At 35.0% G+C, this 57,301-nt stretch carries 66 protein-coding genes and 1 riboswitch (2 of these 67 running past the window's edge); of the genes, 12 read left to right on the top strand and 54 right to left on the bottom strand.

Features of this window, described 5'->3' with window-relative positions; genetic code table 11:
* From AC4BB5_RS09465 to AC4BB5_RS09575, 23 genes are all read right to left on the bottom strand, one after another.
* Positions 1-569, bottom strand: the 5' portion of a protein-coding gene (locus AC4BB5_RS09465; protein WP_490455911.1) for an ABC-F family ATP-binding cassette domain-containing protein. It extends 1,318 nt beyond the left edge of the window; 569 of the gene's 1,887 nt are visible here — the first part of the coding sequence; the start codon lies at positions 567-569; its stop codon lies off the left edge, out of view.
* 56 nt (positions 570-625) lie between these two features.
* Entirely contained in the window at positions 626-2,689 is a 2,064-nt protein-coding gene (locus tag AC4BB5_RS09470; protein WP_490455912.1) for a cation:proton antiporter, read from the bottom strand.
* A gap of 19 nt (positions 2,690-2,708) precedes the next feature.
* On the bottom strand, positions 2,709-2,987 hold the full coding sequence (locus AC4BB5_RS09475) for a hypothetical protein (protein ID WP_010761392.1): 279 nt from the start codon (positions 2,985-2,987) through the stop codon (positions 2,709-2,711).
* A gap of 156 nt (positions 2,988-3,143) precedes the next feature.
* The gene (locus tag AC4BB5_RS09480) at positions 3,144-3,503 is read right to left on the bottom strand and encodes a hypothetical protein (RefSeq protein WP_490455913.1); all 360 of its coding nucleotides are present in this window, start codon (positions 3,501-3,503) and stop codon (positions 3,144-3,146) included.
* Positions 3,504-3,706: 203 nt separating this feature from the next.
* A complete protein-coding gene (locus tag AC4BB5_RS09485; protein WP_490455914.1) occupies positions 3,707-3,898 on the bottom strand; it encodes a hypothetical protein in 192 nt (63 codons plus the stop codon).
* A 151-nt stretch (positions 3,899-4,049) separates the two neighbouring features.
* Positions 4,050-4,667: a DUF5052 family protein gene (locus AC4BB5_RS09490; protein ID WP_490455915.1), complete on the bottom strand. Its 618-nt coding sequence runs from the start codon at positions 4,665-4,667 to the stop codon at positions 4,050-4,052.
* 131 nt (positions 4,668-4,798) lie between these two features.
* Positions 4,799-5,647 carry a DegV family protein gene (locus tag AC4BB5_RS09495; protein ID WP_490455916.1) on the bottom strand — a complete coding sequence of 283 codons (849 nt, stop codon included), beginning with the start codon at positions 5,645-5,647 and terminating at the stop codon, positions 4,799-4,801.
* A 75-nt stretch (positions 5,648-5,722) separates the two neighbouring features.
* On the bottom strand, positions 5,723-6,850 hold the full coding sequence (locus tag AC4BB5_RS09500) for an LCP family protein (protein ID WP_490459053.1): 1,128 nt from the start codon (positions 6,848-6,850) through the stop codon (positions 5,723-5,725).
* A gap of 110 nt (positions 6,851-6,960) precedes the next feature.
* Positions 6,961-7,809: a prephenate dehydratase gene (gene pheA / locus AC4BB5_RS09505; protein ID WP_490455917.1), complete on the bottom strand. Its 849-nt coding sequence runs from the start codon at positions 7,807-7,809 to the stop codon at positions 6,961-6,963.
* A gap of 12 nt (positions 7,810-7,821) precedes the next feature.
* Positions 7,822-8,322, bottom strand: a complete 501-nt coding sequence (locus AC4BB5_RS09510) for a shikimate kinase (RefSeq protein ID WP_490455918.1) — start codon at positions 8,320-8,322, stop codon at positions 7,822-7,824.
* A gap of 15 nt (positions 8,323-8,337) precedes the next feature.
* Complete coding sequence (aroA, locus tag AC4BB5_RS09515) at positions 8,338-9,621, bottom strand: 3-phosphoshikimate 1-carboxyvinyltransferase (protein WP_490455919.1); 1,284 nt, start codon at positions 9,619-9,621, stop codon at positions 8,338-8,340.
* A 170-nt stretch (positions 9,622-9,791) separates the two neighbouring features.
* On the bottom strand, positions 9,792-10,889 hold the full coding sequence (locus tag AC4BB5_RS09520; RefSeq protein WP_490455920.1) for a prephenate dehydrogenase: 1,098 nt from the start codon (positions 10,887-10,889) through the stop codon (positions 9,792-9,794).
* 29 nt (positions 10,890-10,918) lie between these two features.
* Positions 10,919-12,085 carry a chorismate synthase gene (gene aroC, locus AC4BB5_RS09525; RefSeq protein WP_490455921.1) on the bottom strand — a complete coding sequence of 389 codons (1,167 nt, stop codon included), beginning with the start codon at positions 12,083-12,085 and terminating at the stop codon, positions 10,919-10,921.
* A gap of 11 nt (positions 12,086-12,096) precedes the next feature.
* The gene (aroB, locus tag AC4BB5_RS09530) at positions 12,097-13,158 is read right to left on the bottom strand and encodes a 3-dehydroquinate synthase (RefSeq protein ID WP_490455922.1); all 1,062 of its coding nucleotides are present in this window, start codon (positions 13,156-13,158) and stop codon (positions 12,097-12,099) included.
* A gap of 63 nt (positions 13,159-13,221) precedes the next feature.
* Positions 13,222-14,244, bottom strand: a complete 1,023-nt coding sequence (gene aroF / locus AC4BB5_RS09535; protein WP_490455923.1) for a 3-deoxy-7-phosphoheptulonate synthase — start codon at positions 14,242-14,244, stop codon at positions 13,222-13,224.
* A 29-nt stretch (positions 14,245-14,273) separates the two neighbouring features.
* Positions 14,274-15,143 carry a shikimate dehydrogenase gene (gene aroE / locus AC4BB5_RS09540; RefSeq protein WP_490455924.1) on the bottom strand — a complete coding sequence of 290 codons (870 nt, stop codon included), beginning with the start codon at positions 15,141-15,143 and terminating at the stop codon, positions 14,274-14,276.
* A 401-nt stretch (positions 15,144-15,544) separates the two neighbouring features.
* A complete protein-coding gene (locus tag AC4BB5_RS09545) occupies positions 15,545-15,883 on the bottom strand; it encodes a nitrous oxide-stimulated promoter family protein (RefSeq protein ID WP_490455925.1) in 339 nt (112 codons plus the stop codon).
* A 16-nt stretch (positions 15,884-15,899) separates the two neighbouring features.
* Positions 15,900-16,880: an NAD(P)H-quinone oxidoreductase gene (locus AC4BB5_RS09550; RefSeq protein ID WP_490455926.1), complete on the bottom strand. Its 981-nt coding sequence runs from the start codon at positions 16,878-16,880 to the stop codon at positions 15,900-15,902.
* Between the two features lie 73 nt (positions 16,881-16,953).
* The gene (locus AC4BB5_RS09555) at positions 16,954-17,406 is read right to left on the bottom strand and encodes a hypothetical protein (protein WP_490455927.1); all 453 of its coding nucleotides are present in this window, start codon (positions 17,404-17,406) and stop codon (positions 16,954-16,956) included.
* Positions 17,407-17,488: 82 nt separating this feature from the next.
* Entirely contained in the window at positions 17,489-17,860 is a 372-nt protein-coding gene (locus AC4BB5_RS09560; protein WP_490455928.1) for a thioesterase family protein, read from the bottom strand.
* A 5-nt stretch (positions 17,861-17,865) separates the two neighbouring features.
* Positions 17,866-19,077: a CCA tRNA nucleotidyltransferase gene (locus AC4BB5_RS09565; RefSeq protein ID WP_490455929.1), complete on the bottom strand. Its 1,212-nt coding sequence runs from the start codon at positions 19,075-19,077 to the stop codon at positions 17,866-17,868.
* Positions 19,074-19,862, bottom strand: coding sequence for a 4-hydroxy-tetrahydrodipicolinate reductase (dapB, locus tag AC4BB5_RS09570; protein ID WP_490455930.1), 789 nt, complete (start codon positions 19,860-19,862; stop codon positions 19,074-19,076). Before dapB ends, AC4BB5_RS09565 begins: the two co-directional genes overlap by 4 nt.
* Positions 19,855-20,202 (bottom strand): nucleotide pyrophosphohydrolase, encoded by a 348-nt coding sequence (locus tag AC4BB5_RS09575; protein WP_490455931.1) that lies wholly within the window; start codon positions 20,200-20,202, stop codon positions 19,855-19,857. The genes dapB and AC4BB5_RS09575 overlap by 8 nt, the downstream gene beginning before the upstream one ends.
* A gap of 161 nt (positions 20,203-20,363) precedes the next feature.
* Between AC4BB5_RS09575 and AC4BB5_RS09580 the strand changes: the two genes are divergently transcribed.
* Complete coding sequence (locus AC4BB5_RS09580; protein WP_490455932.1) at positions 20,364-21,257, top strand: YitT family protein; 894 nt, start codon at positions 20,364-20,366, stop codon at positions 21,255-21,257.
* A 52-nt stretch (positions 21,258-21,309) separates the two neighbouring features.
* Here AC4BB5_RS09580 and AC4BB5_RS09585 read toward each other — a convergent pair whose 3' ends face one another.
* The 7 genes from AC4BB5_RS09585 to AC4BB5_RS09615 form a co-directional block, all read right to left on the bottom strand.
* Positions 21,310-21,846: a ReoY family proteolytic degradation factor gene (locus AC4BB5_RS09585; protein ID WP_490455933.1), complete on the bottom strand. Its 537-nt coding sequence runs from the start codon at positions 21,844-21,846 to the stop codon at positions 21,310-21,312.
* A gap of 8 nt (positions 21,847-21,854) precedes the next feature.
* The gene (locus AC4BB5_RS09590; RefSeq protein ID WP_490455934.1) at positions 21,855-23,114 is read right to left on the bottom strand and encodes a tetratricopeptide repeat protein; all 1,260 of its coding nucleotides are present in this window, start codon (positions 23,112-23,114) and stop codon (positions 21,855-21,857) included.
* Positions 23,115-23,117: 3 nt separating this feature from the next.
* Entirely contained in the window at positions 23,118-24,164 is a 1,047-nt protein-coding gene (locus AC4BB5_RS09595) for a hypothetical protein (RefSeq protein WP_490455935.1), read from the bottom strand.
* Positions 24,165-24,682: 518 nt separating this feature from the next.
* Positions 24,683-25,168, bottom strand: coding sequence for a hypothetical protein (locus AC4BB5_RS09600; protein ID WP_490455936.1), 486 nt, complete (start codon positions 25,166-25,168; stop codon positions 24,683-24,685).
* Between the two features lie 399 nt (positions 25,169-25,567).
* Positions 25,568-25,843 carry an HU family DNA-binding protein gene (locus AC4BB5_RS09605; protein WP_010761417.1) on the bottom strand — a complete coding sequence of 92 codons (276 nt, stop codon included), beginning with the start codon at positions 25,841-25,843 and terminating at the stop codon, positions 25,568-25,570.
* 247 nt (positions 25,844-26,090) lie between these two features.
* Complete coding sequence (gene der / locus AC4BB5_RS09610) at positions 26,091-27,401, bottom strand: ribosome biogenesis GTPase Der (protein WP_490455937.1); 1,311 nt, start codon at positions 27,399-27,401, stop codon at positions 26,091-26,093.
* Positions 27,402-27,692: 291 nt separating this feature from the next.
* Positions 27,693-29,033 (bottom strand): acetaldehyde dehydrogenase (acetylating), encoded by a 1,341-nt coding sequence (locus AC4BB5_RS09615; protein WP_490455938.1) that lies wholly within the window; start codon positions 29,031-29,033, stop codon positions 27,693-27,695.
* A gap of 229 nt (positions 29,034-29,262) precedes the next feature.
* Between AC4BB5_RS09615 and AC4BB5_RS09620 the strand changes: the two genes are divergently transcribed.
* The gene (locus AC4BB5_RS09620) at positions 29,263-30,039 is read left to right on the top strand and encodes a helix-turn-helix domain-containing protein (RefSeq protein WP_490455939.1); all 777 of its coding nucleotides are present in this window, start codon (positions 29,263-29,265) and stop codon (positions 30,037-30,039) included.
* A 93-nt stretch (positions 30,040-30,132) separates the two neighbouring features.
* On the opposite strand, the gene rpsA is transcribed toward AC4BB5_RS09620, so the two are convergent.
* The 5 genes from rpsA to AC4BB5_RS09645 all read right to left on the bottom strand — a co-directional run bounded on the left by rpsA (position 30,133) and on the right by AC4BB5_RS09645 (position 35,447).
* Positions 30,133-31,344, bottom strand: coding sequence for a 30S ribosomal protein S1 (gene rpsA / locus AC4BB5_RS09625; RefSeq protein WP_490455940.1), 1,212 nt, complete (start codon positions 31,342-31,344; stop codon positions 30,133-30,135).
* A gap of 210 nt (positions 31,345-31,554) precedes the next feature.
* Complete coding sequence (cmk, locus tag AC4BB5_RS09630; protein WP_490455941.1) at positions 31,555-32,223, bottom strand: (d)CMP kinase; 669 nt, start codon at positions 32,221-32,223, stop codon at positions 31,555-31,557.
* Positions 32,224-32,339: 116 nt separating this feature from the next.
* Positions 32,340-32,897 (bottom strand): SAG1386/EF1546 family surface-associated protein, encoded by a 558-nt coding sequence (locus AC4BB5_RS09635; protein ID WP_490455942.1) that lies wholly within the window; start codon positions 32,895-32,897, stop codon positions 32,340-32,342.
* 79 nt (positions 32,898-32,976) lie between these two features.
* On the bottom strand, positions 32,977-34,419 hold the full coding sequence (locus AC4BB5_RS09640) for a RecQ family ATP-dependent DNA helicase (RefSeq protein ID WP_490455943.1): 1,443 nt from the start codon (positions 34,417-34,419) through the stop codon (positions 32,977-32,979).
* Positions 34,413-35,447: a YpbB family protein gene (locus AC4BB5_RS09645; protein WP_490455944.1), complete on the bottom strand. Its 1,035-nt coding sequence runs from the start codon at positions 35,445-35,447 to the stop codon at positions 34,413-34,415. Before AC4BB5_RS09645 ends, AC4BB5_RS09640 begins: the two co-directional genes overlap by 7 nt.
* A gap of 39 nt (positions 35,448-35,486) precedes the next feature.
* Here AC4BB5_RS09645 and AC4BB5_RS09650 point away from each other — a divergent pair, with 39 nt between their 5' ends.
* Positions 35,487-35,699, top strand: coding sequence for a ferredoxin (locus AC4BB5_RS09650; protein ID WP_490455945.1), 213 nt, complete (start codon positions 35,487-35,489; stop codon positions 35,697-35,699).
* 77 nt (positions 35,700-35,776) lie between these two features.
* On the opposite strand, the gene AC4BB5_RS09655 is transcribed toward AC4BB5_RS09650, so the two are convergent.
* The 11 genes from AC4BB5_RS09655 to AC4BB5_RS09705 all read right to left on the bottom strand — a co-directional run bounded on the left by AC4BB5_RS09655 (position 35,777) and on the right by AC4BB5_RS09705 (position 44,567).
* Positions 35,777-36,502, bottom strand: coding sequence for an alpha/beta hydrolase (locus tag AC4BB5_RS09655; protein WP_490455946.1), 726 nt, complete (start codon positions 36,500-36,502; stop codon positions 35,777-35,779).
* Positions 36,503-36,634: 132 nt separating this feature from the next.
* Positions 36,635-37,249: an ECF transporter S component gene (locus AC4BB5_RS09660; RefSeq protein ID WP_490455947.1), complete on the bottom strand. Its 615-nt coding sequence runs from the start codon at positions 37,247-37,249 to the stop codon at positions 36,635-36,637.
* A 565-nt stretch (positions 37,250-37,814) separates the two neighbouring features.
* Positions 37,815-37,939: riboswitch (FMN riboswitch) on the bottom strand.
* 156 nt (positions 37,940-38,095) lie between these two features.
* A complete protein-coding gene (locus AC4BB5_RS09665) occupies positions 38,096-38,812 on the bottom strand; it encodes a pseudouridine synthase (protein ID WP_490455948.1) in 717 nt (238 codons plus the stop codon).
* Positions 38,813-39,430, bottom strand: coding sequence for an SMC-Scp complex subunit ScpB (scpB, locus tag AC4BB5_RS09670; RefSeq protein WP_490455949.1), 618 nt, complete (start codon positions 39,428-39,430; stop codon positions 38,813-38,815).
* A complete protein-coding gene (locus tag AC4BB5_RS09675; protein WP_490459054.1) occupies positions 39,427-40,206 on the bottom strand; it encodes a segregation/condensation protein A in 780 nt (259 codons plus the stop codon). Before AC4BB5_RS09675 ends, scpB begins: the two co-directional genes overlap by 4 nt.
* Before the next feature lie 44 nt (positions 40,207-40,250).
* Positions 40,251-40,613, bottom strand: a complete 363-nt coding sequence (locus AC4BB5_RS09680; RefSeq protein WP_490459055.1) for a GNAT family N-acetyltransferase — start codon at positions 40,611-40,613, stop codon at positions 40,251-40,253.
* Positions 40,614-40,643: 30 nt separating this feature from the next.
* Complete coding sequence (gene xerD, locus AC4BB5_RS09685) at positions 40,644-41,534, bottom strand: site-specific tyrosine recombinase XerD (protein ID WP_490455950.1); 891 nt, start codon at positions 41,532-41,534, stop codon at positions 40,644-40,646.
* A 162-nt stretch (positions 41,535-41,696) separates the two neighbouring features.
* Positions 41,697-42,629, bottom strand: coding sequence for an alpha/beta hydrolase (locus tag AC4BB5_RS09690; RefSeq protein ID WP_490455951.1), 933 nt, complete (start codon positions 42,627-42,629; stop codon positions 41,697-41,699).
* Positions 42,630-42,759: 130 nt separating this feature from the next.
* The gene (locus AC4BB5_RS09695) at positions 42,760-43,041 is read right to left on the bottom strand and encodes an NUDIX hydrolase (protein ID WP_490455952.1); all 282 of its coding nucleotides are present in this window, start codon (positions 43,039-43,041) and stop codon (positions 42,760-42,762) included.
* A gap of 195 nt (positions 43,042-43,236) precedes the next feature.
* On the bottom strand, positions 43,237-43,347 hold the full coding sequence (locus AC4BB5_RS09700) for an NUDIX hydrolase N-terminal domain-containing protein (protein ID WP_490455953.1): 111 nt from the start codon (positions 43,345-43,347) through the stop codon (positions 43,237-43,239).
* Between the two features lie 128 nt (positions 43,348-43,475).
* Positions 43,476-44,567, bottom strand: coding sequence for a DUF871 domain-containing protein (locus tag AC4BB5_RS09705; RefSeq protein WP_490455954.1), 1,092 nt, complete (start codon positions 44,565-44,567; stop codon positions 43,476-43,478).
* Between the two features lie 177 nt (positions 44,568-44,744).
* Here AC4BB5_RS09705 and AC4BB5_RS09710 point away from each other — a divergent pair, with 177 nt between their 5' ends.
* The 3 genes from AC4BB5_RS09710 to AC4BB5_RS09720 all read left to right on the top strand — a co-directional run bounded on the left by AC4BB5_RS09710 (position 44,745) and on the right by AC4BB5_RS09720 (position 46,388).
* Positions 44,745-45,503, top strand: a complete 759-nt coding sequence (locus AC4BB5_RS09710) for a peptidylprolyl isomerase (protein WP_490455955.1) — start codon at positions 44,745-44,747, stop codon at positions 45,501-45,503.
* Positions 45,504-45,562: 59 nt separating this feature from the next.
* Positions 45,563-46,072: a EutP/PduV family microcompartment system protein gene (locus tag AC4BB5_RS09715; protein WP_490455956.1), complete on the top strand. Its 510-nt coding sequence runs from the start codon at positions 45,563-45,565 to the stop codon at positions 46,070-46,072.
* A gap of 100 nt (positions 46,073-46,172) precedes the next feature.
* Entirely contained in the window at positions 46,173-46,388 is a 216-nt protein-coding gene (locus tag AC4BB5_RS09720; protein ID WP_490455957.1) for a hypothetical protein, read from the top strand.
* Positions 46,389-46,508: 120 nt separating this feature from the next.
* Here the strand turns inward: AC4BB5_RS09720 and AC4BB5_RS09725 are convergent, their stop codons facing one another.
* Positions 46,509-46,883: a YxeA family protein gene (locus AC4BB5_RS09725; RefSeq protein WP_490455958.1), complete on the bottom strand. Its 375-nt coding sequence runs from the start codon at positions 46,881-46,883 to the stop codon at positions 46,509-46,511.
* Positions 46,884-47,068: 185 nt separating this feature from the next.
* A complete protein-coding gene (locus AC4BB5_RS09730; RefSeq protein WP_490455959.1) occupies positions 47,069-47,617 on the bottom strand; it encodes a TetR/AcrR family transcriptional regulator in 549 nt (182 codons plus the stop codon).
* A gap of 279 nt (positions 47,618-47,896) precedes the next feature.
* Between AC4BB5_RS09730 and AC4BB5_RS09735 the strand changes: the two genes are divergently transcribed.
* Both AC4BB5_RS09735 and AC4BB5_RS09740 read left to right on the top strand, forming a co-directional pair.
* Complete coding sequence (locus AC4BB5_RS09735; protein ID WP_490455960.1) at positions 47,897-49,225, top strand: DUF1576 domain-containing protein; 1,329 nt, start codon at positions 47,897-47,899, stop codon at positions 49,223-49,225.
* A complete protein-coding gene (locus AC4BB5_RS09740) occupies positions 49,203-49,541 on the top strand; it encodes a hypothetical protein (protein WP_490455961.1) in 339 nt (112 codons plus the stop codon). The genes AC4BB5_RS09735 and AC4BB5_RS09740 overlap by 23 nt, the downstream gene beginning before the upstream one ends.
* A 62-nt stretch (positions 49,542-49,603) precedes the next feature.
* On the opposite strand, the gene AC4BB5_RS09745 is transcribed toward AC4BB5_RS09740, so the two are convergent.
* The 4 genes from AC4BB5_RS09745 to AC4BB5_RS09760 form a co-directional block, all read right to left on the bottom strand.
* Positions 49,604-50,149, bottom strand: a complete 546-nt coding sequence (locus AC4BB5_RS09745; RefSeq protein ID WP_490455962.1) for a TIGR01440 family protein — start codon at positions 50,147-50,149, stop codon at positions 49,604-49,606.
* Positions 50,150-50,257: 108 nt separating this feature from the next.
* A complete protein-coding gene (locus AC4BB5_RS09750; RefSeq protein WP_086313185.1) occupies positions 50,258-50,503 on the bottom strand; it encodes a KH domain-containing protein in 246 nt (81 codons plus the stop codon).
* An 11-nt stretch (positions 50,504-50,514) separates the two neighbouring features.
* Positions 50,515-50,790, bottom strand: a complete 276-nt coding sequence (rpsP, locus tag AC4BB5_RS09755; RefSeq protein WP_010761445.1) for a 30S ribosomal protein S16 — start codon at positions 50,788-50,790, stop codon at positions 50,515-50,517.
* 235 nt (positions 50,791-51,025) lie between these two features.
* Positions 51,026-51,862 carry a GNAT family N-acetyltransferase gene (locus AC4BB5_RS09760; protein ID WP_490455963.1) on the bottom strand — a complete coding sequence of 279 codons (837 nt, stop codon included), beginning with the start codon at positions 51,860-51,862 and terminating at the stop codon, positions 51,026-51,028.
* A 289-nt stretch (positions 51,863-52,151) separates the two neighbouring features.
* Here AC4BB5_RS09760 and AC4BB5_RS09765 point away from each other — a divergent pair, with 289 nt between their 5' ends.
* Positions 52,152-52,703: an NADPH-dependent FMN reductase gene (locus tag AC4BB5_RS09765; protein ID WP_490455964.1), complete on the top strand. Its 552-nt coding sequence runs from the start codon at positions 52,152-52,154 to the stop codon at positions 52,701-52,703.
* Between the two features lie 54 nt (positions 52,704-52,757).
* Here AC4BB5_RS09765 and AC4BB5_RS09770 read toward each other — a convergent pair whose 3' ends face one another.
* Positions 52,758-53,321, bottom strand: coding sequence for a DNA-3-methyladenine glycosylase I (locus AC4BB5_RS09770; protein WP_490455965.1), 564 nt, complete (start codon positions 53,319-53,321; stop codon positions 52,758-52,760).
* 140 nt (positions 53,322-53,461) lie between these two features.
* Here AC4BB5_RS09770 and AC4BB5_RS09775 point away from each other — a divergent pair, with 140 nt between their 5' ends.
* From AC4BB5_RS09775 to AC4BB5_RS09785, 3 genes are read left to right on the top strand one after another with little or no spacing between them, the layout of a single operon-like run.
* The gene (locus tag AC4BB5_RS09775) at positions 53,462-53,842 is read left to right on the top strand and encodes a GntR family transcriptional regulator (RefSeq protein ID WP_490455966.1); all 381 of its coding nucleotides are present in this window, start codon (positions 53,462-53,464) and stop codon (positions 53,840-53,842) included.
* A 2-nt stretch (positions 53,843-53,844) separates the two neighbouring features.
* Positions 53,845-54,744 (top strand): ATP-binding cassette domain-containing protein, encoded by a 900-nt coding sequence (locus tag AC4BB5_RS09780; protein WP_490455967.1) that lies wholly within the window; start codon positions 53,845-53,847, stop codon positions 54,742-54,744.
* A complete protein-coding gene (locus AC4BB5_RS09785; protein ID WP_490455968.1) occupies positions 54,741-55,904 on the top strand; it encodes an ABC transporter permease in 1,164 nt (387 codons plus the stop codon). Before AC4BB5_RS09780 ends, AC4BB5_RS09785 begins: the two co-directional genes overlap by 4 nt.
* A gap of 68 nt (positions 55,905-55,972) precedes the next feature.
* On the opposite strand, the gene ffh is transcribed toward AC4BB5_RS09785, so the two are convergent.
* A protein-coding gene (gene ffh / locus AC4BB5_RS09790) for a signal recognition particle protein (RefSeq protein WP_490455969.1) crosses the window boundary here: on the bottom strand, positions 55,973-57,301 show its 3' portion. 90 nt of this gene lie beyond the right edge of the window; 1,329 of the gene's 1,419 nt are visible here — the last part of the coding sequence; its start codon lies beyond the right edge, outside the window — the gene reads right to left on this strand; its stop codon occupies positions 55,973-55,975.

Genomic DNA, 57,301 nt, shown 5'->3' on the forward strand with positions numbered 1-57,301 from the left:
TGGTTTGTTGGTTCATCCAGTAATAATAAATCAGGTGATTCAATCAATACTTGAGCTAGGCTGACACGTTTCTTTTGTCCGCCAGATAACTCGCCAATTTTTTTATGTAGCGTCTCTATACCTAATTTTTGTAAAATAATTTTTGCATCAGTATCAGCTGTCCAAGCATCTTCTTTATTCATTCGTTCTTCCGCTTGTGCATATTGTTTTTGAGCCGCTTCACTCAGACCATCCTCAGCTAAAGAAAGCAAGGCCAATTCGTAGTTTTTTACAGCTTGAATAATAGGAGTCTCTCCTTGAAAAACAGCTTCCACCACAGTTAAATTAGGATCAAATTCTTGATCTTGAGAAAGATAACCGATTTGATAGTCATTCGCTTGTTGAATCGCTTCAATATCACCGTCACCGCTGTCCTTACCTGCTAAAATATTCAACAAGCTAGTTTTCCCAGTTCCGTTTGTACCAATCAAACCAATTCGGTCTTTATCATGGATATGGAAAGAAATTTGGTCAAATAACGTTTTCTCTCCATATGTTTTGGTTAATTCATTTACTTTTAACTCATTCATATGCTCACGCCCTTTTCATCCTGCTTATTGTAACAAAAAATACTAAAAAAAAGAAGCTAGTTTTCTTCGTCTGCTTCTCTTTTTAATTCTCTTGTCAATTTTCTAAGTGGAATCGCGCTAGAAACATCATTGATCGAATAGGATTCTAGCAAATTAACATTTTTTCGATATTCATTTGCGTCAAAAGAAGAAATTTTTTCAGAAAGTTCATATTCATCGATCATCCTTCGTTCTTGTTGATAACCAATCAAAAGTTCTTTAGCGTAATTAGATTGAGAACGAACAATAAATGAATCAATAAATGTTCCATCTTCCAATCTGTGAGCAAATTGTAAACGACCTTCAATAAAAAATTGAATGATTTCATCATCATAAACACCTTTTAAGTTATCCAAACTTTTCAGAATCACTTCTGTGTTTTGCAAAAAGACTTGACGAACGTTTTCTAATTCTTCTTTTTGAAACTCTCGTCGGTTCTCTTCATCCTTTTTACCAAATAGTATTTTAGGATGCACAAAGAAAGCAATAATTTGGCGCACAAAAAGTAGCCAAAAACCAATGATTGAAAGTAATTGTCTAGCAATAGAACGTTCCATTCTAGAAATCAATCGTTCGTAAAGTCGGTATCCTTCGATGCCAATCTCTTTTTGTCGGAAACTCTCTTCTAAACCATCACGTTCGATTGAAACGATTAGTGCTCTTAATTCTTGTACCTCTTGTCGTTGATCTGAAGGTAATTGTTCCGTGTATAATTCTTTTACGCGATCTTGATAATTTTCAATAACAACATTCATTTCAACATGAGGATCTTCTTGGTTGATTTTTTTAAGTCTTTCGATAACATCTTGAAGCAAGGCAATCCCTTGCATATTGGTACTTTCAACTTCATCAGATTCAGTCAGAAAAGGCAACACAAGGATACCACCAACTAATGTCACCAAGATTACACAGGCTGTAATAAACAACAGCAATGAACGCTCTGGAAAATTTTGGCCATTTAACGTTAAAGGTAAAATAAAAATCGTGGCCAAGCTGACCGTTCCTTTGACCCCACCGAAGGTTAGGATCAACATTTCATTCATTGACTGCCACACATTTTTCAATCCATTCTTCACACTGTAAATCAAGAAAATAGAGAAAAAACGGGCAGTGAAAAGGGTAACACTTAAAATTAAAATAACCACCATCAAGAAACTATTTGAATATGTCTCACTATTCCAAATCGGTGAAAAAACTTGAGATAACTCAATTCCTAAGAAAAGAAAGACTAATGCATTCAACGTAAATGTGATTGTACCCCAAGTACTCTCTGAAACACTTGAAAGCTCAGCTTCGAATAATGAAATCTTTTTAAAACTAGCGGCCTGCATAACACCTGCTACCACTGCAGCAATAATTCCAGAAACATGGAATAGCTCTGCGACCATATAAGCTAAAAATGGCAATAATAACTCTAATAATAAATAACCGGTTACATCTCTAGCTGACGCTTTTTCTAGGATCATTACAACTTGACGTTTGATCATAACTAAAATGGCCCCTACGATTGCTCCCCCAATACTAGACACAATCAATGTAATTCCAGCATCAGCAGCTGAAAAACTTCCTGTCAACAAAGCCGCTAGTGCAAATTGAAAAGCGGTAACGCCAGATGCGTCATTGATCAGGCCCTCACCTTCCAAAATATGCATTGCTTTAGGTGGTATCTGAATTTTTCCAGATAAAGAACCTACAGCAACCGCATCTGTAGGCCCAAGAGCTGCTCCCAAAGCAAAACAAGCTGCGATAGGCAAAGCAGGAATAACCATATGTAAAGCCCAACCCACACTGACAAGCGTAATCAAAACACCTATGAAGGCCAAAAATAAAATCACACTAAAATTTTTCATCGTCGCCGAAATATCATTTCGTTCCCCTTCACGGAACAATAACGGTGCAATGATCATCACTAAAAATATTTCTGGTTCAAATACTATTTCACGACCGATATCCGTCAAACCGATCAATACCCCTACGATTATTTGTACGATTGGCAAAGGAATGATCGGGACGATTCGGTTAAAGACATTTGAAAATGTTATTGCAAAAACAAACACAATAATTAAATAAACAAACTCCATCTCGTATCCCCCTTATTGATTAATGATTGAGTTGTTTCCCTAAATACCGTAACAGTTTTTCTTTCTTACATGTAATTTTTTTCTCAATCAATCCAAGCTCTTTTTCTTTATCACACAGTTCTAATTGTGCACGTCTTGCTTCTAAACGAAGCAACTCAGACTTAATCAATTCTATTTTTTTATAGTTCAAAAAGTTTCTTTTTTTTATATGGCGTTCCCATTCTGCTTTTTTCTCTGGAGGCAGTTCTTTATATTTTTCACGTAATTCAGCAATTCGTTGCTCTATTTCTTTACTCACAACAATACTTCCTTTCAGAATTTCTCTGCACATTATAGCAAACAGTTTAAGAAATACCTACTAAAATTAACTATTCTTTTAATTTTTAATTAAAATGAAGTCTTTGAAACATCCCCTTTAAGAATAAGAGAAAGTAATATGCTATTTTCTCCATGTTTACTGGTCTTCATCCACCAAAATACTGATTTCAGTCTCTTCGTTCAATCGTTCAGACAAAAATGCAAGTAAATCTTCTAATGGAATAGAAAATTTCATCATTGGACCACGTCTGCCATTTTTAAAATAGTTTAAACGGATTTCTTTTTTCTTAAGCAATAACGCCATCTTTTCAACATCCTGATACAGGACACCATTTTTATCAAAAGGTCCTAAAATAAGACGATCATCTGAAAGACCTTTTGTATCTAAAAGAAAACTTAAAACAAGTAAAACTGACAAAAAACCACGAATTCTTTGATCAATCGTTTGTTCAGAAAGTAGAGTAAGCAACAAGATAAGAATACTAAATCCAATCACTAGGATATAAACTATTTTTCTTTTAATGCTTTTTATAAGAACGCTTTTCCTTACTAAACTCAAATAAATATACATGATTATAACAAAAGCTATGAATAGTACTGTAAAAAAATCTATAATCAAAATAAGCTCCTTCTAAAAATGGGATTTTATATTTTCATCAATTCTTACACTAAGCATGAACAGATAAAGCTGAAAAGCTATTAATCCTTTTTATTTAGTTCTGTCAATTGTTGATTGATCTTTTTTATTTTATCTTTACAAGCTAAGATATCACGAATCATCTGATCTCTCTTATCACCAAGTGGTAATCGATTGACTACTTGGTAATACGCAGCGAGTAGTTGAACTTGCTTCATTTTTTCTTTTTGTAATCGCTCTTCAGTTAGACTCATCCACTCGCCCTCCTTTTCTTTAAGTATACCTTACTTTTGAAGGAAAATGACTATTGAATCGTTATTTTTTGTCGATAATCTATTAAAATGGCATGATTTTTTTAATTGTAACATACTATTTCTTTTTAGTTGAACTATACTAATGCAGTTATTACATTAATAATTCGGTATCATAAAGCGTATAGTCACAGCGATAAATAAACAAATATTTCCCGTCTATCAATAAACCAGTACTTTTAGGCACATCGGTTTGATACATTGAAACTTTGTCTCCTGCATAAGTTGCTAATGGTGTACCGTTTTGGCTACGAATCAACACTACTTTTTTCTTTCCAGAAAACGAGTTCTTTAAATCATTGACCATGCTATTAATAAAAGGAACACCACGATCAAATTTTTCCACATCTATAGTTTTAGCGTAATCTTCAAAAACATTATCCAAGCCTGTTTCACTGATGATCATTGACGAACCTACATGATGCATTTCGTGTCTTCCAATGGTGATTTGAATGACATCTCCTTGTTTCTCATTTTCCCCTTCTTGAATGTCAAATGTTTCATCACGTTCAATTTTCACTGATTTACCAACGATATGATCAACAAGTTGACTTTGTTCGTCATAGGTTTGGATCGACATCTCCAACCCTTTAAAGTCTTCTTCAAAGCCTTTAAAAAACATTCTAATATTTTGACAACCACTCAATGCAATCAATATACTGCACAAGAAGAAAACAAGTACTCCGACTTTTTTAAAACTATTTTCTTTCATTTACTTCTCCCCCTTATCATAATCATAGCAAACATTATAATTAAAAGGTATCCATCTAAAGAACGAAAAAATAAGGATGAAATAAAACTCCACTAGCCAGTTTTATTTCATCCTTATTTTCTATAATTCAGTTACTGAGCTGAGATACAAAGCGCAATCGCTTTTTCGCCTAAATGGGTTCCAATAACTGGGTTAAAATGACCAATCTCAATAATTGCACTTGGATATTTTTCTTGAAGCTTTACTTTTTCTTCTTCAGCCACTTCTAAATTATTTGCATGAATCACATATAATTTCACTGGTCGACCGATTTCTTCATCTCGTTTACCAATGATTTGTTCAGCACGAGCAAATGCTTTTTTTGTTGAACGGATCTTTTCAAATAAGACGATTTTTCCATCTTCAAATGTCAAAATAGGTTTGATTTTCAATAAGCCAGCAATTAATGCTGCACCATTTGTTAAACGACCGCCGCGCACCAAGTTATTCAAATCATCAACGATTAAATAAGCATAGGTATTGTCTCTTATGATATCCAATTTTGCGAAGATTGCTTCCAAACTCGCATTTTCTTTTACTAAATCTAATGCTGCTTCTACCATATGCCCCATCGGTACACTTGTGATTTTAGAATCATACGGATAAAGGGTAACTCCATCAATCGAATCAGTTAATGAAAACAATGTATTAACAAATCCTGAAATTCCAGATGATAGATGAATACTGATAATCGTATCATATCCTTTAGAGGCAATTTCTTTGTACAGTTCAATCACTTCACCCAATGCAGGTTGAGAAGTTGTGGGAAACTCTTTACTACTATTCAACAAACTGTAATATTCATCAGCTTCGATATCAATTCCTTCGTTATATATCTTTCCATCCAGAATAACAGGTATGGGAATAACAAATAAATTTGGTGAGTTCTTGATTCGCTCAGGTAAATAAGCTGTACTATCTGTCACAATAGCAATTTTCATTTTGTAACCTCGTTTCACTAATTTTACACGGTACTATAAATATAGCATAAATCAAGTCATAATTAAATAAAATACTTATTGACCAAGAAAATTTTGAACTGCTGTTTTATTTGTATCTAAATCGATTTGAAGGACACTTCCTGCATAGTCCACATCAAGATTGCTCCATGATCCTTCAACAGGAACCGCTAAGCGTTCGATTCCACCGCCGCCTTTTAGCATCAATGATGGTCCATTTTTAAGCATAAAGGTTGTGGGAACATCCGTTGACATATAGCCAACTAAACGACCTAAAGATTCTGGTGTACGAAGTAACGCTAAAGGATTTTTTAATTGTCCCATAACAGCTGTCATTACTTGCTGTTGACGACGAACACGACCGAAATCCCCTTCATCATCTTTTCTAAAACGTGAATATTGTAAGAGTGTATGTCCATCCATCTTTTGAACACCTTTAGCAATATCAACACCGTCTAAGTTCAAGTCTTTTTCAGCATCGATTTTTACACCGCTTGGGAACATTGAATCAATAATTTTTTCAAAGGATTGAAAGTCCACTTTGGCGTAGTATCTACATTGAATATTAAAATTTTCAGCTAGTGTTTGACGGACTAAATCTGCTCCGCCTAAAGCATAGGATGCATTAATTTTATTTTCGTCATAGCCTGGAATATCAACAAATGTATCACGCATAAATGAAATCAATTTAGGTTTTTTAGAAGGTCCATCTAATTGCAAAACCATAATAGTATCTGCTCGTCCTGCATCTTCGCCCCTTGTATCACTACCTAAAATCAAGATATTATTTGCACCATTCGCACTCTTCACACCATTGAAAGTTTCTATTGCCTCTTTAGGCAACGAATTATCATTCTCAGCATAAGATTTTCCTTTGAAAAAGAAGCCTACTGCTAGCACTATCAGTAACACCAGAAATAAAGCGATTCTTTTAGGCCAGCTAAACCGTCTTTTTCTTTTCGGTTTCTTTGGCTTTTTCTCTTTCTTCGTAAAACTTTTCATTTTTTCAGTATTATCTGATTGTTCCAAATTTTGATTTGGTTCATTTAGCGGTTCTTGTTCTTGATTATAGCTATTTTTCGGTTCTTCTGTATGATTTTTTTCTTTTCTCGGATTAAAACCGTTTTTTTCTTCTATTGGTTTTGATTTATCATGTATGTGTTTATAGCGATCTACACGGCTCATCATTTCCACCTCACTTTAATTAACAACAGTTATAAGCATACCTTATTTCACTAAAAATTCCTATTAGATAGCTAAAATTTAACAAAAAATAAAAAGACCTTTTCAGATCTTTATACTCCGTTGATTGGATGAATCGCATAATTTCCAAATATTTTCACCGATCCACCCATCAATCGTATTTCTTCTAAAGCGTTATCTAGCAGCTGTTGCTGTTTTTGCACATTGATATCAATTAAAAAGAAATATTCTCCTAAGGTTGTTTTCAATGGTCGTGACTCAATTTTACTTAAATCGATATCTCTCCAACTGAAAACAGATAATGCTTTGTGTAAAGCTCCTGGTATATTACTTGGCATCGTCAATGCAATGGTTAATTTCTTAGCAGTTGCCTCTATTGGTAAATCAACTTTTTCAGACCCAATCACCCAAAATCTAGTCTGGTTGATTGCTACATCTTGAATATCTTTACCAACAATTTCAAGATCGTATTTCTCAGCAGAAAGTTTTGGCGCAATGGCCGCGATTTTTTGATCTGGATGACTAGAAACAAAATTTGCAGCGTAAGCTGTAGACGGAGTTGCTTCAAGATCAGCTAGCGGAAAATAAGTCCGAATAAATTCTTGTGATTGTGCTAATGCTTGAGGATGGGATAATATTTTAGCTGTTTCATGCCAAGTTTCTATATTCTTTTTTGCCACCATCAATTGTTGATAAATCGGCAAAACGATTTCTGCACCTACTGGAATTGTTGTTTGATGAAAAAGATAATCTACTGTTGTATTGACAGAACCTTCAATCGTATTTTCAATTGGTACAACACCTAAATCGACTTCTCCAAACTCAACTCCTTTTATACAGGCAGGAATTGAATGATAAGAGACTAAATCTTCATCTGGAAAAGCAGTCTTAGTTGCATTATGAGTAAAAGAAGCTTCTGGACCTAAAAATCCGACTTTCATTGGCTCACCTACTTATATATTCTCTAAGATTTCATGTACAATTTCTTCTGGTGTTCGATTATCTGTTGCAATAACTAAGCTAGCACTTTCTTCATAGAATGGAATCCTAGGTTCAAAAACCTGTGTGATTTCTTCTGGAGATTTTGACACAACTAACGGTCTAACAGTTGTATGATCATGTTTCAAGCGCGAGATAAAAACTTCTGGTTTCGTTTGTAAATAAACAACAGGTGCCATTTGTTTTAGAAGTTCTCGATTCTCTGATCTCATAACGATACCTCCACCAGTTGATACGACTTGATTATGATTTAAATATCGCTTTAAGACATTCGTTTCTCTTTCTCTAAAGGCTTCTTCACCATGCAAATCAAAATATTCTTGGATTGTCATCCCAATCTCTTCAACGATTTTATCGTCGAAGTCGATATGTTCCATCCCTGTTTTCTCTGACAGTAGTTTCCCCACTGTCGTTTTACCTGCTCCCATAAAACCAATTAAAATAATCCCCTTCATGTTTTGTTCCTCCGTTTATCGATATAATTTAGTTAAATCATCAAAAAATCTTGGATAAGAAACAGAAATTGCTTCGGCTTTCTCTAATTCCACTGTTCCCTCTTTTACTAAAAGCGCAGCAATTTGCAACATCATACCAATACGGTGATCGCCATAACTTGTAACTTTTGCGCCATGCAGTTTTGTCTTACCATGGATAATCAACCCGTCATCAGTAGGTTCTATATTAGCCCCCATTTTATTTAATTCATTAGCGACTGCATCGATTCGATTGGTTTCTTTAACTTTTAGCTCTTCAGCATCTCGAATGATTGTCGTTCCTTCAGCTTGTGTTGCCAACAGTGCAATGATCGGTAACTCATCAATCAATCTTGGAATGATTTCCCCACTGATTTCGATTCCTTTTAACTCACTTGTTTCAACACTCAACGTTCCAGCCTTATTCACATCACTATTTGTTTCTTCAATTATTAATTTTCCACCCATTTGCTGAATAACATCAAGGATACCTGTACGGGTAGGGTTTAATCCTACATTATTTAATACAATTTGACTATCTGGAATAATCAAACCCGCTGTGAGGAAAAAGGCAGCTGAAGAAATATCTCCTGGCACGATAACATCTTGTCCAACTAATTTTTGTGGTCCTTCAATACGAATTTCCTTTCCTGAAACTGTAATTTCACCACCGAATTGGCGAATCATATCTTCCGTATGATCTCGAGTTTTTTCTTTTTCTACAATGACGGATTGCCCATGTGCTTGTAAAGCAGCAAATAAAATAGCTGATTTGACTTGTGCACTGGCTACAGGCATTTGATAATTGATTGGACTAAGGTTTTCTGTTCCTGTTACAGTTAACGGTGGAAATTCTGTTCCGTCATGTCCTGTACATTTAACCCCCATCTGATTGATCGGCATCATCACTCGATTCATCGGTCGTTTGGCAATTGAATGATCACCAAATAATTCTGTAGTGAACTTCGTACCAGCCAAAATACCCATGATCAAACGAATCGTAGTCCCTGAGTTGCCAACATCAATTGCTTGTGTGGCTTGTTTTAACCCTGAAAAACCTGTGCCATGAACAGTAATTATTTCCCCGTCATCTTCAATCTTAACACCCAAATCTTGAAACGCTTTTAAGGTACTTAAGCAGTCATCGCCACGCAAAAAATTTTTAATCGTTGTTTTTCCTTGCGAGATTGCGCCAAACATAATGCTTCTATGTGAAATTGATTTATCGCTAGGAATATCAATCATTCCGTTTAAGCCTACTTTGTTAGTTACTAAATCCAAAATATCCCTCCTAATTTTAAAAGCAGAACAATCGTTTAAGCTTGTATAAAACGGTTATTGAAACCTGATTTGTCTCATTGTCCTTTTATTTTACTAAAGATAGATTTGTCTAGCTAGAAAATGTATGATACAACCACTTTCTCAATCTCTTATAAAAATCAACATAAGGATCATTTTTCATAACACAAATAACTTGTTTCTTTTTCAATCGTTTGTTTTGCTTTATTCAAGTCTTCTTGCCGCTTAAAACTTAACTGTAAAATACCATAGATATCTTCTCGAGTTTCAAGAATTTTCAAATTTATTAGCGAAAGTTTCGCTCTGCCCAGTAAAGCTGTAATCTCAGCAATCACACCTGGAACATCAGGCACATCCACGAATAAATCATAGAACGCTGGGATCGCGCCTTCCTTGTGTACAGGCATTTGACTTCTAGTTTCTTTTGCTTCATAGAAAAACTGAAAAATAGCTTCTTTATTTTCGGCTCGAATCCAAGATGAAACTTGTTCCATTTCATTTTGCCACGAGCTCATTAACTCTAATAAAGCCTCTTTATTACTCAACAAAATATCAGTCCACATTTGCGGGTCAGAAGAGGCAATTCGCGTAATGTCCCTAAATCCACCAGCAGCTAATTGTTGGGAACGCGGATGTTCTTCATTAAAAGACTTGCTTTGATTCACTAAACCTGCGGCTATAATATGTGGCAAATGACTAAGCATTCCTGTAATTTGGTCATGTTCTTTAGCTGTAAGAACTACAAATTTTGCTCGTGTCTTCTCCAATAGCTCTTTTAGTTCATTGATTTGATTTTGCTTTTCTGTTTCTGAGGAAGTTAGAATGTAATACGCATTCTCAAATAAATTTTCATCAGCCGCAGTTACACCTGACTTATGCGATCCAGCCATTGGATGTCCACCGATAAATGTTTTCAACCCTGCTTTTTTGGCAGCTTCAATAATTTCTAATTTCGTGCTTCCCACATCAGAAATGATCACACTTTGTTTTAATGGCAAAGTTCCCAATAATTTTAATTGGTTCAACATACTTTTAACTGGTGTACATAAAAAAATGATATCTGCTTGTACAGCTGCAGCTTCTAGAGAAGTTCCTTTTCGATCAATGATTTTTCGTTTCAAAGCAAATTCTTCTGAAGTTGCTTCCTTATCCATTCCAATGATTTCTATTGATGGATGCCCTTTTTTGATACATAATGCTAATGAACTGCCAATCAATCCAAGACCGACAATCAAAACCTTTTTATTCACTTCGCTTCACTCTCCATCTTTAATTTCAATTAAAACGTCTGAGTATAGCGACGGTATGACTCAACTTCTGCTTTCATTTGTTCGAAAGCATCACTACCAAATTTTTCTAGCATTGCTTGGGCTACTTCAGTAGCAACTACAGCTTCACAAACGACACTCGCCGCTGGAACTGCTGTACTATCGGATCGCTCTACACTTGCTTTATAAGGTTCTTTAGTGTCAATATTAACACTTTGCAATGGTTTATATAATGTCGGAATAGGTTTCATAACGCCTCTAACAATAATAGGCATACCATTTGTCATCCCACCTTCAAAACCACCTAAATTATTCGATGTCCTTGTGTATCCTGTCTCTTTATTCCAAACAATTTCATCCATGACTTGGCTACCTGGCTTAAAGCCCATTTCAAAACCAATCCCAAATTCAACACCTTTAAATGCATTGATACTCGTCACAGCTTGAGCAATTTTTGCATCCAATTTACGGTCCCATTGGACATAACTGCCTAAACCGATCGGAACTCCTCCAACAACGACTTCTACAACGCCGCCAATCGTATCGCCATTTTTCTTTGTCTTATCAATTAAATCCCGAATTTCTTGTTCAACAGATGGATCCAATACTCGAACGTCTGAATTTTCTGAGCGTTCTTGAATTTCCTTAACTGTTAAGTTTCCAGGGATTTCTGCTTTGATTCCACCTAGAATTGCAACATGACCGGCTACTTCTATCTCCAATTCCTTCAATAATTTTTTAGCAACGGCTCCGATTGCAACACGCATCGTTGTTTCGCGTGCTGAAGACCTTTCTAGGACATTTCTGAGATCATCATGCTGATACTTGATCCCTCCGACAAGATCTGCGTGTCCTGGACGTGGTTTATTTACTCGACGAATCTTTTTTTCTTTCTCAGAAACTTCTTCTATCGACATAACCGATGTCCAGTTTTTCCAGTCTTTGTTTTCAACGACAAGTGTCACTGGAGAACCTAATGTTTTCCCATGACGAATACCTGAAGTAATTCGTACTTGATCTTTTTCAATCAACATTCTGCCACCACGACCATATCCACCTTGTCTTCTAGCTAACTCTAGATTGATATCCTCTGGTGATAGTGGCATCCCTGCCGGTAAGCCTTCAATGATGGCTGTTAACTCTGGTCCATGTGATTCTCCTGCAGTAATAAAACGCATATGATTTCCTCCTAGTCTAAATAACTCTTCATTTCTTCAATTGGAATCCGAACGATTTTGGCTTTACCGATCGATTCTAATAATATAATATTGATTTTCCCGCCTCGTGTTTTTTTGTCATGAGTTAATGCAGTGTATAATTGTTCTCTATCCCATTTGGCTGACGTAGTCGGTAAATTGAATTTTTGGATCATTTTATTTAATCGTTCAGTCGTACCAGTCGGTGTCAAATTTTTACTTTCAGCAACTCTTGTGATTTGGCTCATCCCGATTGCTACACCTTCACCATGAGTTAATTTGCCATAACCAGCAGTATTTTCTAGAGCATGACCGATCGTATGACCGAAGTTTAAAAGTAAACGAACCCCATTATCTAATTCATCTTCTTCAACAACTTGTTTTTTGATTTTACAGCAAGCTGAAATAACATCTGTTGCATGTACTATTAAATCGTGTTCGTCTACTAGTACATCCAGCTGGTTCCATAAATCTTTATCAGCAATTGCTGCTGATTTGATGATTTCAGCAATTCCTTCTCGAATTCTTCTAACTTCCAACGTACTTAACGTATCTGGATCGATCAAAACACCATCTGGCTGAGCAAATGTGCCTACTAAATTTTTAGCTTTTGTTGTATTGACTGCTGTTTTCCCGCCAATACTACTATCTACTTGAGCTAATAATGTCGTTGGAACTTGTAAAAAATGAAGACCACGCATATATGTCGAGGCCACAAAACCTGCTAAGTCACCAACAACGCCTCCACCTAAAGCGATGATCCCATCGCTTCTAGTCAATCCTTCATCTGCTAAAAAATCATAAATATCAGCAGCCACAGACAAGCTTTTACTTTGCTCTCCTGCTTTGATTACAAAAGTAGAAGGCTCAAATCCTGCTGCTTTCAAACTTTTATAAACTTGCTCACCATACAAAGGATGGACATTCGTATCGGTTATGATCACAACTTTTTGTGGCAGCCATAGTTCTTTTGTCCAGGAACCGATGTCTTTTAACAAGCCTTTTTCAATTGTTAAATCATACGAATGATTGGGTAAACTTACCGTGAGTTTCACTTACTTCAACTCCTTTTTTTAAATGAGAAAATAATGACCTTCAGTTGTTTCTTATTTAGTTAATTATTCTAAATCGTTGATTTCTTTCATTGCTTTTTCAATGATGTGCACTTCTTTCATCATGCGCATGTATGTTTTTTCGTTTAATGATTGTGGTCCGTCCGACCAAGCATTGATGGGATCTGGATGAATCTCAACGATCAATCCATCTGCACCAGCCGCTACCCCAGCACGTGCCATTGAAGGAACTAAATCCCAAATTCCTACACCATGACTAGGATCAACAATGATTGGAAAGTGACTTAATTTTTTGATAAGTGGAACAGCACTTAAATCAAGTGTATTACGAGTTGCTGTTTCGTATGTGCGGATACCGCGTTCAATGAAAATGACATTAAAATTCCCTTGAGCAGCGATGTATTCCGCTGCATTTAGCCACTCATCAATTGTACCAGAAATACCACGTTTTAAACCAATTGGTTTACCTGTTTTTCCAACTGCTTGTAATAATTTAAAGTTTTGCATATTTCGAGCACCGATTTGCAAAATATCGCTGTATTCAGCAATCATATCAATATGGGCTTCATCCATAACTTCTGTAATAACTTTCATGTCAAATTCATCGGCTGCTTGGCGAATATATTTAAGCCCTTCCTCTTCCAAACCTTGGAAAGCGTATGGAGATGTTCTTGGTTTAAATGCACCGCCTCGTAAAATTGTTGCGCCTCCCGCTTTAGCGATTCTCGCACATTCACGGATTTGATCCAAGCTTTCGATTGAGCATGGTCCTGCCATCATTGTCATACTTCCATCGCCTATTTTAACACCATCAACATCAACAATTGTATTTTCTGGATGGAATTCCCGACTTGTTAGTTTGTATGTTAAAGATATTCTAACCGCATTTTCAACACCATCGTAACTATTGAATGCTACATCTTGCATTTTTCTTGTGTCACCAACTAAACCAATGATTGTTTGCTCTTTTCCTTCACTTAAATGAACTTCTAGTCCTTCTTTTTTTACTCGCTCGATCACCGATTTGATTTGTGCTTTTGTTGCTTCTGATTTCATAATTACGATCATGTTTACTCTCTCCTTCAATCAATTCTAAATTAGTTATTTTCAATAATTGGTTTTACGATGTCTATTGGCATCTCTTGTCCTGTCCATTTTTCAAATGCTGCTGCACCTTGATAAAGCAGCATGCCTAAACCATTATTTGTCTTAGCTCCACGTAAACGAGCCTGTTTAAGAAATTCTGTTTCTCTAGGTGTATATATAACATCACAAACAGCTAAATCTGGATGAATTATAGAGAAATCTTGAATCGGTGTTTGGTTTTCTAATGGTTTCATTCCAACGCCCGTTGCGTTTAATAATAGTGCACTTTCAGCCACATCTTTAGCTAAACTGAGTTCATCAGATAAATCATTTAACGTAATACCACAGCCTGTATTTTCTGAAATATAAGCCAATTTCTCTTTGATTTTATCGTAAAAATCATCTTTTCGATTATAAACAACAATTTCTTTTACACCATCTAAAGCAGCTTGAACAATGATTGCTGTAGCGGCACCACCTGCGCCAATAATCGTCATTTTTTTACCGATGATAGTAACATCAATATCTTGTAAACTTCGCATAAACCCGGTGCCATCAGTATTATGTCCCATCAACTTACCATGATCATTTGTAATAGTATTCACTGCACCTATTAAGCGAGCGGCTTCACTTAGTTCATCCATAAAATCAACTGCCAAGATTTTATTTGGCATTGATAAGTTTGCCCCAATCATGTCTAAATTTTTGATTGATTCAATTGCTTGTTCTAATCCTTGTGTACCCACTTCAAAAGCAAGATATACCGCGTCAATCCCTAAAGCTTGAAAAGCAGTGTTATGGATCATTGGTGAAACACTATGACGAATCGGTGTAGCAAAAAGTGCTGCTAGTCTTGTGTGTCCTGTAATCTTATTTTCCATCTTATTTCCTCCTCAAAAGTAGTTTTTCTCAAACAAAAAAGGTATTCACGTAAATTTTCAGAAAAATCTACAGTGAACACCTCACAAAAAATAGGTAATATAAAAGCCACTATAGATTTTCTCATCTACGCGGCTGAAAGTCATCTCAAAATCCCCTAGCCATCATAGATACAAACTTGCTAGTCTGCATCCATAATGTTTATGAATACAAACTCATCTAAAATAGCTAAAGTAATAATTATTCAGTTGTAATTGGTTATGCTTCATGGTTTTCATATGAATCACTCCGTAACTGATTTATTTAAGAATTGTTATCAGTATATACCTAGGTAAACCCAGTGTCAACCTATTTTGTTTTATGCTCGTTGAAATTTCACGTTTTTTTTGATGGAACCCTTTTGTTAGCCAGGTTTATCGTAATTTATTTTTTTACTTTTATTTTCTTTTATAAAATGTTTCATTGCTAAAACCGGATGATAAAGTAACATCCTTGGTCCAGAATACCTCATCACTTTTTTCATTTGTTCTTTGTAATCAGGTCGATAGCAATGTCTAGGGCATTGCTTACAAGTTGGCTTTTCTTCTCCAAAACGACAAACGTCCAATCGAAGTTGTGAATAAGACTGCAACATTTGTTTATCGATCTTAGTTGCTCTGTGTTTTTTATAATAGATATCGATCATTGCACTGATGGTTCGTTTTTCTTCTTGTATTTGTGGTCCGTTATTCTTTTTCACCATGTTCATCTCTCACTATTCAGTCATTGATTTTCAATATGATTTTCCCTTTATTTTTATTACTTCTCATATACTGATGTGCTACTTCTACTTCTTCTAACGAAAAGATTGTATCGACAACTGGTTTTAGGTTCCCATTTTCAAAAAGTAATTTTGTTTTATCTGAAAACTCTTTGGTCAATTTTGCTTTATAGGTATCACTTCTGGGTGTTAGCAAGGTTCCTTTGATGGTTGTCCTTTTTTCTAATAACTCCATTAAATTCAGTTCATTTACAATCGTACCGCCCAAAATACCGATAAGAATCAACCGACCATCGTAAGCTATGCTAGCAAGATTTTTTTTCCAGTAAGATGCACCAATAAAATCTAAAATAACATCGATCCCTTGTCCTTGAGTTTCTTGGTAAACTTTTTCACTAAAATCTTCGTTGTGATAATTAATCAGAACATCTGCTCCTAATGATCGACATAGTTCAAGTTTATCAGATGTTCCTGCTGTGACAAATACTTTAGCGGAGGTCAATTGTTTCGCTAACTGAATTGCAGCACTTCCCACACCACTGGCACCCGCATGGATTAAGACTGATTCGCTAGAACCTAGCTCACCAAGCCAAAATAAGGTTTGATAGGCCGTTAGAAATACCTCCGGAATTGCCGCCCCTTCCTCAAATGTTAATTGATTGGATAAAAGCATTGCATTACCGACATTCATCACAGCGTACTCCGCATATCCGCCACCGTTTACAAGCCCCATTACGCGACTTCCGCAAGGAAATGCATCTGACTCACTTTGTATAACTGTTCCTGAAACTTCAACGCCTAGGATCGGATTCCCTTTCGGCAATATCCCTGTGTCTATTGCCACTAAATCAGTGCGGTTGACTGCAGCAGCTTCAACTTTGATTAACAACTGATTGGCCATTTTTTCTGGTAACATGGCTGCTTTATTCAGCACTATATTTTTTTTACTTTCCTTATATAATAATTCAATTGCTTTCATTCTACACCTCGCAATTTTAACGAAAAGACCGTAGAATCTTTAAAAAGAAATCTACGGTCTCAACAGTCATTTATTAAAGTTCTTCACCATACACATCATCAACCGTTTGAGATGGGTCAATTACAATATATAAGCTTTTTGTTTTTTCGCTGACTTTAGTAGATTGATACACATTGTCTAAACCTTCGTCAGTTTTATCTTTGTATGGGAAGTAAACTAAATCTGGAGTACCAGTTTTGTACAAAATTTCCATACGTTCAATATCTTCATATTTCAAGGCGCGAGCAAACATACCTAACTCTAATCCACCAAGGTTGATATCGTGCGTTTGAACATGATCGCCTTCTTGGAAAATTTCGATTTTGAAGCCTTCACATGGGTGAATTTCCATAAATTCACTTCCGTGGATACGGCCAAAGCTAGTTGTGATTTGTTTGATCCATAAATCTCCGATAAAACGGCGACCGATCGTCCATGTTTCGCCATTTCTAAAATAAAACTTTAATCCAGTCATTTCTCTACTCATAATTTACGTCCCCTTATCTAAAATAATTTCTACAAAGTTAAGTTTAGCATAACTTTGTAACTAGGTCACCCCATTCGCATCATTACTTAGGAAGTGACAATTTATCCAAAAAAACATCTGTTAAGATAACAGCTCGTTGATGGATTCCAGTTGCTACTAGTTGTTCATCATCAAAAACGTCAAAAGAAAAATTTATCTTTGATTTTTCTTGAGAATCAACTTTTACTTTGACAATAATCTCAGCTCCGACTTTAGAAGGTCGTAAGTGTTTCGCGTTGATCACTGTACCAACACTTGTTTCCTCAGGTGCTAATTCTTTATGCAAATATTCTTTGCTTGTATTTTCAACCATTGCTAACAACGCCGGTGTCGCCAAAACGTCTAAATCACCTGACCCAATTTCTTTTGCAGTCTGCTTAGGACCAACAACAAACCTTTTAGAAAACTCTTCCATACTTATCACTCCTTATCCATCTTATCCTTCGCAAATGCCAGTAGCGTTTCCTTGTTATTCACTATTTGACCTTTTACAACAGCTGTTTCAATTGCTTCGATTGTCTCACCTAGCCATTTTCCAGGTTTTTTATCGAAATAATCTAGCAAATCATTCCCAGTAATCGCAAGTTGCTTTCTATCATGAATCGGCAAATATAAATAACGGTCTTTCACTTCTTCAAGTTTACTATTTCGACCATAATAAAACAATAGCTTTTCTACAGATAAGGCTGCATCCAACCCCAGATTAAATAAATCCATAACATTCCAGTCTTCTGAAAGCCTTCTATTTAGCCCGTAAATCAGCTCTTGTACCTCATGAATCATTTGATTGGACTGTTTCCACAATTTCAAAAAACTGCGAATTTCACTCTCTTTTAGCTCCATTGTATGAAACAACAATGTCCATGCTTGATTTTCAGCTTCGATTTGTTTATTAGGAAGATCAGCGAAATTAAATAGTGCTTCTCCATATTTTTTTAATCCTGGACAATATTGATAACATTCCGTTTCAATAAACGGTATTAAAGCATTTTTTCTATTTTTACCTAATAATAGTTTGATAAACTCTACAGCAATTCTCTCTACAGAAATCTTCTCTAAAAGTGGATGGAATTCTTCAATAGCCGCTAATGTATGTGATTCAATCGTAAAATCTAATTGACTGGCAAAGCGAAGCCCTCTCATCATCCGTAAAGCATCCTCGTGAAATCGTTCTTTAGGATTCCCGACAGCACGAATGATTCGTTGTTTTAAATCATTCATCCCATCAAATAAATCAATAATCGTACCTTCGACATCCATTGCTAATGCATTGATCGTAAAATCTCGGCGTTTTAAATCTTCTTTTAAAGAACGAACAAAAGTCACACTGTCCGGTCGTCTAAAGTCTTGATAGGCTGATTCTGTTCTAAAAGTAGTGATTTCATATTGCTCATCACCTATTAAAACAAGTACTGTTCCATGTTCGATTCCGACATCGACTGTTCTTGGAAAAATTTGTTTGATTTCTTCTGGATATGCGCTTGTAGCTATATCAACATCATGAATCTCTTTATTCAATAATGCATCACGAACGCTACCACCAACAAAATAAGCTTCATATCCATGAGCTTGAATCTCTTTCAGCACACCTGCTGCTCGTGTAAATTCATCTGGTATTATGTCTAATTTCATAGTAGATTTTCCAATCCATAGACTAATGTATCTAAATGGACAACTTTTTCACAGCCTAAAGCAACTCCTGTCATAAACGAGCTACGATCATAAGAATCATGCCTAATCGTCAACCCTTCACCTACGCCGCCAAATTGTACTTGTTGATGCGCAATCATCCCAGGTAAGCGAACACTATGGATTTTCATTCCTTCAAAATCAGCTCCACGCGCGCCGTCGATCAGTTCTTTTTCTTCTGGATGTCCTTGATTTTTTTTTAGGCGGACTTCACTCATCATTTCAGCAGTCTTGAGTGCTGTCCCACTAGGTGCATCTAATTTATTATCATGGTGAAGCTCGATAATTTCAACATCTGGAAAATATTCAGCAGCTTTTTGTGCAAATTGCATCATTAAAACAGCTCCAACTGCAAAATTTGGTGCAATCAAGCCACCGACTTTCAATGATTGTGAACGCTCAGTCAGTCCAGCCAACTGTTCTTCTGTTAACCCAGTTGTACCAACAACTGGCGAAATTTTGTGCTCAATGGCAAAATGAGTATTTTCATAAGCGACTTTAGGAATCGTAAAATCGATCCAAACATCTGGTTGAACAGAAAGAACGTCTTCTTTTGTTCTGAAAATGGGTACATCAATCGCTGGATATTCAGCTAGTTCTTTAAGATTTTTCTTTTCTTCAAATGGATCTAGTACACCCACCAATTCAAACCCTTCATGGTTTAAAACCATCTTGGTTGCAGTTGCCCCCATTTTTCCTTTAAATCCTGCGACTACAATTTTAATCATTTGTTTGCCCGTCCTTTCGTTCAAAACGATATTTATCCCGCTGATTGAATTTTTCCATGTTTTTTTGAAATGCTTCTGTTAAATCTATATCTAATGAATTAGCCATGATCATCGTCACAAACAAAACATCTCCAAGCTCTTCAGAAACGGTTTTTGGTTTCTCATCTATTTTCTTAGGTTTTTCGCCATAGTAATGATTGATTTCTCGCGCTAATTCCCCTACTTCTTCCGTTAAACGTGCCATTTGGCTTAATGGAGAAAAATAACCCGTTTTAAATTGTTGGATATACGTATCCACCTCTTCTTGCATAGAATGCAAAGATTGATTTTCGTCTTTCATTTTTACCCCAACCTTTCTACTACACATCTTATCAAAAAGTGCGCAATCTGAAAAGGTTCTACTTGTTGTTTTATAATGAGAATGATAAAGTGAGTACTGGATAAGGGTTCTTTGGTACAAAGACAGACACCTTTGGCCAATACGTTTTAGGAGTGAACACTATGATTGAAGAAAAAAAGTTTTATGTTAAAGACATCTTGTTGATTTTAGCAGGAACCTGTCTTTATGCATTTGGGTTAGTAACATTCAATATTGCAAATGATTTAGCTGAAGGTGGAGTGACTGGGATAACATTGATTTTACGTGCACTTTTTTATATTGATCCCGCTTATTCAACTTTGATTATCAATATTCCGCTAATTTTGATTGGTGGGAAAATTTTAGGGAAGCATTCATTTTATTATACAATTTTAGGAACCGTCTCTTTATCAGTCTTTTTATGGTTATGGCAACGATTTCCGATAGAAGTTAATTTAGACCATGATTTGCTGATTGCTTCATTATTGGCTGGGCTTGCAGCTGGAATTGGCAGTGGTTTAGTTTATCGCGTAGGTGGAACAACTGGTGGAACCGACGTGGTTGCACGGATTTTAGAAAAAAATTATGGTGTCAGCATGGGACGTTCATTACTGATTTTTGATATTTTAGTATTGATTCTGTCTTTGAGCTATATCGATGTCAAACGAATGATGTATACCTTGATTGTTTCTTTTGTTTTCAGTAAGGTCGTTGATTCTGTCTTGGATGGTGCTTATGCAGCTAAAGGGATTTTAGTGATTTCAGATCATTCTGAAGATATTGGAGAAGTGATTATGACCTTACTAGAACGCGGTGTGACTTATTTAGATGGTCAAGGTGGTTATTCTCAAGTTGATAAAAAAGTGCTCTATGTCGTTGTTAGTCCAAGTGAAATCATGGAAATCAAACGCATTGTTCATGAGCTGGATACAAAAGCTTTCATCTCTGTCATCAACGTCCATGAAGCAATTGGAGAAGGATTCACCTATGCAAGGCCTACAAAAATGCTATTTAAAAGAAAAAAACAACTTAATTAAAATCAGTAAAAAGGGAAAGAAGATGGGAATTATCCCAATCCTCTTTCCCTTTTTACTTGTTCAAATGATTCAATTCATTCGTCAATTCTAAAAATGCTTCATAATTGTTATCTTCCAAAGCTAAATCGATTTGATTATACAACAAATTCACCTTTGCCTGTTTCTCTTCTTGAGCAAAAAAATCATTGATACTTTCGATGACTTCTTCACTTATCTGTTCATTCCATCGGGCATAAGGATTGTCTTCTAGAATTGATAAATATTGACTATTTTGCCAAGAACCGTCAAAAACGCATTCAACATAAAGAGCTTCTTTCCAATTCATCCGAATTTCATGAAAAATCTGATCTGTATCCGTAAATTCTTTCCCAGATAAAAATAAACGAATCGGTTCGTCTTCCATCTCTCTTGATGTCACTTTTATTCCACGAACTGCTTTGTCTGCTTGTTCAATAAAGTGGACATTATTCAAAATAGCTTCATGATTGATTAAATAATTTAAAATCCACAAAACCTCTCTTTGGCTAAACGAAATATTATTAACTAACCAGATTAAAAAGTCCTTTTTATCTGCGACATTGACAAACATCTTATCACCTATCTTTCTTCAATATCTTCTAACAATGATTCTGCCTCATTATCACCTGGCTCATGCTGAAGATAGTGTTGTAATAATTCCTTAGCTTTATCTAATTGCCCTTCTTCACGAAGGAATACCGCATACTCTTTTAAAAATTCTGGTTCATGAGAAAGTTCTTGGTACGCTTGTTCATAATGTACTTTTGCTAAATCAAACTCTTCCAACTCATTATAAGCATGCGCTAAATTCCATTCACCATAGGGATGACCTTGTTCTTCCATTTGCTGTACAACTTCAATTACTTCGTCGAAGCGATTTTCATTCAAATACAAATTACTTAGTGTGAGTCTTGTTTCATCTGTTTTTTCACCAAGTTCCAAAGCTTGTAATAGCAGTGACTCAGCTTTTTCTATGTCATGCAATCGGTAAGCATTTTCAGATGCTAACTGGTATAAATCTACTTGAAAAGGATTCTCTTTAATCCCTTCAGTTAAGACAATTTGTGCTTCTTCTAATTGTTCTTCTTCTTGTAGTGCTTCACCTAAAGAGAGATACAACGATTGATAGTGTGGATTCAATGCTCTTAATTGCTGTAACAATGCAATTGCTTTTTGGTTTTCATGTAGTTGTAGATAAGTGAAAGCTAATTGGAATAAACGATCATCTGTCTGCCCTTCTTCTAATGCTTTTTCTAAAAAAGGGATCGCTTCTTCAAAATCGCCTGACATGCTACGACTGCTTCCTAGCCGTTCATTGATAGAAACACTTGAGATTTCTGTCACGTTAGCCTCAAGCAACTCTTCATAGGCCGCTGATGCCTCTTGGAGCTGTCCATTAGAGAAATACAATTCACCTAAAGCAAATAATATCAATGGTTCATCTGGCATTAATCGCTGTGCTTCTTTTAATTTCGCTTCACTGACTTCTGGTATACCGATCACTTGATATAAGTCTGCTGTTACAAGTAAACTTTGAACATAACTATCACTATCTTTCCCCACTTTTTCTAAATAGACAAAAGCATCATCAATCAAGTTGTTTTCAATTGCAATCTCTGCTAATGGAATATTCAAACCATCTGCTTCAGGAAAAATAGATAATAGATGCTCAAAAACTAATTTGGCCTCTTCTAAAAATCCTAGTGATAATAATTCTTCCCCTAAATCAGCAAGTGTATCGTCGTCATCTTTTCTAATGGCTTCAGCCAGCATCAATTGTGCTTGCGCCAACTCTTCTTCATGTAATGCTTGTAGCATTTTTTCGCTATATGTTTTCATATTTTATCCTCTAATTTCTTTTAAAATAATTTTATATTGTTCTACTGTTGCTAACAGATCCTCAGTCTTTGGTTGTTGGACAGAATCAATCACACCTACTTCTTTCAATATCATAACTGCCTCACCACGATCCACACACTTTAAAATGCCTTCCACGTAATCACTGACTAATATTTGCTCAGGAAAATCAACGGGAAAGCCTAAACGGATCAACCAAATGATAAAGTTTTTATAATGAAACGAAAATCCATTGACCTCTTGTGCCCATAGAAGCTGTAATAAACAGCCTAAAAACCGCTTCATATGACCAGATAACAAATGTCCATTTGGTGTTTCTAAAAATCCTTGTTCAAATAGTTGACCAAATCGATCAATTGCTTGCCCGTTCGTTTCATAATAGCTTATCATTTCATCTAGCATCCCATTAAAGGACTGTTGGTTCAATCGAGCTGCATCACTATAATTTTTAAAAAGCATTCGTAAAAAGTCGTGACTGCAAACCAAGCCACAGCGGATGAAGACAAGAAAATCAACTAATTTCCCATCACCACTATCTGTTGTTAAAGTCCGATCATAAAGTATCTTGTCCGCTAATACGCGACTCTGCAAAACAGGATGATTCTTCAATTCGATTTGAGCCTCACCAATCAGACTTTTGCTTAATGACTGAATTGACAACGGTAAGAGCCAACAAGTAGAATTCAACACAGATGTTTCCTGTAAAAAGCTCGTTAATTGAACAACACCTTCATTTCCAACACCTAGAAAGAGAAATTCTTGCTGTTGATCAAAATCCGCTAAAAACCCTAACAATCCTTCCATCTCATTCATATTGTTACAATGAGCATCATTCTTACAAATATACCAATCTAATTCCAGTTTGTCATCAAAAAGCTGAATCAATTTCTCCGAAAATAAATCGTAATACCGCTGATTCGTAATCAAAAAAAGATGTTTCGACTCAAATGAAACTGATTTAATCTGCGCAGCAAACGTTTCACCATAGATAATGGTCGTTTGTAACTGATTTTTCGTATAAACTATTTTCATCGATAACACCCCTCTTCTCCATTTTACCATTAGTTGTATTAAAACAGAAAGAGGGATGATTTTTATTTTTAAAAAGCAATCAACTGCCATCAAAGACATATGTTCTTTTAATTTTCTTAAAGAACAGACATTATTGATTCACTATTTTAGTATATAAATTCTAATTTGCATACATAAAAAAACTTATTTATTGTTTATACTTAACTTGTTTCAGAAAATGACTAACTTCTAATGAAAAATAGCGCAGTTCTTTAAAAGTTCGTATGTTTTCAGAAACGGAGTGATTCAGTCTGATTTGAATAATTAGCACTTTGCATTGTTCATAGTTAAACGAAACTTTTTTTAGACATAGCTAATTATTCGTTATCCGTTAAGCCAATCTTCCTAGATTGGCTTTTTTATTTAACTACTTTAAAATAAAAAAACTCTATGTATTGTAGTGATCCTATAGATTTCCGCCTAAACTTCACTTAAAAAAAGGAGATAGCTGTTAAGCTTTCTCCTTTTTGCACTGTAATTTATAAATCAAAGTCTATATCTCTATAATCAATACATGGGATTTCTTTCATTTGTATACCCATTGTGTATGCTATAGTAAATTTCATTGAAACTGCTGAATAGTTAGTGATAGTTATAATTTCGTCTGCTTTTACTGAGACATTCGACGCTGCAGAATATTTATATTCTTCAACTGAATTACTATTAAATATTAACTCATCTGCTTTTTTATAATGTTCTACACCAAAATAGTCATTGTTTGGATTCTCCGCTTTGATCTTGAATAAAAATTTCGATGCAAATTTCTCTTTATTCGTAGTCGTAAAATAAATGCGTTTGGAATCGCTACTCGATAAAGTGAACGTCTGTTTAACAACAGTTGCTTTTGTCGTCACTCCAACAACTGGATTAATCGTTTCCTGTGCCAATGCTGTAACAGGTGATAAACCACTGCCAAGCAAACCCAAAGCTACCAAACATCCAGCTACTAATAATTTCTTTTTCATACTATTTAATTCTCCCTTCACTTTAACACTATCATACCATAAAGATAATAATTTGCAACTTTTAAAAAGAAAAAATACATTAAATTGTATATATTATAATTAAAATGGAAAAAGTGGCCAGAATCTTTTTTTCTGCTGTTACGGATACTTCTTACTAGTCCAGTAATTGCCAATAGTTTTAATTCTAGCAACAATAGCATGTTCAAAAAGTATTAATCTTTGAGCAGTACGATAATTGGTAAGTCTATCGAATTAAACATCACTAAATCGAACAAAAAAACTATAATAAAGTAAACAAGATTATTTCTACCATAACAAATGAAATCATTCCCCGTATACATATTTACGATAATAAAAAAAGAAAGAACCCTTGAATAATCAAGGGTTCTAAGAACTGTCTTATTTAACAGCATCTTTCAACGCTTTACCTGGTTTGAACGCAGGTACTTTACTTGCAGCGATTTGAATTTCTTTACCAGTTTGTGGGTTACGTCCTTTACGAGCTGCACGTTCGCGAACTTCGAAGTTACCAAAACCGATTAATTGAACTTTTTCACCTTTAGCAAGAGATTCTTGGATTGTTGAAAATACAGCATCCACTGCTGCAGTTGCGTCTTTTTTAGTTAAACCAGTTGAAGATGCAACGTTTTCGATTAATTCTGCTTTATTTGCCATGGATTATTTCACCTCCTCCACAAGGGATAGGATATCTAAAAGATATCTAATTTACGTTTATTTTTGAGTGGTCCAAAAATGACGTACAAATATTGAATTGGATCAATATTCTGTTATCACGATATCATAGGAAGCTTGTAATAGCAAGGTTTTTGATGCGTTTTAACCAGTTTTTTCTAAAACTATCATTTTTTTTTATAACTCAATGAATTTATTTGTACATTTGAAAAAAGTATGGTAAAATGCTCTACTTCCGTCTTCTTGGTATGATTTTGATTGGTGTCCCTTCAAAAGTGAAAGCTTTACGGATCTGATTTTCTAAGAATCGTGCATAAGAAAAGTGCATTAATTCTTCTTCATTCACAAAAATAACAAAAGTCGGCGGCTTGATTGCCACTTGTGTTCCATAAAAGACTTTCAAACGCTTGCCTTTATCTGTTGGAGTTGGATTAATCGCGATGGCATCCATCACTACATCATTCAACAAAGCAGATGGAATACGTAAATTTTGATTCATGCTGACAAGTTCGATCAATTCTGGTAGTTTATTTAAGCGTTGCTTCGTTAATGCTGAAACAAAGATGATCGGTGCATAGTCAAGATATCGAAACTCTTCGCGAATTTCTTCTTCAAAATCACGCATCGTATTTGTTTCTTTCTCAACGGTATCCCACTTATTGACAACGATGATGATACCACGGCCAGCTTCATGAGCATAACCAGCTACTTTCTTATCTTGCTCTCGAATCCCTTCTTCTGCATTCAAGACCATTAAAACAATATCAGAGCGTTCAATTGCACGCATAGCACGCATCACACTGTATTTTTCTGTTGATTCGTACACTTTACCTCGTTTGCGCATACCAGCTGTGTCAATCATTAAGAACTTTTGCCCATCTTCTGATTCAAAATGCGTATCGATTGCATCCCGAGTCGTTCCTTCAATTTCTGAAACGATCACACGCTCTTCACCTAAAATAGCATTGATCAAAGATGATTTACCCACGTTTGGACGCCCAATCAAACTAAATTTGATTGTGTCTTCATCTTCCTCTTCGATTTCAGTTGAAAAATGTTTAACAGCTTCATCCAAAACATCCCCGATACCTAAACCGTGACTTCCAGAAATAGGAAATGGATCGCCTAATCCTAAAGAATAAAATTCGTAGATATCATTTCTCATTTCAGGGTTATCAACTTTATTGACAGCTAAAATCACTGGTTTGTTGCTGCGATACAAAATTCTGGCTACTAATTCATCAGCGTCTGTAACCCCTTCTCTGCCGCTTGCGACAAAAATAATCACATCTGCTTCTTCAATGGCAATTTCTGCTTGGTGCTTGATTTGATCCATAAACGGTTCGTCACTTAGATCGATACCACCTGTATCAATAATACTGAACTCGCGTCCCAACCACTCTCCTGTGGCGTAAATACGGTCTCTTGTTACACCTGGTGTGTCTTCTACGATAGAGATTCTCTCACCAGCTATACGGTTAAAAATTGTCGATTTCCCTACGTTAGGACGACCGACAATTGCAATTGTTGGATTTGCCATTCAAATTACCTCCTTGACAAGTTTTCAATCCTTACTAGTTTACCTAAAGCTTGTCTAAGATGCAAGAAATTGTTGTAGATAGTTGATCGATAAACAAAAAAATGAGAAAAACTATTATTTATTTGATACATAAGCTCATTTTTCTTGGGGGTAAAACTTAAATAGTATACATTTAGTCACTTTCATTGACGAACTCCAGAACATTAAAAAAACAGACAAAGAGCTACTAAAAAGCAAGGATAATCGTTTTGAAAAAGAACTAAACGATTATCCTTGCTTCAAATTTTCTTTTTATTCAACACCATAGGCAATGCGTTTTACATTCATCAAGTGATGAGCTGTCACATTATCTGTCGTACTGCTTCCACCCATTGCGCCACAACCAAGTGTCATTGAAGGTGCTAGTTTTGTTGTTGCTCCAATCGCACCCAAAGCACCTAATGTGTTTACTAAAATTCTAGATGCTCTCATTTCTAATCCAAAGATTTCAGCATTTTCATCCTTGGTTGTATGGATCACTGCAGTATGACCAGTTCCTTCATTTGCAAGTAATGCTTTACAAGTTTCTACCCCGTCTTCAAAAGAATCCACTGTAAATAGCCCTAAAATCGGTGTTAGTTTTTCTCTTGAATATGGATTGTGATGCCCAATTTCTGACTGCTCAGAAATTAAAATACTTGTTTCCTCCGGTACAGAAATACCAACTAATTTTGCTACATCCACTGCACTTTTTCCAACAATTTCTGGGTTCAAGGTTCCTGTCTCTCTTAAAATATACTGACTGACTTTACCAGACTCTTCTTCATTCATAAAATAAGCTTTTTGGGCTTTCAGTTGCTCGATTACAGCCTCTTTCACAGTTTTATCAACAACAAGAGCTTGTTCTGAAGCACAAATGATTCCATTATCAAATGTTTTACTGCTGACTACACAATCGATTGCATGAGCAATATCGGCCGTTGCATCAATCAATACTGGTACATTTCCAGGACCTACACCAATTGCTGGGTTACCAGAGCTATAAGCTGCTTGAACCATTGCTTTACCACCTGTGGCAAGAATCAGTGAAACATCTGCATGTTTCATTAAAGCACTTGTCGCTTCTAAAGTAGGATTTTGAATCACTTGAACTAACCCTTCTGGGGCTCCTGCTTCAATTGCTGCTTTTTCGATAATTTCAACTGCCATTAAAATTGATTTCAACGCTTTGGGATGAGGTGAAAATACAATCGCATTTCTAGTTTTTAAAGCAATCAATGATTTGAAGATAACTGTTGCAGTAGGATTTGTTGACGGGATTAGACCCGCTACAACACCTAATGGGATGCCAATTTCAATTATTTTCTCTTCTTTACGACGATTGATCACACCCACTGTTGGTAAGTCTTTGATACTTTCATAAACTTGTTCACTTGCAAAAGTATTTTTTATTATTTTATCTGAAACTTTTCCAAATCCAGTTTCTTCATTTGCTGAAATAGCTAATTTTTCGGCATTATCAAGTGTTTTTTGATAGACATTTTTTACGATAGCATCTACTTGCTCTTGTGTATAGTTTTCATACACGGCTTGTGCTTTCTTTGCTGTTTCGACTAGTGTTTCAATTTCTTTTACTTTGATTACTTCAGTCATATTTGAACACTCCTTCTTTTTTAAACGCTTACAAATTGATTTTAATCTATTTAGAGCAATTTGTTAGGGAATATTTTAAGAAGATTGTGGACAAAATTTACCTATTTGTGTATTTTTTTCACAAAGAATTGCACTTGAAAGCTTTATTTATTCAAGGTATTATAGAGTAGTAAAGAAAATTTCACAAACAGAAGGACTATTATCTCATCAAAGAAAAGAGGGTTTACTTATGTGCCGATTATTGATTGTCAGTAATGATGCAAAAGAACAACAAACACTTCATCAATCTATCAACGACTCATTCATGAATATAAAAGTGTTACCTCCTGCAAGAACCGAACAAGAGGCTTTAGCTATTGCAGAAAAGCTCCTTCCTGAAATTCTTTTGATTGCCATTGATCATTTAGATGTCGATGGTTTTATCGTAAAACGTAAAATAGTGCAACAACTACCCAATATCAAAGTGATCATATTAACAGAACGAGATAATTTCCAAAGTATTCATCAAGCTTTGCGGTGCGGTGTGATCGATTACTTATTAACGCCCGTTGACCTCAACGAATTAAAATTTGCTGTTGATCGATGTGTTAAATCGCTCAACCAAGTTTCTTTAATGGATGTATTGAACAATAAGCCAACTGTCTTGGCAAAAGAACAAATCAACACTATTTTAGATTATATTCACGATCATTATGATGAAGAAATCAATTTAACTACCTTAGCTGATATCATGCATTTAAACCGACACTATGTTAGTCGATTCTTTAAAGAAGCTGTCGGTATGAATTTTATTGATTATTTGACTGCTTACCGTATAGAAAAAGCAAAACAATTATTAATGAAAACGGAAGAATCAATCACAGAAATTTCTGGCACGGTTGGTTACATTGACTCTACTTACTTCAGTAAATTATTCAAGAAAAAAGTTGGACAATCTCCCCATCAATTCCGTAAACACTACCGAGGAGAGCACACACCAGCCGATTTACGCGTGATTTATAATTAGTAATCTCAAAAAACACCAACTAAAATAGGCTAGTTGGTGTTTTTTTGCTTTTAACTAAAAAAGCGAAGGTTTCCCTTCGCTCTAACAATAAAATTATTCTGAATCAGAATCTTGCGCTTTTAAAGCATCACCTAATATATCACCCATTGTAAAGCCAGTATTTTCTTCAGGCAATTCATATTCTTGAACATCTTTTGGTTCTTCCTGAGATTCAGGTTTTGCTTCTAGAGCTTTGATGCTTAATGCAATACGGTGTTCTTCCGGATTAACTTCTAATACTTTCACTTTCACTGCTTCACCTTCTTGTAATACTTCATGAGGTGTAGCAATGTGTTTATGTGAAATTTGAGAAATATGAACTAACCCTTCAACTCCTGGGAACACTTCAACAAATGCACCAAAGCTAGTTAGACGTTTGACAGTTCCATCAAGGACAGAACCAACAGCCGCTTTGTTTTCGATATCCTCCCAAGGTCCAGCTAAGGTTTCTTTGATTGATAGAGAAACACGTTCTTCATCTGGATTGATTGAAAGAATTTTAACTTTTACTTCATCACCAACTGCTAGTACATCACTTGGTTTACCAACATGTTGATGTGCAATTTCAGAAACATGAACTAATCCATCAATTCCGCCTAAATCAATAAACGCACCAAAATCAGTTAAACGAGCAACTTTTCCTTCAACGATATCGCCATCATGAAGTGTTGCTAAGATATCTTTTTTCTTAGAATTTTTCTCAGCAGCAACGACTGCTTTATGAGATAAAATCAAGCGGTTTTCTGATGGCTCGATTTCAATGATTTTAAACGTCAATGTTTGACCTTTGTATTCTGAAAAATCAGCAACAAAATGGTCTTCTACCATTGATGCAGGAACAAATCCTCGAACACCAACATCAACTACTAAACCGCCTTTTACAACATTTGTAACAGGTGCTTCGATAATTTTGCCTGCTTGGAAATCTTTTTCGATGTCTTCCCAAACTTTTTTAGCATCTAAACGACGTTTAGAAAGTAAGTAACTGCCATTTTCTTTGTCTTTACCGATTGATGTGATGACAACTAAATCTAAAATGTCACCGACTTTAACTAATTCATTGATATCTTCCACTTGTGTTGTAGATAGTTCTTTTGCTGGTACTACACCCTCGACGCCGGCACCTTCAATACCAACGACAACTTGTTTGTCCTCAACTGCAAGTACTTCACCCTTAACGATGTCACCTACACTTACTTCTTGGACACTGTTCATTGCATCTTCCATTGTTTCGTTACTGATTTCCACTTTTTTGTCTTCTGTCATGAATACTTATCCTCCTATGCCACCAAAAAATTCGTAAAAAACTGACCTACTTCTTTAATAGTACGGGATTTCATCGAAAAAATAAAGCGATTTCTCTCATTTTCTTTCATTTCTTTTAAATAAGCAGCAGTTTTCTTTCTTAAAGACAAAGAAAGTATAACTTTTTTAAAGCATACTTTCTTTCTGGCTATTAAAATAAAAACTTGACTCTCAACTTTTCGCTGAAATTACCTCTTCGATTGCTTTTACAACTTCCGTTATATTCATTCCCGTTGTATCGATTTTCACCGCATCAATTGCTTGTTTTAAAGGTGAAACGTCTCTGGTTGAATCAAGATAATCTCTGTGTTCGATTTCTTTTTTCAACGTATCAAAGTCCGTTGTGATTCCTTTTTCTTGGTTTTCCTTATAGCGTCTTTCCGCACGTTCTTCTACACTTGCGACTAAAAATATTTTTACTTCCGCATCTGGTAATACGGCTGTTCCAATATCTCTTCCATCCATAACAACTCCGCCTTCACGACCGATCAATTGTTGCAATTCCACCATTTTACTCCGAACAGCTCCGTGTTTTGCAACAATAGAAACAGCATTCGTCACGTTTGGTTGTCTAATTTCTTCAGTTACTTCGATTCCATCCACATAGACAAGTTGTTCTTGCTCGGTTTGTTTAAAGGAAATCTTATGTTCAAGGCATAATTTGACTAAATCTGTTTCATTTTCAAAGTCGACCTGTTTTTGGATTGCTAAATAGGTCAAGGCACGATACATTGCACCTGTGTCACAATAAATATAATGTAATTTTTTTGCTAAGATTTTGGCTACTGTACTTTTTCCAGAAGATGCTGGTCCGTCAATCGCAATACTGATTTTTTTCATAATGCACTCCTTTGTTTATCGCATAGTAAAAGAGTCTGGTACAAAACAGAAGATGTTTTGTTTCAGACCCTTAGAAGTAACCATCATGCTAGACATTCAATGGTTACTCAATTGTATTATTTAACTCGTAATGACTGACCTGGTTGTAAAACTGAATTCAAACTTAGACCATTTAATTGTAAAAGTTCATCTGTAGTTATGCCATTTCTTGACGCTACCTGATTAGGTCCTTCTCCATTCAATACTTCAGTATAAACAGGTGCTGTATCTTCTGCTGAACTTGTCGGCGTTGTCTCTTGTGACACACTATTTTGCCCACCATCAGTCACTGCATCAGAAGTTGATCCAGATGTCTCTTGCGATGTATTAGCACTTGAAGATGATGACTGTGTCGAACTATTTTTTGTTGATGATTGAACAACCACTGATGACGATGGTTGACTCGTTTGCTTATTATCGTTAGGTTTATCTCTCATCACATAGAGATACGTTCCGACTGGTAAAGAAATGATCAATAATAAAAGAATCACTAAAATTGTTAGAAAGACCGTATTGCCTTTTTTTTGTTGACGCTTTTCTGAGCGGGAACCCCCAGTATTCTTATCTGTTTCATAAATTGACTGCTCCCAAGGTTCACGTGCACCTGATGGTTTTTTCGTATCTTTTTTACTCACGTATCGTTCCTCCTAAAATTCTCTCGTTTGCTATTATACCACAGCTTTTTATCAACTGCAGTCTAAAAAAAGATTATTTTCATTCTTTAAATAATCTTATTAAAATGTCCTCCCACTGTTTGGAGATTTCGTTTTCTTCTGGTGATTGTACTATTTGGTCTTTATAGTTGTCAAAGGATAAGCCACACTCATCGCAACAATTTTCTTGCGCTATCTCCGAGATTTTCTCTGAAAAATACTGTTGAATGAACACACGACGGCATTTCGCTTCATTAATATAGTTTAACATAACACTTAACTGTTGTTGACGTTCTTTCTCTTTTCTTAATAATCTTTGCTCTAGTTCTTCTATCGTATAGTCATTTTCTAAATACCCTTGCAACCATTTTTGTTGAATGTCATTTAATCCATATAAACTATTTTCTTGATTTTCTGATTGGTGTCCTGCTAATTCATTTAAAAACTCACGATCAAGACGACTTTCCGACTGGAAATAATAATGAATAAATTCGTCTCCTTTTTGATAGAGTAAAATCGCCACACTGGCTTGTCCATCACGACCGGCCCTACCAATTTCTTGAACATAATTTTCTAAACTATCAGGGCAATCATAATGAATAACAAAGCGAACATCTGGTTTATCGATTCCCATACCAAAAGCATTCGTCGCACACAACACATCCAATTGGTTGGAGACAAATTGCTGTTGGAGTAGACTACGCTCATTAGCGGTCAAACCACCATGATAAAAAGCGGACTTCAAATCTGTTTCATCATTGATCAGTTGATTGATTTTTTCTGACGATTTTCTAGTTGCACAATAAATGATTCCTTTGGTTTTCAACTGTGCAAGATAATCAAGTAATACACTATTTTTTTCTGTAGTTTGATTGACGAGCAAGCCAATATTAGGACGATTCACAGAAAAAACCACCTCAGAAATCGATTCACGATGGGCAAATACTTGGCTAATGATCTCATTTTTTACGGCAGGGGTCGCTGTTGCCGTCAATGCTACAGTCAGAGGATAGTGACATTCTGCTTGGATTTTTGCCAACTTGGTGTATTCTGGTCTAAAATCAACGCCCCACTGGGAAACACAGTGGGCTTCATCTACTACGAACAACGCAACCTTTAATCCGGTTATTTTCTTTCGAACTTCTTTTTGCATCAAAGTCTCCGGACTAATCAAAATGAATTTGTACTCACTTAGATGATTCAATACATATTGCTTTTCAAAAAATGATAGGCTACTGTTTAATGCGATAACACTCGTTTCACCTTTTTTTTGCAACTGGATTACTTGGTCTTCCATCAATGATAGTAAGGGAGAAACAATCAACACTGTCCCTTCGACTAACTGTCCAAATAGTTGATAGCATAAGGATTTTCCTGTACCTGTGGGCAGAACAGCTAAAGTATCTTGTTTGTTTAATAGTTGCTCTATCACTTCTTTTTGCCCTGGTTTAAACGTATTGAAACCAAATTTATTTTGTAGTATTTCTTCTAAGCAGATTAGCATTGGCTGAATTCTCTTTCTTCTCTAAGTTTTTGAATTTGATATAAGCGAAACTCAAAGTAGTCAACTTCAGGACTTGTTTGTTTTACTGAACGATACTCCCATTCTTGATATGGTTTTGAATGGTTTAGTAACTGATGAGAAGTTTCTTTGGATATAAAATATTCAAATGGAAAATCTTTTGTTAAAGCCAACTCCATCAGATGATCTTTTATCGTGCTTATTTTGACTTTTCTTTGCTGAGCTAACGCCTCAATTGAAAGCTTTTTTTTCAAATAATAGTTTGTTTCGCTCATGCTTTTATTTTCATTTTGTCTCATTAAAGGAGTAATCAACCTTTTCAAAAAACTTTCTTCTGGCATCAAACAAATCGTAGCGAGTAAACGATGAAGTCTTGCTTTTTTGAGTAAATACCGCTCAAACGATTTATCTTGAGCTCCCATCAGTTGAAAAGAGGCTTTACCGATTTGTTGATAACCTGAAAATTGTTGAACAAAAAAATCAGCTTCATCTCTAGGTAGCTGAGAAAAAATCTCAGTCCATTCTTGTTTAACGGCTTTGATTAATTGAGCTCTTGGCATAGATTTTATATACATTTTCACTTGTTTTTGATACAACGGTGATTGCTCAAGTGGCACGTAGTTTTTGTTAGCATATGATAAATTTGACACAACTTGAACCGTAAATTGTAACAATCGCCAAATAATTTCATCTGTTTTACCAAAACGATAATTATCGATTTCAAATAAAAACTCAATCTCACCTTCTATTGATTCCATACCTTTAGAAGTTATCTGGACCTCACCTTCTAAAGCTTGATGCAATAACTTTTGTTCAACTAAGTTATCCAGTATGTCATTAAACTGTTTTTCAGACAATTTTGGACATAATTGGAAAAAGGATAAATTTTCATATATAAAACCATACAGTAATACAGAACTTGTCCGTTTGCCTTTTAAAAGATGGTACAAAGTTGATGTTCGCACCTTGTATCCATGCTGAAATAAAGCTAAAATAAAAGAAGGTTCCATATCTCCACCTCTTTCAATGATAGGATAGGATGTGCTCATATGTTATGTAAAATAATTCCTGAAAAATGCATTGCTTGCGGCTTATGCCAAGTCTATGCACCAGAAATTTTCGATTATAATGATGATGGAATCGTTATTTTGAAAAATGATAACGAAATCAAGCAAGAATTTGTTCCCGATAATGAAAGGAACAATGTCTTAACAGCGTACCGCAAATGCCCTGTTCGTGCAATAGAGATCCTAGAAAAATAACGCACATAGAGAACTTTTTTACGTAATCATTAAGGAGAGAATACTTGTCGCATGACGGTATTCTCTCTTTTTGTTTCTTATTTAATCGTCTGCAGCCACTCAATCAAATGATTAGCTACTGCTTCTTGTTGTTCACTATTATTAATCAGGGCTTGTTTATCCCCTTTTTGTTCACCATAACTGCCAAATCCAGCATGATTTCCACCTTTTATTTCTTGAAAAATAGTTTGCCCAGGCAAATATTTTTTTGCTTGATCGTAGGCTTCCCAATTCAACACACCATCTTCAGAACCTGTCAATGAAAGGACTTGCCCTTTAAATTTCAAAAGACTCCCTTTTTCATCAGGATAACTTGCTAGAAAAAATACACCCCTTAATCCAGTGTGATTTTCTTGTTCCGCAGCAAATCGGCTAGCCATAACACCACCTAATGAATGTCCACCGATTACATAATTCGTAAGATGATTTGATTGGATGACTTGCTTCGCTTTATTTTGACCTAAAACCGCTAAGTTTAAAGGTTCTTTTACTAGATAAACTGAAAATCCAGCTTTTGCAATTTTTTCAGCCCAAACACTATAACTAGTGTTTTCAACCAAGGCACCTTGGTAAAAAATCAATGTTGCTTTACTCTCATTTCCTTTAAAAAATAATTCCCCATTTTCGTCTATAGCTTTTCGAGATGCTTCTAAAGCGTTTGTCGTAGGTGTATATGTAATGGTCTTTATGTAAAGCAGACTGACTAAAATCAATGTTACGAGTACAATAACAAGCCAAAGTAATCGTTTTTGCCATTTTTTCATTTTATTTCTCCTTTCCTTCTTATATATTTTATCAGAAATCATCATGTAATTAGAATGATTTGTTTTAACAAAAAAAAAACATAGCGTAAAATGAAGTGCTCTACTCTATGTTTTTTAGTTTATATAAATATCTTATTTCATTATCGTTTTTTTATCGCCCAACCGATATTGTTTTCTAGAAAGCCATGGCAAAAGTTTTGCATGAAGGACTAAGAAAACCGCACTCACAATTGCGCCTTTAATCAAGTTAAATGGAATGATCCCGATCGTAACATACTTTGCTAGTGACATCCCTAAAAACTGCCCAGCCGATACGCCGAATAATTTTAAGTAAAGGGGTGTGATAACAAAATAGTTTGCTACGCCCATAAAAACAGTTAAAGCAACTATTCCCGTAGAAATTCCTAAAATTTTGTTTGAAAGCTTATTGCTCCCTCGCTTGAAAAAATAATACATCGGTAAAGTGAAAACTGTTGTCGCAAAAAAGCTAGCCGCATCTCCTACTAAGTTTTGCGGTGATGCCCCGGTTGTAAACAGATGCAATACTGATCTTATAAATGCCGTACTGATTCCAGCTAATGGACCGAATAAAAACATGCTGATCATAACTGGAATATCACTGAAATCAACTTTCAAGAAGCTGAGTGCCGGTATTGGCATGATCGGAAATGCTAAAAATTGTAAAACCACACCTATTGCTGCTAACATTGCCACACTTACCATTTTTTGTACCTTGTTGTTTCGCATATGAAATCCTCCTGTTAAGGACCCATCTTCAAACGAACTTTTTTAAATTGATTTTTCTAATAATTACTCTTGATTTGCTGTGAGGTGTTGCTTAGTTCTTTAAGTATCAACGATTTTCTGACACATGCGAGAAGTGATTCACTCATATTTAATATTAAATACGGCGTTTCGGTATGGCGCAACTTCTCTCATTTTTCTTGCCAGACGCTGTTTCATCTACTCTTTCTTTCAATGCTCAAAGTTTTGGCGCTTAGAAATTGAATAGGATCAAAAAACAATACAGTGATTCACTAGTATGGTGACTTCCGCCAAGTACTGTTCATCATCTACTTTGCCTTCCAATGCTTAGAGTTTTACTTCTTAGAAACTGAATAGGACTAACATGCAGTAAGGTGATTCACTAGTATGGTGACTTCTCTCCCTTTGGTCGCCAAGTACTGTTCATCATCTACTCTGTCCTTTGACCAATCGTAGTGATTCACAGTAATTCACAGCAAAAACTCTATTTTCCAGCAGGGAAAATAGAGTAGAGTTATCTTATCTGAAAAATGCAAATTCAAATAAGCCCTATCTTCTTTATCCAGACTTTACTGTCGGTATTGGAATTTCACCAATTCAGCCACTTCAAGTGAAGTAGGTCGTGGACTATAACCACCGGTCGGGAATTACACCCTGCCCCTGAAGACGAACCTTTATTAATTTTTTGTACAAGTACAGTATACAACCTTTTTAGAAAAAAGCAATATTTATGTTCAACAGGTCACATACAGAGTGATGCTTATAATTCGTGATTATAAAAAAATTGAGTCAAAACTAAACTTAGTTCTGACTCAATTTTTTGTAAAATCATTTTGATTGATTCATCAAAACACTGATTTCTTTTTTATTTAGATTACGGTATTCACCTGGACGTAGCCCTTTTAAAGTTAAATCCCCATATTTTTCTCTTTTTAGTTTCTGAACTGGGTATCCTACTGCTTGAAGCATTTTTTTCACTTGATGGTTACGGCCTTCATGAATCGTCAATTCTACTATACTAGTATTTGTCTTTAGATCAACGGATATAATCTCAAACGCTGCTGGCGCTGTTTTATAGCCTTCAATTCTAAGCCCTTTTGTTAGTGGAAGTAAATCATGTTTTTTAGCTAACCCTTTTACTTTTGCCACATAAACTTTATCGATCTCATGACTTGGATGTGTTAATTTTTGAGAAAACTCTCCATCATTTGTTAACAGTAATAACCCTGAAGTATCATAATCTAATCGACCCACAGGATAAATTCGTTCTTTGATATGTGAGAAAAAATCAGTGACAACTTTTCTACCTTTATCATCAGAAACTGCAGAAATTACACCTTTAGGCTTGTAAAAAAGATAATAACCGTATTCTTCTTTATAAATCGGTACATCGTCCACTTCTACTTTGTCGTTTTTACCTACTTGTGTTCCTAGCTCTCGAACGATTTTTCCATTTACTTTTACACGTCCATTAACGATGTATTCTTCTGCTTTTCTGCGAGATGCAATCCCTGCATGCGCAATTACTTTTTGAAGTCTTTCCATTTAGTTTTCTTCCTCCGATTCGTTTATCTCCGTTGTTGCTTCTTCTTCATTTAGTTCTTTGTAACGGTCGAAAAAGAGGTCTAAAGGTAACTCTTCAGCGATTTCTTCTTCCATTTGTTGTATATCTGGTAGCTCTTCCAAGGATCTTAAACCAAAATAATCCATAAAATAAGCTGTAGTTCCATATAAAATAGCTCGACCTGGTCCATCTACCCGTCCTTTTTCTTCAATCAATTGTCGAGCAACTAATTTTTGCATCGATCCTGCTGACTGCACTCCCCTAATTTCATCTACTTCGACTCTTGAAATCGGTTGTTTATAAGCGACGATCGATAAGGTCTCAAGAGCGGCTTGAGATAAGGAGTTTGAAATAGGTGATTGCGCATATTTTTTTAATAATGGCGCAAAAGCTTTTTTAGTAGATAAAATAAAGTGATTCCCGACTTCTAAAATATTTAAAGCTGATTCTTTATCTGATTCATAACGTTCTTTTAAAGCGGTCAATGCTTCATACGTTTTGGCGGTAGAAAGTCCTAATAAATAGGATAATTCCTCTAAACCAATTCCTTCTTCACCGACAACAAATAGAATTGCTTCGACTTGACTAACTGTGGTCACGCTGTTTCCTCCGTACTTGATTCAATCTCTTCTGACGTATTATATAGTAAAATAGCACTATAATTGTCTTCTTGTTCTACATGAACAATTCCCTTTTTCATTAATTCCAACAAAGCCATGAAAGTAGTAACGATTTCTTGTTTAGAGTATGATGTGAAAAATGATTCGAAATTGATTGGCGTACTCCGATCGGTTTGACACATTCTTTGAGTAATTACCGTAATTTTTTCTTCAATTGACACATCGTCTCCAGTAACAGTCGTTTCCACTGGCTGTCGACTTTTTTTCTTTTCCAACATTGCATGGAATGCCAAAAACAGATCAATCGTGTTTAGTTGGTTTGGTGCTAACAAAGGATTGTCTTCTTTGTATTCATCCACATCCATTGGTTCTTTCGTATAATAAAGACTTCGTTCTGATTCTTTTTCATGCAAAAGTCCTGCTGCATATTTAAATTTACGATATTCTAATAGTTGAGCAACCAAAGCATCCCGCGGATCTTCACCATCAAGGATTTCATCATCTTCTGCCAGTTCCAACTCTTGTTTGGGCAAAAGCATCTTACTTTTAATTGCCATCAAGGTTGCCGCCATCACCAGATACTCTCCAGCAATTTCTAATTCCAATGTCTTCATTGTATGGATATAGTTCATGTACTGTTCAGTTACTGCCGCGATAGGAATATCATAAATATCGATTTCCAATTTTTGGATTAAATGTAATAGAAGATCCAAAGGTCCTTCAAATACATCCAATTTCACATTAATTTCCTGCAAGATCATCCAACTTTCTTTTTCAGCACTTTAGTTTACCATAAAATTCAAGCGTTGTGTTCTTTCCACTTAGATAAATAAGCAGATGTGGCTAATGTGCCATAAATTTTCATTTCAGGATATAATTCTGCCATCTCGTTTAGTAAGTCAAATCCTAGATTTTCACCTCTAAAAGAAGGATTGATCGAGATATCATGTAAAATCATCGCATCAGATGTTTCTATCTCGATTCCTAGAATTCCTTGAATATTTTGTTCTCCATCAGGTATCCAAAAAAGTAAATGCAGGTCGGCTTCAGATTCATACGTATCGATTTCTTTTAGAAGTGAATGATATTCAGTTAATTTTTGGTGGAAACTTAATAGTCCCATTGCAATTTTTCGTTGCTCTTTTCGATAATAAGTTAGCATGATTTTCACCTTCTTTCCTTCTTTAATTAGTTAGGCTCGTGGGAAATGTTGTTTGTATACATCAGCCATTCTCTGTTTAGTAATATGAGTATAAATTTGGGTCGTAGAAATATCCGCATGTCCTAAAAGTTCTTGAACAATTCTTAAATCAGCCCCATTTTCCAATAAATGGGTTGCAAAACTATGACGTAACGTGTGGGGCGTGATGTTCTTATTGATTCCAGCTTCCTGAACAATTTGTTTTAGGTTTTTCCAAACCCCTTGGCGTGATAATGGTTTCCCGTGATGATTGACAAATAAATGTGTTTCATTTTGATTTTTTTTGATTAGTATAGGACGAGCTTCTTCTAGATATTTTTCAATCCATTGAATCGCATAATCCCCTAAAGGAATGATTCTCTCTTTATCTCCTTTACCGATAGTCTGCAATAGACCAATCGATAAGTGTAGATCGCCTATCTTTAGATCTACTAACTCAGTTACTCGCAATCCAGTTGCATACATGACCTCTAAAATCGTTCGATTTCTTATCCCTAATGGTTTGGTCGTATCTGGTGTTTCAATCAAAGATGTAACTTCTTCCACTGACAGTGTGCTAGGTAATTTTTGTGCTTTTTTAGGTGAATCAATATGCTGCATTGGATCATGATCTGTGAAGCGTTCTTGTCTTAAAAACTGATGAAAGCCTCTTAGACTTGAAATCATTCGAATGATTGTCGCAGATGAGTTGTTTTCATTATGGAGAGTTTGCAAATATTCCATAATTATGTAGCGATCGATCAACTGCCATTTTTCTATATTTTGTTCTTTTAGAAACACTAAATACTTATGTAAGTCCCGCTCATAGCTTTTTCTTGTATTAAGAGAAAGCCCTCGTTCTATTTGTAAGTAATGAAGATAGTCAATAATTTGTTCTTCCATCTATTTTACCTCATTTCTTTTTATTATCATATCAAAGAATTCTAGTAGATGTATAGTAAAATTAGTGGGAATATTTTTTATTTAAATTTTTGTTCTTAAACACAAAAATTTTTCTACTTTAAAAAAATCGTCACTAGCTTTCAAACTAGATGACGATCATCGTTAATTTACATATTTTGTTAAAAAACTTTTAACTTTTGCCTTATATGCTTCTGGATCAACGGTATAAGCTTTAGCATGTGCTGCACCTTTAACAACAAACTTTTCTTTTGGCACATCTGTTGCATCATATACTTCATCCAACATTTCAAATGGCACAAATTTATCTGCATCACCATGAATAAACAACATCGGTACTTTATTTTTCTTCAGTTGCGCAACTGAACTTGCTTCTCCAAAGAAATAACCAGCTCGAACTTTAGTAATCAAACTTGTCACCGGCACTAATGGGAATGACGGTAAATTGAACATGTCTTTCAACTGATAGGCTAGTTCTTTATTTACAGTAGAATAACCGCAATCTTCAACAATTGCTTTGACATTTTTTGGTAGTTTTTCACCACTTGTCATCATGACTGTTGCACCGCCCATGCTAATGCCATATAAAGTAATTTGAGTATCGTTACCATTTTCAGCGATCACTTTATCGATCCACTGAAGGTAATCTTTTCGCTCTGGCCAACCAAAACCAATGTAATCGCCTTCGCTTTCTCCATGGCCTCTAGCATCTGGTACTAAAACATTATACCCCCAGTCATGATACATCTTAGCAAAACTGGCCATTGTTTCGGCATTCCCCATATAACCATGAGCCATGATTACATTTTTATCCGTTTTTTCTTCGGCAGGTAAATAAATTGCTTTTAACTTTAAATCGTCTTTTGATGTCAATGTCCAATATGTTCGATTTTTTTTGTCTTTAAACCATTTTTCTTGTGGTGTTTTTCCTTCAACATTCGTGCCAGGTGTGTCACCTGCTAAGAAATCTTTTTGTGACGGAACAACTGCATAATTATAGAAATACATTCCTGCTGCTGTTAACGCAATTATAACTAATACGACTACAGCAATTAAAATTTTTACGATACGATTCATCCGACTGCTCCCCATTTAAAAGTATTATTCGTTCAAATACACTTAGCTCACATCGAACAAAAGAAATAATACTAACTTTTTTCAAATTCTTAAATAGTATAATGTTTTATTCGGATTTTCGCAATATTAATCACACATCGTATTCTTTTTTTTCATATTGGTAATCGTCAAAAATCAATTCGAAATTATCAATGATATTTCGTTGTTTAGAAAGGAGTAGCAAATAAATTTCTTGCAAGGAAAAATACCCAACATCATTGGTCTCAATCCCTGTAGCTAGATTTTCATTATTCGATTCACATCGAATAAAAAACTTATACGTATACGTTAAAGTTAATGGAAAATCATGTTTTGATTTATCCAATACCACAATTAATCTGTTCGCTTTGACCGTCAAACCTGCTTCTTCCAACGTTTCCTTTTCACCAACCTCTTTTGGAGAATAACCGATGGCTGCCCAATCGCCTGGTAGTGACTAGCAATTATCCCTTTTTTCTTTTACTAATAACAATTTTCCTTCGTGATTGAAGGAGACTGCTCGAATATCTACTTTTGGTGTTGCACACCCTTCATTTTTATCCATTAACATTGTTAATTGTTTTGTTATTCAGGAAGGTTCTTCGTATCTTTCTTGATCATAAATATCTTTTCCAAACTTTTTTCCAGTTTGAGCAATCCTCTGAAGTTTTGTCAATAAAATAGATAGTTCTTTTTCCATATGTCTCACCTTATTTTATTTTATCGACATATGGATTATTTTAGATTAACTAGGTAGAAATTTAAGAAAGAAAAAATGAGATCACGTAAAGGAATTTATCGCTTTGACGTGATCTCATAATTATTCTACTATTTATTTTCAATCAATTTAAAACTTGACCATGGTTTCAAGAAGTCTAATAAGAACAACTCATCATCTGAAATACGCCCAACAACGTTAACTCGTCCGTCATTTTTCATCTCTTTCAGTGCGATTTGCGTTTCTCCTTTATATTGACCATAACCCACATTATCAATCAATACATCGCCTTTTCTCATATCTCGTGTATTATGAGCTGGGAAATCACGATCTTTAAAATGAATACGTGTCATCGTAGAACGTAAAATGTACTCTGAACGGTCTCCTCGATAACTGTGAAGACTTGTGAACAATACTTCTCTCTCATCATCTGAAATATCTTTTGCTGCATCTACTTTAATAGAAGGATATTCCGCATTAAATGCATCAGCCATTGCTTTAAGTTCCGCTTCTGAAGCATAGGCATTGCCAACTAAAATATCATCTATCAAGCCCGTTAAGACTAAATGTTTCACTTGTGTAGCGATTTCTAAATCACGGTGATCCTCTAATGAACATAAACCATCTTGTGTCGGCCAAGGTCCAAATGTGGCATCGTGTGAATTCACAAATGCCATTGTGTTTAAATTATATTTTCTAAATTTTTCAGAACAAAAAACAAAATGATCGTAGCCTAAACCAGAATAACGATGAGGATAGAAATTATGAGAACCTAATAAATTATCTGTATTTGGTGAGTAACTCATTATATTATCAACATAACTTGTTCCTGTACTCATATTGATTTCGATCTTGATTCCATATGGATTACGAGTCATTTTCGCTTCTTCAGCCCCTGTAAAACCAACATCTAGACGTACTCCATAAGCACCCATCTCGTCGAAAAATGATAAATCATCATAAGATATTTCTAATTGTTCAAATAAGGCAGGATTAATATCGACCATGACTTCCATTCCAAGACTATTGGCATAATCAACAACTTTTTTAAACTCTGCTAATACCTTTTCTTTGTCTTCTGTGATTTGAAGTAAACTTGTAAAAACACGTTTAAAACCATATTTATGTGCTAAGTCTAGATAAGCTTTGTCCTTTTCAAAAGTTGAACGTTCTGGATAAATAGAAATACCTAATTTTCCCATTATTACTGCCTCCTAAGATTTGTATTGATTATAATGTATCCATTTTCATTATAGCAGAATAGGAAAAAGTGGTCTACACCTTTTGGAAATCTTAAAAAAATTCCATTTTGACTAGCGGTTCTAAAGAGGATTTGTTATTATGAGATGTAACTATTTTTGAAAGGAAGACTTAACTTTATGAAAACAAAAAAATTCATTGCTGCAACAGCCCTTTTAACATCGTTAGTATTATTTGCAGCATGTGGACCTAAAAATGAGAAAAAAACAGCAGACTCTTCTGCAACTTCTTCAACTGAAACAAAATCATCTGAATCTGTTGATTTGAATTCCCTAGAACTACCACAACTATCGGATACCGTAAGCGAAGATGAAGACTTAGTTGAAATGGTCACAACAGAAGGTTCAATTGAAATCAAACTATTTCCAAAACAAGCACCAAAAACCGTTGAAAACTTTATGACACACGCAAAAGATGGTTATTATGACAATGTCATTTTCCATCGTGTTATTGAGAATTTTATGATCCAAGGTGGCGATCCAAAAGGTGATGGAACTGGTGGAGAGAGCATTTGGAATGGTTCATTTGATGATGAAATCTCTAATCAACTTTATAACATCCGCGGAGCGCTTTCAATGGCCAACGCTGGTAAAGATGCAAAAGGAAATGGAACAAATGGCAGCCAATTCTTTATCGTTCAAAATTCGGATGATATGTCAGATGGCTTACTAAAAGATGACAAACCAGAAAAAATCATTGATGCATACAAAAAAGGCGGCACACCTCATTTAGATGGTAAACACACTGTGTTTGGTCAAGTCACTAAAGGTATGGATGTCGTAGATAAAATTGCTTCAGCTGAAACTGTCGATCAAGATAAACCTAAAAAAGATATTCGAATTGAAAAAATCAATATCTTACAAGAAGCAAAAAAATAAACATTTAAAAGAATGGCAACCCATTGCCATTCTTTTTTCTTTCAGATCGGAAGCTAAGGATGGATAAAATAATGATCGTAGGTCCTGTAGGAAGTGGAAAAACAACATTAGCTAAGCAATTATCCACTGAAAAAAATATCTGTTATTATGAACTAGATAATCTCATTTGGAATCGTAGCCCTTTAGGAGACAAACCATACTCTATAGCTGAATCCTCAAAACAATTACAAGAAATTTTGGCAAAAGATCGTTGGATTATAGAAGGTACCACCACTAAAGACTGGATCAAAGCAGCTATTGAGTCTGCTGACATCATTTTTTTATTGCTCCCTTCCTATCATATTCGTGTCTATCGGATTCTTAGCCGCTACCTCAAACAAATCACCAAACAAGAAAAAGCGCATTATAAACCGTCCCTTGCTTTATTAAGAATGATGTTTAACTGGAATCATCATTACGAAAAAAAGAATATTTTTGAATTACAACGATTAGCCGATTCTTCTCATAAACAGCTAACAATCATAAAAAATCTTCAAGCTTACTCTTCCTACAAAAAGTTTAACCGATAGATTGATTGTGAAAGAAATTCTTTCCAGTTCCTCATATAATAATGAATTGCTGTCCAAACTAGGGATAAAGTGGTACTGTAAATGAAAGAGGTGAAGACGAATGACGTTTAATCCACAAATCGAAACGCTCATACTTGAGGCTTCCAATCGGAAATCTCCTCATTTTGTAGCAAACGTAATCAATTTTCAGCAATTTGACCAAGAAGACGTAAAAGACACTGCGCAAAAATTGATAGAAGATGGCAGAATTCAAGCAACGATCCATTTTCATCATAATGATTTATGCACAATTGACTTTATACCTCAGGCTATTTGAACAAATTGATTACAAAAAAAGACTGCATAAATATAATTTCAGGTGGACAAAAGTAGACCATATAAATGATCCTCTTTTGTCCAATTCATTTTGCTGAATTATATTATAGTTGCAGTCTTTTTATTTATTTAGTTGCTGTAATGCTTTTTTAGGAATTGCTTCTTCTAAAACTTCTTCATATGTTTCTACATGAGCGCCTTTATTGTAAATTTTCAAATAACGATCTTCTATCAATTCATGATCTGCTGTAAAAGTCAGTTCTTTCAACTCTCCATCTTTATCGACTGTTTGTTGTGTATATGTCGCAATACCATAACTATTGATATTGTCAGCTTTTTTTGTTTTAACATAAACTTCTCCATTGGCAACTAATGGGTTTAATTGATCTATCGTACCCGAAAGTTCATCTGACTGATTTTTTGTATATACTTTAGCCCCGAACAAAGTAGCTCCTAAAAGAAAGACTAACACAGCGATTATTTTAACTATTTTCAAAATACTTCCTCCAAATTTCATTTGATAGCCTATTTTAGCAATGATCTAACTAAAAAAAATCGGCCAAATAGACGAAACCTGTTTAGTCCTTTTGGCATAGAAACTACTCAGTCTCTATAAGCAAAATTTAAGCCTATCAAAAAAAGATTGGATCAAACCCTTAGAGCAAATTTGATCCAACCTTTTTATCGTAATCCGCTATTTCGTTCAATTCTGTCAACTATCGTAACCAATTGTTCTTCCGTTTGATCTAATATTCCTGAAAGGCTCAATGAGGCCATACCAGTCGCAACAATCCATAAGTTCATATGTAATTGCTCTAGTTGTTCTTTCGGGAGATCCATATATTTATTGTCTCCTTGAATAGACTTTTCAAACGAGTTAAAAGATAGCTCATGCAGTTCTTGACCATATGAGTGCTGATCTATATATAAAGATATATACAATTTGCTATTTGATTTAGCTAAATCAATAAAATTTAATCCGAAATTTGCAACTTTGTTTTCCGTTTTCTTTCTAGTAAAGAATTCTGTTTCTAAAGTGTCGTGGGTTGATTTCAATAAAGTCAATTTCAACTCTTCCATATTTTTAAATTCAAGATAAATGGGTTGGGTCGAAATTCCCATATGTTCAGCGACATTCCTTGCTGTTATAAATGAAAAACCTTTTTCTATTAATAGCTCTCTTGCCGCTGCTAAAATATGTTGTTTTTTATAAATTTTTTTTCTAACCAAAAATAATCCCTCCTCTAAATATGAAATTTTAACCAGCCCGAACAGCTTTAAATGAAAACAAGTTCGCAAAACTAGATAACTATTTTTTCAAATTCATCATTATTTACTTTTTTAATATTTATTCTTTTATTTTACACTCTTTTATCAGCTTATTTTCTCAATAATTATGTATATATACAAAAAACATGATAATTTACCCGACTTTACGAAAATATTATTGACCGATGAATGTTTTACAAGCTATAGTTAAGTTATTGATAAACAATGGAGGTCCTTTTTATGGCTAAAAATAACAGCCAAACACTTTTTTTACATACCGATAAAAAAAATTCAGAACTGACTCATAAAAATAGAAATTACTATCTTTTAATTAGTTATTGTTTTATTTTGATCATCATTGGTCTTTTTAGTGAACCTATCACTTTTTTATGGGCAGGTATGGAGCGTATTTTAACATCTCCTAGCAATTTATTAACTGATTATATTGAACTTGGTACTTTTGGGAGTGCTTTTGTTAATAGCGGTTTACTCACATTGATCAGTGTGCTACTTGCTAAAAAAGAAAAAATTCCGATTAACGGTCCTATGATTGCCGCTCTATTTACGGTATCAGGATGTTCTTTTTTTGGAAAAAATTTATATAACTCAATACCGATTATTATCGGTGGACTCTGTTACGCAAAGATTGTAAAAAAACCTTTTTCTCAATTTATCGTTGTCAGCTTATTTGGTAGTGCTTTATCCCCAATCATTAGCTACCTTACATTTGGTATTTCTTTACCATTACAGTTTTCAATTCCTTTAGGGTGTTTGGTAGGTATTTTTATTGGGTTGATTTTACCACCTTTAGCCTCTCATATTCTTACCTTTCATCAAGGGTTTTCTTTGTATAATGTCGGCTTCACTTCTGGACTTATTGCTATGCTGTTTACAGGTATTTTGAGAATGTTTGGCTGGAAAATTGAAGGAAAAAATTTAGTTTCAACTGAATATCATACTAAACTGCTATTTTTTCTGTTATTTTTATTTTTTGTCATGTTTTTTGTCGGATTTATAGTCAATCATTTTTCGTTGAAAGGTTTAAAAGATATCAGCAAAACATCTGGGAAATTAATCACTGATTTTATTTCTATTTCAGGTATTGGTGCAACAATGATGAATATGGCCTTGATGGGATTATTACTTGTTGGCTACACTCAAGTTAGTCACTCTACACTTAACGGTCCAATTGTTGGCGCGATTTTATCTGCAGTTGGTTTTAGTGCATTTGGTAATCATATCCTGAATAGTCTACCTTTACTAGTCAGCGTTTTTTTAACGGCTCAGTTGTCTTCTGTTTTTGAAGTAAATCAAACAACTGTGGTCCTCGCAGGAATTTTTGGCACAGGCTTGGCACCAATTGCAGGATATTATGGCATTACTTTTGGCTTGATCGCAGGATTTTTACATATGTCCTTGGTTACAAATGTTAGTTATCTTCATGGTGGACTAAATCTTTACAATAATGGGTTTTCTACTGGTTTTGTGGCTGCTGTCATGGTACCATTACTAGATAATATTTTACAGATCAGAAAGGTGAAACAACATGCAAGAAAGAGACAAGGCTAAAAGAATTGTGGATGAATTACTGACTTACTTTTTTTCAAATGATATTGAAAAGATTCAAATTGGAGTAGATTTTACTTCCGAAGGTTTTCATATCAAGATACAAGGTAAAACTGAGCAAGAACCTGACAATGTCATGCACTTATTAGAGTTATTAAATACACCTAGAGATCTAAGTATTGAGAGTTATTATGATGAATTACTTGGTGTTACCCACCATGAAGAAGAAGATTATCATCTGTTGGGTTTGATGATCGATGAGGCCGAAATTAGTTTTGATTCACCTGACTTTGAAATTAAAGTATTTAGAAAAAAGTGATTACTCTATAAAAAAAGATGACGAGATAACCATTGAACGGTTTGGTTACTCATCATCTTTTTTTATTCGTAAACTGCTCGGATTCCTCCAATTAATTTTGGTCGTGTCCGCAAATAGGTGGTATGAGCTCCTCCGATTTCTTTAATTGAAGTACGCACAGGAACTTGGACATGTTGAATATGCATACCAATTGACGTGTCTCCAATGTCTATGCCACCTTGTGCTGTGATCTTTTCTACCACTACTGGGTTTTGAAATAGTTTAAAAGCAGCAACTGCTGCAGCCCCTCCAGCATGAAGAGCGGGTACAACCGAAACGATTTCATACTGATGGGGTTTGGCTATCTCTTTTTCAATAACAAGCGAACGATTAATATGCTCGCAGCCTTGTACAGCAAGATGAATCCCTTTTTCAGCTAATATATCTTTGATTGTTGAAACGATCATCTCACCGATCTCTAAATTAGAATTCTTGCCAATCACGCCTCCAGCAACTTCGCTACTGCTACAGCCAAGCACAAAAATATCTCCTACTTCTAATTCTGACTGTCTAAAGTATTCATCAAGGGCTTGTAATAGCTGTTCTTGATAACTTCTCAAATCGTTCATTGGTTTCTCCCCCATGCTATTCTATCTTTTATTTTATAGTAGTGGATATTTAATGATCCGTCAAAATATACAAAAAAAGCACCCAAAATCAGGGTGCTCTACTTCGTGCTATTTACCATCTACGATATTCAAACGAACTTTTTTTGGTCCATCCAGACGTACACTGTAAACAATTGTACGGATTGCTTTAGCAACACGTCCTTGTTTGCCAATGATACGGCCAATATCTTCAGGCGATACAGTCAAATTATATTCTAGAAAAACATCAGATTCTTCTATTTCTAACTTAACCAGCTCAGGTTGACTGACTAATGGGCGAACGATAGTTAAGACTAACTCTTTCACATCTGTCATAATCGGTCACCTTATTTCTTTTCAAGTTTAGCTTCGTGGTGTTTTTTCATAACGCCTTCTTTTGAAAGGATGTTACGAACAGTATCTGAAGGCTGAGCGCCTTTAGACAACCAGTCTAAAACTAAATCTTCTTTTAAAACTACTTCTGCAGGATCTTTTAAAGGATTGTAAGTACCAACAGTTTCGATGAAACGTCCATCACGAGGAGAACGAGAATCTGCGACTACAATACGGTAAAAAGGACTCTTTTTAGAACCCATGCGTTTTAAACGAATTTTTACTGACATTTTATATATTACACCTCCATTAACTTAATCACAAATGTTAGTTTACCAGATTTTCAACAAGCTGTAAAGAGTTTTTTCTTGACACCTTAAAAAAAGCTTTAACCCGTTGCTTTTCGACTCTTTTAGCTCTATACTTAACCTACCTTGGCAGGGGCAATCAATCGTTGCTTGACAAAAATAAGTTATGAACAATGAAGAAATAACTTCTTGCGTTCATAGCTTATTTTTAATCCTTTTATTTATTCGGTTTATAAATATAATAATCAAACAATGTCCGTTCTTCAAATCCTATCGAACGATATAAATTTGAGGCAACTTCATTCGTAGATTCAACCTCTAAATAAATTGTTTCTGCTTGTTTTTCGATCAATTGCTGAATAAGTTGACTGATTATTTTTCTACCAATACCTTGACCTCGGTAATCTGGTCTTACAATAAATCCGTAAATACCATAAAAATTGGCTTCATTTTCCAACCGAATACTGGCGATTACTTGATTGTATTTTCTAAAAACCAGTGTTTTTTTCAAATCATCCAGAGTGATGGGTATAGTTTCTACTATTGATTTACCAGTTTCCAAATCACTAATCACTCTAGCTTCTTCTATTTTAGCAGGCTCTAGAACTATATCAGAAAGAGTTGGGACAAACCTATCTTTTGCTAAAATCATCGAATACTCTGAAAAACTGTATTTATAATCATTCATTTCTTGAACGTATGAATTAATAAAAAGATCGTTATGATCGATAATCCATAAAATTTTTTTAATAACATGTTGACGAGAAAAACATAGTACAGCCTTTCCCATCTTATCCAAAACTTTTTTGTTTGGTTGGGCGATAATCGTCACTTCTAGTTCATCTGGATCAAAATTACTTAGTGCCCCGTACCCAACTAACTTCTCTTCTTCCCAGCAAAGCAAATGATATACTTTTTCATTCACATTATTAAAGAAGCTTAGATCTAATTTGTATTCAACAGAATACAGTTTGCTGCTATTTTCTTTTAATGATTGGATAGCCTTGATTTCTTGAGGTTCCAAGCGTTTTTGAATTGTTTCTTTTAGAATCATTTATTCTCCTTTATACCTAATTTAAGTTGATTATATAAGATATTTTAGTCCACGGCAATAAAAAAAAGATGACTCTTTAACTTATGTTCTATTAGATATTATCTGAGCCATAATTGCGAAAGATATCATTCCAACAGTAGTTAAAACTGGTGATTCCTTGTTGAATTTCACTTTAACTTAGCACAATTTTAGCATTCTCTTTATCCGTTAACCTCGATTTCTTGCAAAAATTAACATTTAAGATTAGAATTAAATAATAAACGTTATTTATTGAATGGAGGAATAATTTATGAAGAAAAAAATTGGTTTTTTTGTCGGTAGTTTGAGAAAAGACTCTTATAGTAAAATAGTCGCAACTGCCATCTCAAGTTTATTCCCAGAAGAATATGAACCTATTTTTATCAACTTGCAGGAATTGGAGATGTACAATCAAGATTTGGATGACGAAGGAACACCACCGACTGCTTGGACAAAATTTAGAAATGAAGTAAAACAGCTTTCTGGTCTTGTCTTTGTTACGCCAGAATATAATCGTTCCGTCCCTGGAGTTTTAAAAAATGCTTTAGATGTTGGTTCTCGTCCTTATGGTCAAAATGCCTGGGACGGCAAACCCGGCTTAGTTGTTAGCGTATCTCCTGGTGCATTAAGTGCTTTCGGTGCAAACCATCATTTACGCCAATCACTGGTTTTTCTTAATGTCCCTACTCTACAACAACCTGAAGCCTATATTGGCAATATTGTTCATTTAATCAAAGAGGATGGAACTATTGCTGAGAATACCATGAATTTTTTCAAAACGATTGTTGATTCTTACATTACTTTTTTGGAAAAAAATAGCTAAATCCATTTAAATAGTCTAGACCAAAAATAAAAACATTTTGGTCTAGACTATTTTTCACTTTAACTCTTCATAACGAAAACAAGTCGTCACATGATCATTGATCACTCCGACAGCTTCCAAAAATGCATAAATAATCGTACTGCCAACAAATTTAAACCCTCTTTTTTTTAAATCTTTCGCTATATTATCAGATAATTCATTGGTTGTAGGAATTTCTACTTGATCTTGATAAGAATTTTTCAAAACTTTTTGATCATTGAAAGCCCATAAATAACTAGAAAATGAACCAAATTCCTTTTGGATCTCGATGACTTTTTGTGCATTATGAATAGCAGCCTCAATCTTCCTGCGATTACGAATAATCCCTGGATCATTCAATAATTGCTCAACTTTTTCTTTGTCATACTGAGCGACTTTCTTTATATCAAAATCATCAAAAGCGACATCAAAGTTGTCTTCTTTATTCAAAATAATTTGCCAATTCAAGCCAGCTTGATTGATATCTAAAATTAATTTTCTAAACAATCTCTGATCATTGTACAAAGGAACACCCCAAACTGTGTCATGATAGCATTTCATTCTTTCATTATTCTTCGCCCAAGAACATCTTTGTTTCATCGATCGTTACCTCCATTAACCAAATTTATTTTTTACTGATCTCCTTTATTTTAGCAAAAATTACTAAAACATGTTTACAAGCCAAACTGTACTATGTATACTAGTACACAACAAACACATTTTTTAGAAAGGAGTAATCTATGGTTTTTATTAATAAAGCTAGTAGTAAACCTTACTATGAACAGTTAATGTTAGGAATCAAAGAAGATATCTTAAATGGTTTACTGCAGTCTGGTGACCGTCTTCCTTCCATTAGAGAAATGGCCCGTCAGCTTATGATGAATCCTAATACGGTCAGCAAAGCTTATAAACTGTTAGAAGCACAAGAAGTCATCATAACCGTAAAGGGTAAAGGGACCTATATAAAAAACATTGATACAAACCTTCGAGACGAATATCAGATTAAAAAAATCAAAAAGAAATTTACTGATTTAATTATTGAAGCAAATTACTTGAACGTTTCTAAAAACGAAATAACTCATTGGTTAGATGAAAGTTACCAAGATTTGAAGGGGGAGTAAACATGAGGATAGAAAATTTAGAAAAAAAGATTGATCAACAAGTTATTTTAAAAGATATCAACTTAACATTCAAGCAAGGTGAAATCACAGGATTGATTGGGCCCAATGGTTCTGGTAAAACAACCTTCTTCAGATCAATCGCAGGGCATTACGAGTTAGATCAAGGCAAAATTTTTATCGAACAAGAAGAGATTCAAAAAAATAAATTACTCAAGCAAAAAATATTTTATATTGATGAACAATACAATTTCCTTTCAGGCTATACGTTAAGTAAATTACTCACCTTTTACCAAAATGCGTATGCTGGTTTTAACAAGGAAAAATATTTGTCCTTAACAAAGAAAAACAATCTAAATCCTCGTGTTAAATATCGTTCGATGTCGAAAGGAATGCAGGGACTTTATAAAATGATTTTAGCTATCTGTTCTAACGCTGATTATGTTCTATTAGATGAACCTTTAGATGGATTAGACATCATTGTCAAAAAAAATGTTTTAGGAATTCTTCTAGATGACGTCAGTGAGAATAGCCGTTCAATCATCATCTCTTCTCATAATTTGAATGAATTGGAAAGTCTCATTGATCGAGCATTGATTTTGAAAAAAAATCAAATTCAGCTTGATTATCACCTAGAAATCTTAAGAGAAAGTGCTCGTAAAATCCAAATGGTATTTAAAACGAAAAAAGTACCTCAACTCATTAAAGAAAATAGTAGGCTACTTCATTTTCAAGGACGTGTTATTACAGCTATTTTTGAAGATTATACAGAAGAATTGAGAAACTTGATTCAAGCAGAGGAACCCATTTTATTCGAGGAACTGCCTTTAACATTAGAAGATGTCTTTGAAGCAAACCTTGCAAACAAAAAAGAAAATTACTCTTTACAAGGAGAAAATTTATGAATAAACAGTTAATGGCTATTTTAAAAAAACGTTACGGACTTACCTTGATTGTAACCAGTCTATCTATTATATTGTTTTATAGCTATTTGGGTATTAGCGATGTCAATCGTTGGAAAAGTATGAACAATTATTACAATTCTGAAGAATATATCACGGATTTGAAAGGAATGTCTGAAGAAGATAATCCCAGATTTAAAGGGTTATCACTTGAAGAACGACAAGAGTTAGAGAAAAACGAAGGATTACGCTTATTCTATCAGGCACAAGAGTATGATGAACAGGGAAATTTAGTTACCTCTGTTGATCGACCATACTTTACTATGTATTTCAATGAAAACCCACTCCTGTTGATCGCAGCAATTACAACGATTGGATTCTTTCTCTTTTTCGTTGATTTGAAAACATCATTCAATGAATTTTTATTTTCATTAGGCGTTTCCAAACGGAAAATATACTACTCAAAATTTATTCTGATTTCTTTACCAATCTTAATCAGTGTACTTCTAGCTAAAATTCTATTCGTCAGCATTATTACAATAGGAATTCCAACTGAATATGTCAATATAAGTATGCCGGATTTAGCTGCAAATATTTTAGCTAGTTGGACAACTTGTATCGGCTATTTCTTTATTTCAGCTTTTATTGGTTTAGTAACTGGAAATATTGTTTTAGGCCCCCTTACTGTGTTTGGATTCTGCGCTTCATTAGAATTTTTTATCACTGGCCTCATTAATGCCTGGTATTACTTCACCAATGCAACAACAGATATTTTTGCAACGAATAAGTTTTTCGTGTACACCGTAACAAAAGATCCTGTTTCTATAGTACCCATCCTAGTATCTCTTGGCTTGGCGGTGTTTTTATTCATTTTTGGTTCATTCTTCTTTCCCAAGCTTAGTTTGGAAAAGAAAGGAAACTATCTGTTATTTGATAAATTAAAAATTCCTGTCGTTATTGCTATGACCATGTACATTCCTGTCGTTATTGTGTTTAGTACTGGTTTTTATCTTGGTGGCACAGATAAATCACCTGTTCCTAGTTTACTTTTCTATGGAGCAATTACAGCTTTTATTGGAAGTTACCTTGTGTTTAGAAAAGAAATTCATGATTGGATCAATCATAAACAACAATTAAAAAATGATCTTCGCACTGAATCATGATTCGTTTCTCATTTATAAAAATCAAGCTATCTAAAGTTCTTAAAACTTTAGATAGCTTGATTTTTTCTTTATTTTTTTTTCTTTTTCTTCTTCTTGCTTTTTTTCACCATACGATTCATGGCCATTTTCCCTAGTTTTCCTTTGATACCCCCACCAAGCATTTGATCCATGCCTGGAATATCCATGTTGCCTTTAGACATTTGTTGCATCATTTTTTTAGATTCTTTGAATTGTTTAATCATTCGATTAACTTCAACAACGTTATTCCCAGAACCGGCAGCAATTCGACGACGACGACTTGGATTTAATAAGTCTGGATTTTCTCTCTCGGCTGGTGTCATTGAAAGAACCATCGCTTTCTTACGCGCTACATCTTTAGGATCAACCTTAACATTTTCCAATCCAGGCATGTTATTCATTCCTGGAATCATCTTCAATAGATCCTCAATTGGCCCCATCCCCATTACTTGATCTAATTGCTCGATAAAATCATTAAAGTCAAAGCTATTTTCCTTCATTTTCACTGCAAGTTCTTCAGCTTTTTTCTCATCATAATCTTGTTGAGCTTTTTCGATCAGAGTCAGCATGTCCCCCATACCTAAAATACGACTGGACATACGATCTGGATGGAAGATCTCTAAATCGGTCAGCTTTTCACCTGAACCAATGAATTTGATTGGCGCACCCGTAACTGAACGAATTGATAGTGCTGCACCACCACGAGTATCGCCATCAAGTTTTGTGATCACAACCCCAGTGATTCCTAATTGCTGATTAAAACTATCAGCAACATTGACTGCATCTTGTCCTGTCATTGCATCAACTACAAGTAAGATGTCATCTGGCTGAGCTACTTCCTTGATTTGTTTTAACTCATCCATCAATGTCTCATCGATGTGCAGACGACCCGCCGTATCGATCAAGACATAATCATTTTTCTTTTCTTTCGCAAGTTCCATCCCTTGGCGAACAATTTCTACGGGACTAGTATCTGTTCCCATATCGAAAACAGGCACGTCTAATTGTTGACCTAACACTTTCAATTGGTCGATGGCAGCCGGACGATATACATCGGCTGCGATCATCAATGGCCGCGCATTTTCGGTTTTGATCAAGTGATTCGCTAATTTACCGCCAAATGTTGTTTTACCAGCCCCTTGTAAACCGACCATCATGATCACAGTTGGGATACGGTCTGATTTATTCAAACCAACCGTCTCTGTTCCAAGAGTTGCTGTTAATTCTTCGTCAACAATTTTAACGATTTGTTGTGCTGGTGACAAGCTCTCAAGAACTTCCACACCAACCGCACGTTCACGAACACGCTTGGTAAAGTCTTTGACAACTTGTAAATTTACGTCGGCTTCCAATAACGCCAAACGAATTTCTCTCATCAT

Source organism: Enterococcus sp. AMC1252, from assembly GCF_058216515.1.

Excerpts from the sequence above, each read along its gene's own strand:
- AC4BB5_RS09470 (WP_490455912.1), bottom strand. The coding sequence starts at position 2,689 with ATGGAGTTTGTTTATTTAATTATTGTGTTTGTTTTTGCAATAACATTT.
- AC4BB5_RS09485 (WP_490455914.1), bottom strand. The coding sequence starts at position 3,898 with ATGAGTCTAACTGAAGAGCGATTACAAAAAGAAAAAATGAAGCAAGTT.
- AC4BB5_RS09490 (WP_490455915.1), bottom strand. The coding sequence starts at position 4,667 with ATGAAAGAAAATAGTTTTAAAAAAGTCGGAGTACTTGTTTTCTTCTTG.
- AC4BB5_RS09495 (WP_490455916.1), bottom strand. The coding sequence starts at position 5,647 with ATGAAAATTGCTATTGTGACAGATAGTACAGCTTATTTACCTGAGCGA.
- AC4BB5_RS09500 (WP_490459053.1), bottom strand. The coding sequence starts at position 6,850 with ATGAGCCGTGTAGATCGCTATAAACACATACATGATAAATCAAAACCA.
- pheA (WP_490455917.1), bottom strand. The coding sequence starts at position 7,809 with ATGAAAGTCGGATTTTTAGGTCCAGAAGCTTCTTTTACTCATAATGCA.
- AC4BB5_RS09510 (WP_490455918.1), bottom strand. The coding sequence starts at position 8,322 with ATGAAGGGGATTATTTTAATTGGTTTTATGGGAGCAGGTAAAACGACA.
- aroC (WP_490455921.1), bottom strand. The coding sequence starts at position 12,085 with ATGCGTTTTATTACTGCAGGAGAATCACATGGACCAGAGTTAACAGCC.
- aroF (WP_490455923.1), bottom strand. The coding sequence starts at position 14,244 with ATGATCGTAATTATGAAATCAGAAGCAACAAAAGCACAAATCAAATCG.
- aroE (WP_490455924.1), bottom strand. The coding sequence starts at position 15,143 with ATGGAAAATAAGATTACAGGACACACAAGACTAGCAGCACTTTTTGCT.
- AC4BB5_RS09545 (WP_490455925.1), bottom strand. The coding sequence starts at position 15,883 with ATGGTGAAAAAGAATAACGGACCACAAATACAAGAAGAAAAACGAACC.
- AC4BB5_RS09550 (WP_490455926.1), bottom strand. The coding sequence starts at position 16,880 with ATGAAAGCAATTGAATTATTATATAAGGAAAGTAAAAAAAATATAGTG.
- AC4BB5_RS09555 (WP_490455927.1), bottom strand. The coding sequence starts at position 17,406 with ATGAGTAGAGAAATGACTGGATTAAAGTTTTATTTTAGAAATGGCGAA.
- AC4BB5_RS09560 (WP_490455928.1), bottom strand. The coding sequence starts at position 17,860 with ATGGAAGAGTTTTCTAAAAGGTTTGTTGTTGGTCCTAAGCAGACTGCA.
- AC4BB5_RS09565 (WP_490455929.1), bottom strand. The coding sequence starts at position 19,077 with ATGAAATTAGACATAATACCAGATGAATTTACACGAGCAGCAGGTGTG.
- dapB (WP_490455930.1), bottom strand. The coding sequence starts at position 19,862 with ATGATTAAAATTGTAGTCGCAGGATTTAAAGGAAAAATGGGGGCAACT.
- AC4BB5_RS09575 (WP_490455931.1), bottom strand. The coding sequence starts at position 20,202 with ATGAAAGACGAAAATCAATCTTTGCATTCTATGCAAGAAGAGGTGGAT.
- AC4BB5_RS09580 (WP_490455932.1), top strand. The coding sequence starts at position 20,364 with ATGATTGAAGAAAAAAAGTTTTATGTTAAAGACATCTTGTTGATTTTA.
- AC4BB5_RS09585 (WP_490455933.1), bottom strand. The coding sequence starts at position 21,846 with ATGTTTGTCAATGTCGCAGATAAAAAGGACTTTTTAATCTGGTTAGTT.
- AC4BB5_RS09590 (WP_490455934.1), bottom strand. The coding sequence starts at position 23,114 with ATGAAAACATATAGCGAAAAAATGCTACAAGCATTACATGAAGAAGAG.
- AC4BB5_RS09595 (WP_490455935.1), bottom strand. The coding sequence starts at position 24,164 with ATGAAAATAGTTTATACGAAAAATCAGTTACAAACGACCATTATCTAT.
- AC4BB5_RS09600 (WP_490455936.1), bottom strand. The coding sequence starts at position 25,168 with ATGAAAAAGAAATTATTAGTAGCTGGATGTTTGGTAGCTTTGGGTTTG.
- AC4BB5_RS09605 (WP_010761417.1), bottom strand. The coding sequence starts at position 25,843 with ATGGCAAATAAAGCAGAATTAATCGAAAACGTTGCATCTTCAACTGGT.
- der (WP_490455937.1), bottom strand. The coding sequence starts at position 27,401 with ATGGCAAATCCAACAATTGCAATTGTCGGTCGTCCTAACGTAGGGAAA.
- AC4BB5_RS09615 (WP_490455938.1), bottom strand. The coding sequence starts at position 29,033 with ATGACTGAAGTAATCAAAGTAAAAGAAATTGAAACACTAGTCGAAACA.
- AC4BB5_RS09620 (WP_490455939.1), top strand. The coding sequence starts at position 29,263 with ATGTGCCGATTATTGATTGTCAGTAATGATGCAAAAGAACAACAAACA.
- rpsA (WP_490455940.1), bottom strand. The coding sequence starts at position 31,344 with ATGACAGAAGACAAAAAAGTGGAAATCAGTAACGAAACAATGGAAGAT.
- cmk (WP_490455941.1), bottom strand. The coding sequence starts at position 32,223 with ATGAAAAAAATCAGTATTGCGATTGACGGACCAGCATCTTCTGGAAAA.
- AC4BB5_RS09640 (WP_490455943.1), bottom strand. The coding sequence starts at position 34,419 with ATGCTAATCTGCTTAGAAGAAATACTACAAAATAAATTTGGTTTCAAT.
- AC4BB5_RS09645 (WP_490455944.1), bottom strand. The coding sequence starts at position 35,447 with ATGGAACCTTCTTTTATTTTAGCTTTATTTCAGCATGGATACAAGGTG.
- AC4BB5_RS09650 (WP_490455945.1), top strand. The coding sequence starts at position 35,487 with ATGTTATGTAAAATAATTCCTGAAAAATGCATTGCTTGCGGCTTATGC.
- AC4BB5_RS09655 (WP_490455946.1), bottom strand. The coding sequence starts at position 36,502 with ATGAAAAAATGGCAAAAACGATTACTTTGGCTTGTTATTGTACTCGTA.
- AC4BB5_RS09660 (WP_490455947.1), bottom strand. The coding sequence starts at position 37,249 with ATGCGAAACAACAAGGTACAAAAAATGGTAAGTGTGGCAATGTTAGCA.
- AC4BB5_RS09665 (WP_490455948.1), bottom strand. The coding sequence starts at position 38,812 with ATGGAAAGACTTCAAAAAGTAATTGCGCATGCAGGGATTGCATCTCGC.
- AC4BB5_RS09680 (WP_490459055.1), bottom strand. The coding sequence starts at position 40,613 with ATGCTAACTTATTATCGAAAAGAGCAACGAAAAATTGCAATGGGACTA.
- xerD (WP_490455950.1), bottom strand. The coding sequence starts at position 41,534 with ATGGAAGAACAAATTATTGACTATCTTCATTACTTACAAATAGAACGA.
- AC4BB5_RS09690 (WP_490455951.1), bottom strand. The coding sequence starts at position 42,629 with ATGAATCGTATCGTAAAAATTTTAATTGCTGTAGTCGTATTAGTTATA.
- AC4BB5_RS09700 (WP_490455953.1), bottom strand. The coding sequence starts at position 43,347 with ATGGAAAAAGAACTATCTATTTTATTGACAAAACTTCAGAGGATTGCT.
- AC4BB5_RS09705 (WP_490455954.1), bottom strand. The coding sequence starts at position 44,567 with ATGGGAAAATTAGGTATTTCTATTTATCCAGAACGTTCAACTTTTGAA.
- AC4BB5_RS09710 (WP_490455955.1), top strand. The coding sequence starts at position 44,745 with ATGAAAACAAAAAAATTCATTGCTGCAACAGCCCTTTTAACATCGTTA.
- AC4BB5_RS09715 (WP_490455956.1), top strand. The coding sequence starts at position 45,563 with ATGGATAAAATAATGATCGTAGGTCCTGTAGGAAGTGGAAAAACAACA.
- AC4BB5_RS09720 (WP_490455957.1), top strand. The coding sequence starts at position 46,173 with ATGACGTTTAATCCACAAATCGAAACGCTCATACTTGAGGCTTCCAAT.
- AC4BB5_RS09735 (WP_490455960.1), top strand. The coding sequence starts at position 47,897 with ATGGCTAAAAATAACAGCCAAACACTTTTTTTACATACCGATAAAAAA.
- AC4BB5_RS09740 (WP_490455961.1), top strand. The coding sequence starts at position 49,203 with ATGCAAGAAAGAGACAAGGCTAAAAGAATTGTGGATGAATTACTGACT.
- AC4BB5_RS09745 (WP_490455962.1), bottom strand. The coding sequence starts at position 50,149 with ATGAACGATTTGAGAAGTTATCAAGAACAGCTATTACAAGCCCTTGAT.
- AC4BB5_RS09750 (WP_086313185.1), bottom strand. The coding sequence starts at position 50,503 with ATGACAGATGTGAAAGAGTTAGTCTTAACTATCGTTCGCCCATTAGTC.
- rpsP (WP_010761445.1), bottom strand. The coding sequence starts at position 50,790 with ATGTCAGTAAAAATTCGTTTAAAACGCATGGGTTCTAAAAAGAGTCCT.
- AC4BB5_RS09760 (WP_490455963.1), bottom strand. The coding sequence starts at position 51,862 with ATGATTCTAAAAGAAACAATTCAAAAACGCTTGGAACCTCAAGAAATC.
- AC4BB5_RS09765 (WP_490455964.1), top strand. The coding sequence starts at position 52,152 with ATGAAGAAAAAAATTGGTTTTTTTGTCGGTAGTTTGAGAAAAGACTCT.
- AC4BB5_RS09770 (WP_490455965.1), bottom strand. The coding sequence starts at position 53,321 with ATGAAACAAAGATGTTCTTGGGCGAAGAATAATGAAAGAATGAAATGC.
- AC4BB5_RS09775 (WP_490455966.1), top strand. The coding sequence starts at position 53,462 with ATGGTTTTTATTAATAAAGCTAGTAGTAAACCTTACTATGAACAGTTA.
- AC4BB5_RS09780 (WP_490455967.1), top strand. The coding sequence starts at position 53,845 with ATGAGGATAGAAAATTTAGAAAAAAAGATTGATCAACAAGTTATTTTA.
- AC4BB5_RS09785 (WP_490455968.1), top strand. The coding sequence starts at position 54,741 with ATGAATAAACAGTTAATGGCTATTTTAAAAAAACGTTACGGACTTACC.